This is a genomic window from Nocardioides pollutisoli, assembly GCF_040045055.1.
Taxonomy (GTDB): Bacteria; Actinomycetota; Actinomycetes; order Propionibacteriales; family Nocardioidaceae; genus Nocardioides; species Nocardioides tweenelious.
Map to the genome: position 1 here is coordinate 1,931,118 of NZ_JBDZDU010000001.1, position 57,671 is coordinate 1,988,788.

49 protein-coding genes (1 of these 49 only partly in view) are annotated in these 57,671 nt (G+C 71.9%); 25 read left to right on the forward strand and 24 right to left on the reverse strand.

What is annotated here, in order from left to right; all coding sequences use genetic code 11:
- The 9 genes from ABLE68_RS09365 to zwf all read left to right on the forward strand — a co-directional run.
- Window positions 1–3,377: DUF7507 domain-containing protein (locus ABLE68_RS09365; protein ID WP_348871050.1), on the forward strand; the 3,377-nt coding region annotated here is incomplete at its 5' end.
- A gap of 286 nt (window positions 3,378–3,663) precedes the next feature.
- On the forward strand, window positions 3,664–4,410 hold the full coding sequence (locus ABLE68_RS09370) for an enoyl-CoA hydratase-related protein (protein ID WP_348871051.1): 747 nt from the start codon (window positions 3,664–3,666) through the stop codon (window positions 4,408–4,410).
- A gap of 137 nt (window positions 4,411–4,547) precedes the next feature.
- Window positions 4,548–6,728, forward strand: a complete 2,181-nt coding sequence (locus tag ABLE68_RS09375; RefSeq protein WP_348871052.1) for a HelD family protein — start codon at window positions 4,548–4,550, stop codon at window positions 6,726–6,728.
- Between the two features lie 41 nt (window positions 6,729–6,769).
- On the forward strand, window positions 6,770–8,281 hold the full coding sequence (locus tag ABLE68_RS09380; protein ID WP_348871053.1) for a glycoside hydrolase family 5 protein: 1,512 nt from the start codon (window positions 6,770–6,772) through the stop codon (window positions 8,279–8,281).
- A 34-nt stretch (window positions 8,282–8,315) separates the two neighbouring features.
- Window positions 8,316–10,217 carry an anthranilate synthase family protein gene (locus ABLE68_RS09385; RefSeq protein WP_348871054.1) on the forward strand — a complete coding sequence of 634 codons (1,902 nt, stop codon included), beginning with the start codon at window positions 8,316–8,318 and terminating at the stop codon, window positions 10,215–10,217.
- Window positions 10,218–10,448: 231 nt separating this feature from the next.
- Window positions 10,449–11,015, forward strand: coding sequence for an anthranilate synthase component II (locus ABLE68_RS09390; RefSeq protein ID WP_348871055.1), 567 nt, complete (start codon window positions 10,449–10,451; stop codon window positions 11,013–11,015).
- Window positions 11,015–12,304 carry an anthranilate synthase component I family protein gene (locus ABLE68_RS09395; protein ID WP_348871056.1) on the forward strand — a complete coding sequence of 430 codons (1,290 nt, stop codon included), beginning with the start codon at window positions 11,015–11,017 and terminating at the stop codon, window positions 12,302–12,304. The genes ABLE68_RS09390 and ABLE68_RS09395 overlap by 1 nt, the downstream gene beginning before the upstream one ends.
- Window positions 12,301–13,506, forward strand: a complete 1,206-nt coding sequence (locus ABLE68_RS09400) for a low temperature requirement protein A (protein ID WP_348871057.1) — start codon at window positions 12,301–12,303, stop codon at window positions 13,504–13,506. The genes ABLE68_RS09395 and ABLE68_RS09400 overlap by 4 nt, the downstream gene beginning before the upstream one ends.
- A gap of 35 nt (window positions 13,507–13,541) precedes the next feature.
- Window positions 13,542–14,987, forward strand: a complete 1,446-nt coding sequence (gene zwf, locus ABLE68_RS09405; protein ID WP_348871058.1) for a glucose-6-phosphate dehydrogenase — start codon at window positions 13,542–13,544, stop codon at window positions 14,985–14,987.
- A 1-nt stretch (window position 14,988) separates the two neighbouring features.
- Here zwf and ABLE68_RS09410 read toward each other — a convergent pair whose 3' ends face one another.
- The 10 genes from ABLE68_RS09410 to ABLE68_RS09455 all read right to left on the reverse strand — a co-directional run bounded on the left by ABLE68_RS09410 (window position 14,989) and on the right by ABLE68_RS09455 (window position 23,676).
- Complete coding sequence (locus tag ABLE68_RS09410; protein WP_348871059.1) at window positions 14,989–15,837, reverse strand: acyl-CoA thioesterase domain-containing protein; 849 nt, start codon at window positions 15,835–15,837, stop codon at window positions 14,989–14,991.
- Window positions 15,834–16,379, reverse strand: a complete 546-nt coding sequence (locus ABLE68_RS09415; RefSeq protein ID WP_348871060.1) for a hypothetical protein — start codon at window positions 16,377–16,379, stop codon at window positions 15,834–15,836. Before ABLE68_RS09415 ends, ABLE68_RS09410 begins: the two co-directional genes overlap by 4 nt.
- Window positions 16,376–17,797, reverse strand: a complete 1,422-nt coding sequence (locus ABLE68_RS09420) for a sensor histidine kinase (protein ID WP_348871061.1) — start codon at window positions 17,795–17,797, stop codon at window positions 16,376–16,378. The genes ABLE68_RS09415 and ABLE68_RS09420 overlap by 4 nt, the downstream gene beginning before the upstream one ends.
- A complete protein-coding gene (locus tag ABLE68_RS09425) occupies window positions 17,794–18,492 on the reverse strand; it encodes a response regulator transcription factor (protein WP_348873252.1) in 699 nt (232 codons plus the stop codon). Before ABLE68_RS09425 ends, ABLE68_RS09420 begins: the two co-directional genes overlap by 4 nt.
- A 64-nt stretch (window positions 18,493–18,556) precedes the next feature.
- Window positions 18,557–19,411: a fructosamine kinase family protein gene (locus ABLE68_RS09430; protein WP_348871062.1), complete on the reverse strand. Its 855-nt coding sequence runs from the start codon at window positions 19,409–19,411 to the stop codon at window positions 18,557–18,559.
- The gene (locus tag ABLE68_RS09435; RefSeq protein WP_348871063.1) at window positions 19,408–19,893 is read right to left on the reverse strand and encodes a low molecular weight protein-tyrosine-phosphatase; all 486 of its coding nucleotides are present in this window, start codon (window positions 19,891–19,893) and stop codon (window positions 19,408–19,410) included. The genes ABLE68_RS09430 and ABLE68_RS09435 overlap by 4 nt, the downstream gene beginning before the upstream one ends.
- A 3-nt stretch (window positions 19,894–19,896) precedes the next feature.
- The gene (locus ABLE68_RS09440; protein ID WP_348871064.1) at window positions 19,897–20,307 is read right to left on the reverse strand and encodes a phage holin family protein; all 411 of its coding nucleotides are present in this window, start codon (window positions 20,305–20,307) and stop codon (window positions 19,897–19,899) included.
- A gap of 151 nt (window positions 20,308–20,458) precedes the next feature.
- Window positions 20,459–21,796 carry a carotenoid oxygenase family protein gene (locus ABLE68_RS09445; protein WP_348871065.1) on the reverse strand — a complete coding sequence of 446 codons (1,338 nt, stop codon included), beginning with the start codon at window positions 21,794–21,796 and terminating at the stop codon, window positions 20,459–20,461.
- Between the two features lie 13 nt (window positions 21,797–21,809).
- On the reverse strand, window positions 21,810–22,238 hold the full coding sequence (locus ABLE68_RS09450) for a hypothetical protein (protein WP_348871066.1): 429 nt from the start codon (window positions 22,236–22,238) through the stop codon (window positions 21,810–21,812).
- Window positions 22,239–22,302: 64 nt separating this feature from the next.
- The gene (locus ABLE68_RS09455) at window positions 22,303–23,676 is read right to left on the reverse strand and encodes an amino acid permease (RefSeq protein ID WP_348871067.1); all 1,374 of its coding nucleotides are present in this window, start codon (window positions 23,674–23,676) and stop codon (window positions 22,303–22,305) included.
- A 43-nt stretch (window positions 23,677–23,719) separates the two neighbouring features.
- On the opposite strand from ABLE68_RS09455, the gene ABLE68_RS09460 reads away from it, so the two are divergent.
- Complete coding sequence (locus ABLE68_RS09460) at window positions 23,720–24,277, forward strand: VanZ family protein (RefSeq protein WP_348871068.1); 558 nt, start codon at window positions 23,720–23,722, stop codon at window positions 24,275–24,277.
- Between the two features lie 13 nt (window positions 24,278–24,290).
- Window positions 24,291–25,358: a histidinol-phosphate transaminase gene (gene hisC, locus ABLE68_RS09465; protein WP_348871069.1), complete on the forward strand. Its 1,068-nt coding sequence runs from the start codon at window positions 24,291–24,293 to the stop codon at window positions 25,356–25,358.
- Here the strand turns inward: hisC and ABLE68_RS09470 are convergent.
- Together ABLE68_RS09470 and ABLE68_RS09475 are read right to left on the reverse strand one after the other, a co-directional pair.
- Window positions 25,334–26,587, reverse strand: coding sequence for an MFS transporter (locus ABLE68_RS09470; protein WP_348871070.1), 1,254 nt, complete (start codon window positions 26,585–26,587; stop codon window positions 25,334–25,336). The genes hisC and ABLE68_RS09470 overlap by 25 nt on opposite strands.
- A complete protein-coding gene (locus ABLE68_RS09475) occupies window positions 26,584–27,168 on the reverse strand; it encodes a helix-turn-helix domain-containing protein (RefSeq protein ID WP_348871071.1) in 585 nt (194 codons plus the stop codon). Before ABLE68_RS09475 ends, ABLE68_RS09470 begins: the two co-directional genes overlap by 4 nt.
- A 76-nt stretch (window positions 27,169–27,244) precedes the next feature.
- Between ABLE68_RS09475 and ABLE68_RS09480 the strand changes: the two genes are divergently transcribed.
- The 7 genes from ABLE68_RS09480 to ABLE68_RS09510 all read left to right on the forward strand — a co-directional run bounded on the left by ABLE68_RS09480 (window position 27,245) and on the right by ABLE68_RS09510 (window position 37,609).
- Window positions 27,245–28,351, forward strand: coding sequence for a glycoside hydrolase family 3 N-terminal domain-containing protein (locus tag ABLE68_RS09480; RefSeq protein WP_348871072.1), 1,107 nt, complete (start codon window positions 27,245–27,247; stop codon window positions 28,349–28,351).
- A gap of 160 nt (window positions 28,352–28,511) precedes the next feature.
- Complete coding sequence (locus ABLE68_RS09485; protein ID WP_348871073.1) at window positions 28,512–28,844, forward strand: GIY-YIG nuclease family protein; 333 nt, start codon at window positions 28,512–28,514, stop codon at window positions 28,842–28,844.
- Window positions 28,845–28,969: 125 nt separating this feature from the next.
- Window positions 28,970–32,218 carry a transglutaminase family protein gene (locus ABLE68_RS09490; RefSeq protein WP_348871074.1) on the forward strand — a complete coding sequence of 1,083 codons (3,249 nt, stop codon included), beginning with the start codon at window positions 28,970–28,972 and terminating at the stop codon, window positions 32,216–32,218.
- Complete coding sequence (locus ABLE68_RS09495; protein ID WP_348871075.1) at window positions 32,215–34,695, forward strand: circularly permuted type 2 ATP-grasp protein; 2,481 nt, start codon at window positions 32,215–32,217, stop codon at window positions 34,693–34,695. The genes ABLE68_RS09490 and ABLE68_RS09495 overlap by 4 nt, the downstream gene beginning before the upstream one ends.
- A complete protein-coding gene (locus tag ABLE68_RS09500; protein WP_348871076.1) occupies window positions 34,692–35,567 on the forward strand; it encodes a transglutaminase family protein in 876 nt (291 codons plus the stop codon). The genes ABLE68_RS09495 and ABLE68_RS09500 overlap by 4 nt, the downstream gene beginning before the upstream one ends.
- A gap of 55 nt (window positions 35,568–35,622) precedes the next feature.
- Window positions 35,623–36,627 (forward strand): zinc-binding metallopeptidase family protein, encoded by a 1,005-nt coding sequence (locus tag ABLE68_RS09505; protein ID WP_348871077.1) that lies wholly within the window; start codon window positions 35,623–35,625, stop codon window positions 36,625–36,627.
- A gap of 34 nt (window positions 36,628–36,661) precedes the next feature.
- Entirely contained in the window at window positions 36,662–37,609 is a 948-nt protein-coding gene (locus ABLE68_RS09510; protein ID WP_348871078.1) for a glutathione S-transferase family protein, read from the forward strand.
- Here ABLE68_RS09510 and ABLE68_RS09515 read toward each other — a convergent pair.
- On the reverse strand, window positions 37,599–38,630 hold the full coding sequence (locus tag ABLE68_RS09515; RefSeq protein WP_348871079.1) for a family 43 glycosylhydrolase: 1,032 nt from the start codon (window positions 38,628–38,630) through the stop codon (window positions 37,599–37,601). The genes ABLE68_RS09510 and ABLE68_RS09515 overlap by 11 nt on opposite strands.
- Before the next feature lie 98 nt (window positions 38,631–38,728).
- Here ABLE68_RS09515 and ABLE68_RS09520 point away from each other — a divergent pair, with 98 nt between their 5' ends.
- Entirely contained in the window at window positions 38,729–39,643 is a 915-nt protein-coding gene (locus tag ABLE68_RS09520) for a cation diffusion facilitator family transporter (protein WP_348871080.1), read from the forward strand.
- An 80-nt stretch (window positions 39,644–39,723) separates the two neighbouring features.
- Here the strand turns inward: ABLE68_RS09520 and ABLE68_RS09525 are convergent, their stop codons facing one another.
- Genes ABLE68_RS09525 through ABLE68_RS09535 form a run of 3 tightly spaced genes read right to left on the reverse strand, consistent with a single transcriptional unit; the run spans window position 39,724 to window position 43,681 of the window.
- Window positions 39,724–41,472 carry a sugar phosphate isomerase/epimerase and 4-hydroxyphenylpyruvate domain-containing protein gene (locus tag ABLE68_RS09525; RefSeq protein ID WP_348871081.1) on the reverse strand — a complete coding sequence of 583 codons (1,749 nt, stop codon included), beginning with the start codon at window positions 41,470–41,472 and terminating at the stop codon, window positions 39,724–39,726.
- Complete coding sequence (locus ABLE68_RS09530) at window positions 41,469–42,326, reverse strand: shikimate dehydrogenase (protein WP_348871082.1); 858 nt, start codon at window positions 42,324–42,326, stop codon at window positions 41,469–41,471. The genes ABLE68_RS09525 and ABLE68_RS09530 overlap by 4 nt, the downstream gene beginning before the upstream one ends.
- Complete coding sequence (locus ABLE68_RS09535; RefSeq protein WP_348871083.1) at window positions 42,323–43,681, reverse strand: MFS transporter; 1,359 nt, start codon at window positions 43,679–43,681, stop codon at window positions 42,323–42,325. The genes ABLE68_RS09530 and ABLE68_RS09535 overlap by 4 nt, the downstream gene beginning before the upstream one ends.
- A gap of 67 nt (window positions 43,682–43,748) precedes the next feature.
- Here ABLE68_RS09535 and ABLE68_RS09540 point away from each other — a divergent pair, with 67 nt between their 5' ends.
- Complete coding sequence (locus tag ABLE68_RS09540; RefSeq protein ID WP_348871084.1) at window positions 43,749–44,756, forward strand: LacI family DNA-binding transcriptional regulator; 1,008 nt, start codon at window positions 43,749–43,751, stop codon at window positions 44,754–44,756.
- Between the two features lie 112 nt (window positions 44,757–44,868).
- On the opposite strand, the gene ABLE68_RS09545 is transcribed toward ABLE68_RS09540, so the two are convergent.
- Both ABLE68_RS09545 and ABLE68_RS09550 read right to left on the reverse strand, forming a co-directional pair.
- Window positions 44,869–45,651: a helix-turn-helix transcriptional regulator gene (locus tag ABLE68_RS09545; protein ID WP_348871085.1), complete on the reverse strand. Its 783-nt coding sequence runs from the start codon at window positions 45,649–45,651 to the stop codon at window positions 44,869–44,871.
- Complete coding sequence (locus ABLE68_RS09550) at window positions 45,648–46,109, reverse strand: SRPBCC family protein (RefSeq protein WP_348871086.1); 462 nt, start codon at window positions 46,107–46,109, stop codon at window positions 45,648–45,650. Before ABLE68_RS09550 ends, ABLE68_RS09545 begins: the two co-directional genes overlap by 4 nt.
- 175 nt (window positions 46,110–46,284) lie before the next feature.
- Between ABLE68_RS09550 and pdhA the strand changes: the two genes are divergently transcribed.
- Genes pdhA through ABLE68_RS09570 form a run of 4 tightly spaced genes read left to right on the forward strand, consistent with a single transcriptional unit; the run spans window position 46,285 to window position 50,762 of the window.
- Entirely contained in the window at window positions 46,285–47,442 is a 1,158-nt protein-coding gene (gene pdhA / locus ABLE68_RS09555) for a pyruvate dehydrogenase (acetyl-transferring) E1 component subunit alpha (RefSeq protein ID WP_348871087.1), read from the forward strand.
- Window positions 47,439–48,425: an alpha-ketoacid dehydrogenase subunit beta gene (locus ABLE68_RS09560; protein WP_348871088.1), complete on the forward strand. Its 987-nt coding sequence runs from the start codon at window positions 47,439–47,441 to the stop codon at window positions 48,423–48,425. The genes pdhA and ABLE68_RS09560 overlap by 4 nt, the downstream gene beginning before the upstream one ends.
- Window position 48,426: 1 nt before the next feature.
- Window positions 48,427–49,809 carry a dihydrolipoamide acetyltransferase family protein gene (locus ABLE68_RS09565; protein WP_348871089.1) on the forward strand — a complete coding sequence of 461 codons (1,383 nt, stop codon included), beginning with the start codon at window positions 48,427–48,429 and terminating at the stop codon, window positions 49,807–49,809.
- 5 nt (window positions 49,810–49,814) lie between these two features.
- Entirely contained in the window at window positions 49,815–50,762 is a 948-nt protein-coding gene (locus ABLE68_RS09570; protein ID WP_348871090.1) for a DUF2804 domain-containing protein, read from the forward strand.
- A 31-nt stretch (window positions 50,763–50,793) separates the two neighbouring features.
- Here the strand turns inward: ABLE68_RS09570 and ABLE68_RS09575 are convergent, their stop codons facing one another.
- From ABLE68_RS09575 to ABLE68_RS09590, 4 genes are read right to left on the reverse strand one after another with little or no spacing between them, the layout of a single operon-like run.
- The gene (locus tag ABLE68_RS09575) at window positions 50,794–51,663 is read right to left on the reverse strand and encodes a patatin-like phospholipase family protein (protein ID WP_348871091.1); all 870 of its coding nucleotides are present in this window, start codon (window positions 51,661–51,663) and stop codon (window positions 50,794–50,796) included.
- Window positions 51,664–51,676: 13 nt separating this feature from the next.
- Window positions 51,677–52,945, reverse strand: coding sequence for an ArgE/DapE family deacylase (locus ABLE68_RS09580; protein WP_348871092.1), 1,269 nt, complete (start codon window positions 52,943–52,945; stop codon window positions 51,677–51,679).
- Between the two features lie 20 nt (window positions 52,946–52,965).
- Window positions 52,966–53,772, reverse strand: coding sequence for an SDR family oxidoreductase (locus ABLE68_RS09585; protein ID WP_348871093.1), 807 nt, complete (start codon window positions 53,770–53,772; stop codon window positions 52,966–52,968).
- A gap of 32 nt (window positions 53,773–53,804) precedes the next feature.
- Window positions 53,805–55,295, reverse strand: a complete 1,491-nt coding sequence (locus ABLE68_RS09590; RefSeq protein ID WP_348871094.1) for a carboxyl transferase domain-containing protein — start codon at window positions 55,293–55,295, stop codon at window positions 53,805–53,807.
- Window positions 55,296–55,343: 48 nt separating this feature from the next.
- Here ABLE68_RS09590 and ABLE68_RS09595 point away from each other — a divergent pair, with 48 nt between their 5' ends.
- Window positions 55,344–55,907 (forward strand): nitroreductase family protein, encoded by a 564-nt coding sequence (locus ABLE68_RS09595; protein ID WP_348871095.1) that lies wholly within the window; start codon window positions 55,344–55,346, stop codon window positions 55,905–55,907.
- On the opposite strand, the gene ABLE68_RS09600 is transcribed toward ABLE68_RS09595, so the two are convergent.
- Window positions 55,904–56,923, reverse strand: coding sequence for an LLM class flavin-dependent oxidoreductase (locus ABLE68_RS09600; protein WP_348871096.1), 1,020 nt, complete (start codon window positions 56,921–56,923; stop codon window positions 55,904–55,906). The two genes, ABLE68_RS09595 and ABLE68_RS09600, sit on opposite strands and share 4 nt — an antisense overlap.
- Window positions 56,920–57,671, reverse strand: partial view of an NAD-dependent epimerase/dehydratase family protein gene (locus ABLE68_RS09605; protein WP_348871097.1) — the 3' portion only. Its footprint extends 268 nt past the window's final position; 752 of the gene's 1,020 nt are visible here — the last part of the coding sequence; its start codon lies beyond the right edge, outside the window — the gene reads right to left on this strand; the stop codon is at window positions 56,920–56,922. Before ABLE68_RS09605 ends, ABLE68_RS09600 begins: the two co-directional genes overlap by 4 nt.

The following is a 57,671-nucleotide window of genomic DNA, read 5'->3' on the forward strand; positions in this document are numbered from 1 at the left end:
TCCCGGGTGAGTCGATGACCTGCACGGGCAAGACCTACACGCTGGTCCAGGCCGACGTGAACGCCGGCAAGGTGCAGAACACCGCGACCACGACCGGCACCCCGCCGACCGGTTCGCCGGTCACCGACACCGACTCGACCACGACCGCCCTGCAGGGCACCGCGGCCATCGACCTGGTGAAGACCGCGAGCGCGATCAGCGACGTCGACACCAACGGCGCGGACGAGGGTGACAAGGTCACCTACGGCTTCAAGGTGACCAACATCGGCACCGTCACGCTGACCGCGGTCACCGTCACGGACCCGATGTTCTCGTCGGTCACCTGCCCGAAGACGACGCTGGTCCCGGCCGAGTCGATGACCTGCACCGCGATCGTCTACACGCTGACCCAGGCCAACGTCGACGCCGGCAAGGTGCAGAACACCGCCACCGCGACCGGTACGCCGCCGAGCGGCCCGAACGTGACCGACCCGAGCTCCACCAACACCCCGATCCCGGCCAACCCGTCGATCCACCTCGACAAGACCGCCGGTGCGATCACGGACGTGGACAGCAACGGCCCGGACGCCGGCGACACGATCACCTACTCGTTCAAGGTGACGAACACCGGCAACGTCACGCTCAACCCGGTGACGGTCGCCGACGCGAAGGTCGGCCCGGTCACCTGCCCGAGCGGCGCACTTGCACCCGGCGCGTCCAAGACGTGCACGGCGGCGGCGTACGTCCTGACCCAGGCAGACGTCAACGCCGGCAAGGTCGACAACACCGCGACCGCGACCGGCACCGCGCCGTCGGGCACCAAGGTGACCGACGACGACAGCACCAGCACCCCGATCGCGGCGACCCCGTCGATCGCCCTGGTGAAGACCGCCGGCGCGATCCACGACACCGACGGCAACGGCGACGACGCCGGTGACACGATCACCTACACGTTCAAGGTGACCAACACCGGCAACGTCACGCTCAACCCGGTATCGGTGACCGACGGCAAGGTCGGCACCGTGACCTGCTCGCCGAACCAGCTGGCCCCGGGTGCCTCCGTGACCTGCACCGCCGCGGCGTACGTCCTGACCCAGGCCGACGTCGACGCCGGCAAGGTCGACAACACGGCGACCGCCAGCGGCACGCCGCCGACCGGCTCGCCCGTCACCGACACCGACTCGACCCACACGCCGGTCTCGCAGCACGCGAGCATCGACCTGGTGAAGTCGGCCAGCGCGGTCCACGACGTCAACGGCAACGGCCTCGACGACGGCGACACGGTCACGTACACGTTCAAGGTGACCAACACCGGCAACGTGACGCTGACCCACATCGACGTCACGGACCCGAAGGTCGGTCCGGTGTCCTGCCCGACCACGCCGCTGGCGCCGGGTGCGTCGGTCATGTGCGACCCGCGCACCTACCCGCTGACCCAGGCCGACATCGACAGCGGCTCGGTCGTCAACACCGCGACCGTGCACGGCACGCCGCCGACCGGTCCTGCGGTCACCGACGACGACAGCCGCACGGTCGACCTGCCGGCCACCGGCGCCATCCAGCTGGTGAAGACCGCCGGTGCGCTCGTCGACACCGACGGCAACGGACCGGACGCCGGTGACACGATCACCTACTCCTTCCACGTCACCAACGTCGGCAACGTCAAGCTCAACCCGGTGACGGTGAGCGACCCGAAGGTCGGGCCGGTCACCTGCCCGACCGGTGGCCTCCAGCCGGACGAGTCCTTCGACTGCACCAACGTCGTCTACGTCGTCACGGCGGCCGACGTGAGTGCCGGCAAGGTCGACAACACGGCGACCGCCAGCGGTACGCCGCCGAGCGGCCCGCCCGTCACCGACACCGACTCGACCCACACGCCGGTCCAGCCGAGCGTCACGAACATCAAGGTCCACAAGGCCGTCGACAACCCCAACCCGCACGTGGGTGACACCGTCACCTACACGCTCACGGTGACCAACACCGGTGCGGCGGACGCGAAGGACGTCGTCATCGTCGACGCCCTTCCGACCGGGGTGACGTTCGTGTCCGCCGACGCGGCCTGCACCCGCACCGGGTCGGTCGTCCGCTGCGAGATCGGCACCGTGCCGGCCGGCGCCACCCGGGACTTCTCCGTCCGGGTGAAGGTCGACCCGCTGCCGGTCGTGGGCTCGGACCACCAGCACCTGTTCGACGTGCAGAAGACCGAGGTCCAGGTCGACATGCAGGCCGGGCAGACCATGAGTGGTACGGCCACCTGCATGGACGGCTACGTCGTGACCGACGGCTCCGGCCGCGTCGACCACGTCGACCAGGGCACCGGCTCGCTCGCGGACGTCCACATGATCCAGAACCACGTCGTCGGCAACAACGCCTGGAAGGCGACCTTCGTCAACAGCACGACCGGTCACTCCACGGGCAAGGTCTTCGCGGTCTGCGTAAAGTCCGACAGCGAGGTCGTCAACAACCACAGCCACCACCTGGTGGTCGGCAACCTGCAGACCCAGACGGTCGCGCTCCCGAGCGGGATCACCGTCGTCAGCCTGCAGTGCGCCGCCGGTCAGACCCCGATCCAGCCCGGCTACGAGCTGGACGGGATCGCCCCGATGGTGACGTCCTACCCGAACGACAGCCTCGGCTGGGACTTCCGGGTGATCAACTCCGGTGGCGCCACGTCGGGCACGTTCACCCTGCGGTGCCTCGACAACCTGGTCAGCCAGACGGACGGACACACCCACGCGCTGGGCCTCGACGAGGTCCGCAAGACGGTGACCGTGCCCGCCGGCCAGACCATGGAGGTCCAGCTGACCTGCGCCGAGGACGCCAAGGGCATCGTGGCCGGCTACGACATCGACCCCGGTCTGGTCATGCTCGGCAACGACCCGCGGCCGATCACCCGGGCCTTCCAGCTCTACAACCCGACGGCCGGCCCGCTGAACGCACGGCTCTACCTGCTCTGCCTGTCCAACCGGACGGAGAAGGGCGCTCAGGGCGGCACGATCGTCAACACCGCGACCGTGACCACCTCGACCCCGGAGTCCACGACCGGCGACAACAGTGACAGCGCCACCATCCAGGTCTCGCCGGTCGCTGCTGCGGCCGCCGCGACGGTGACGCTCCACTCCGCCCAGGCTTCCGCCTCCGTGTCGTGCGGCAGCGGCGTCGGATCGTGCCGGGGCCAGGCCGTCCTGACGGCGGCCAAGACCCAGCGGATCAACGGGCACGTGGTCAAGAAGGGGGCCCTGCTCGCCCGGGCCACCTACAAGATCAAGGCGGGCCACCAGGTGGTCGTCAAGATGAAGAAGACCAAGCTGGGCAAGAACGTCCTGGGAGCGAAGTCGCTCAAGACGGCCAAGCTCCGCATCGGTGGGAAGGTCCGGACGGTCCACCTGAAGTTCTGAGCGCCCTCCCCCGCGCTTGCGCGGGGGAGATCCGGGCGCCAGATCGAGTAGCCCCGCGTCCGACGCAGGAGGGCGCGACGGGCGTATCGAGATCGGGTTCGGGCGTCCGGGCACATCTCGTGCCCGGACGCCCGCTACGCGTGACCTCGCATCCGATCTGGCGGCGTTGTCGGCGACTCGACGGGCCTCCGGCCCGCCTTCGCACCTCCGCCTTGCCAGATCGGCGCGAGATCCCGCTCGCGATGCCGCCGGGCACGAGATGCACCCGTGCGGCAAGATCAGCCGCATGCCCGAACTCGTTCACTACGACGTCGCCGGTCCGGTCGCGACGATCACCCTGGACTCGCCGCACAACCGCAACGCGCTGTCGCAGCAGCTGGTCTCCGAGCTGATGGACCGGCTCGAGCAGGCAGACACCGACGACGCGGTGCTGGCGGTCCGGCTCCAGTCCGCCGACCGGGTCTTCTGCTCCGGCGCTGACCTCTCCGAGGCCAACACCGTCGGGATGGAGGAGGGCGGTCGCCGGATGGTCGCCGTCCAGCGGGCGATCATCGCGCTGGGCAAGCCGGTCGTGGTCCGGCTGACCGGTCCGGTCCGCGCCGGCGGCATCGGCATCGTGGCGTCGTCCGACATCGTGATCGCCTCCGAGGACGCCAACTTCGCCCTCACCGAGGTCAAGCTCGGGCTGGCCGCCGCGATCATCTCGGTCCCGGTCTTCCACCGGATGGGTCCGCGGGCCGCCTCGTTGGTCACCCTGACCGGTGAGGTGTTCGGTGGCGCCGAGGCGGCGGCGTACGGCCTGATCACCACGGTGCTCCCCGCGGACGAGGTCGAGGCGGAGGTCGAGCGGGTCTGCGCGTCCCTCGCCACCGGCGCACCTCAGGGCCTGCGTGAGTCCAAGCGGATCCTCAACCGGCAGCTGCTCGCCGAGCTCGACGGCCACGGCGAGGAGCTCGCGGCCTTCAGCGCCCGGATGTTCGCCTCCGACGCCGCCCGCGAGGCGATGACGGCGTTCCTCTCCCGCAAGAAGTAACCGCGCGCGGTGGGACGGTCGTCACTCCGGACGTAACGCTCCCGTAAACCCTGCCCGAGACGCCCGAGGCAGCAGGTAGGCTTGTCGACTCGCCGGATTCAGAGCCGGGGGAAGTACACGCGAGGGGAAGACGGGCGTTGTCCGAAGAGCTGGTCGAGCGCGAGATCGCCGCTGAGCAGGCATTCGTGGACCGGGTGTACCTCCAGCTCGGCGAGTCCGCGAAGGCCGCCCAGGAGCTGGCCCGGGAGGGTCACAGCCGAGGCCGGCTGGGCCACGAGGGTGGACTGGTCGAGCGCGACGCGATGGTGTTCCAGGCGGCCCGCCGGATCGCCCAGCTCGACGCCGCCCACGAGGGGCTCGTCTTCGGCCGCCTCGACATGCAGCCCGAGCTCGACCCGGCGCCGCGCTACGTCGGCCGGATCGGCCTGCGCAACGCCGAGCGCGACTCTCTGCTCATCGACTGGCGTGCTCCTGCCGCTGCCGTGTTCTACCAGGCGACGGCCGCCGAGCCGCACCGCGTCGTACGCCGTCGCGTGCTGCGCAGCGTCGGCCCGACGGTCGTGGGCGTCGAGGACGAGCTGCTCGACGCCGAGGCCGAGACCGACCTGCCGATCGTGGGTGAGGGCGCGCTCATCGCCCAGCTCTCCCGCGCTCGCGACCGCTCCATGCACTCCATCGTCGCGACCATCCAGGCCGAGCAGGACAAGGCGATCCGCGCACCCGGCAAGGGTGTGGTCGCGATCTCCGGCGGACCCGGCACCGGCAAGACCGTGGTCGCCCTGCACCGTGCGGCCTACCTGCTCTACACCGACCGCCGCCGCTACGAGGGCGGTGGCGTCCTGATCGTCGGTCCGAGCGGGGTCTTCATGCGCTACATCGAGCGGGTGCTGCCGAGCCTCGGCGAGACCGCGATCGCGCTGCGGTCGCTCGGTGAGGTCGTCGACGGCCAGCGGGCCACCCGTCACGACGAGCCGGCCGTCGCCGACGTGAAGGGTTCGGCCCGGATCGCCGAGCTGATGCGGCGTACGGCGCGCCAGCAGGCGCCCGGCAGCCCGACGTCCTTCCGGATCTTCTGGCGCGACGACACGATCGTGCTCGACCGCGGCCAGCTCGGCGCGATCCGTCGCAACCTGATGTCGCAGGGCCGCCGCAACCGCCAGCTGCCCCGGGTCGCCAACACGCTGCTCGACGCGATGTGGCGCCATGTCCGCGGCGAGCGCGGGCGCGACCGCGGCCGCGAGGCGTTCAACGACGAGATGCTGTCCAACCAGTCCTTCCTGGACTTCGCGGTCGCCTGGTGGCCGCCGCTCGACGCCGTCGAGGTGTTCGGCTGGCTGCGCGAGCCGGAGTTCCTGGCCCGTGTCGGCGACGGCGTCGTCACCGCCGAGGAGCAGCGGCTGCTCACGAAGTCGTGGGGCAACGCGACCGACCTGTCGGTGCAGGACATCCCGCTGCTCGACGAGCTGCGCTACTCGCTCGGCGACGTCCCGGCGCGCACCGACGACGAGCGGGCGCTCGACGACTCCGGGCTTCTCGAGGGCGGCGTGGACATGCAGGAGCTCTTCACCGCCGCCGACCGCGAGTACGCCCCGACCGGGCGCGCGTGGGCGCCGCCGACGCACCGCATCGAGGACGACCACTACGCCCACATCCTCATCGACGAGGCGCAGGACCTGACGCCGATGCAATGGCGGATGGTCGGCCGTCGGGGTCGGACCGCCTCGTGGACGATCGTCGGTGACCCGGCGCAGTCGTCCTGGCCGGTGCCGGCCGAGTCCGCGGCCGCGCGGGCCGACGCGCTCGAGGGCAAGGACGTCCACGAGTTCCACCTCTCGACCAACTACCGCAACTCCTCGGAGATCTACGACCACGCCCGGGCGTACGCCGACCGGGTCGGCCTCGACGCCGACCTCCCGGTCGCCGTCCGCTCCACCGGGATCCACCCGGTCGAGCGCACCGGCGTCGTCGACCTCGAGGCCGCCACGCGTGAGGCGGTCGCCGAGATCGCGGGCGAGGTCCAGGGCACGGTCGGCATCGTGGTGCCGGTCGCCCGCCGCTCCGAGGTCAACGCCTGGTTGGCGTCCTGGCCGGAGTTCGCCGAGGACGCCTCCGGGGCGCGAGCGGCGGTCGACTCGTCGGTCACGCCGTCGGGCGAGGACCGGATCGTCGTGCTCACGGGTCTCGACACCAAGGGCCTCGAGTTCGACGGCATCGTGGTCGTCCGGCCGCAGGAGATCGAGGACGAGTCCGCGACCGGCCGGGCCACGCTCTACGTCGTGCTCACCCGCGCGACGCAGCTCCTCACGACGCTCTCCTGATTCGGTCTCGCCCGGCCCCGTCGGCGGCTAGGGTCCGGCCCATGCGTGTCGTCGCCACCCTGGTCCTGCTCGTCGCCGGGCTCCTCGTCGCCCCGGTCCCGGCCGAGGCCGGCCCGACCGACGGGCCGACCTCGCCGACCCCGCCGGCGCTGTCCCGCCTGCACGTCACGACGGGCAAGGCGGCCGCGATCCGCAACGCGGACGGCGCCCGGGTGCTGCTCAACGGCGTCAACGTCATGGGCCTGGGGGAGTACTACCAGCCCAACCCCGACTTCGAGTCCAACGTCCCGATCGGGAGCGACGACTTCGAGCAGATCGCCGCGCTCGGCTTCAACTCGGTCCGGCTGGTCGTCAGCTGGTCGAGGCTCGAGCCGACCCGCGGCGCCTACGACACGGCGTACGTCGACGAGATCCGCGCCGCCGTCGCCGGCGCGGCCGCGCAGGGTCTCTACACGGTCATCGACATGCACCAGGACGCCTGGGGCATCGCGGTGAACACCCCCGACGGGGTCGACTGCCCGGAGGGCTCCTCACCCGCGAACGGCTGGGACGGTGCGCCCGCCTGGGCGACGATCACCGACGGCGCGACCACCTGCCGCAGGCCCGGCATGGAGCGCGAGCTCGCCCCGGCGGTCCAGCAGGCGTGGAAGAACTTCTACGCCAACACCCAGGGCATCCAGACCGAGCTCGTGAAGGTGTGGGGCAGGCTCGCCGGCGACTTCGCCGACGAAACCGCGGTGGCCGGGTACGACCTCCTCAACGAGCCGGGCTTCGGTCCCGCCGACTCGCTCGGGAAGTTCTACGACCGCACGATCACGGCGATCCGGAAGGCCGAGACCCGCGCGGGCGGGTTCCACCACATCGCGTTCTACGAGCCGAGCGTCACCTGGTCGGCCTTCGGCAGCGGCGGAACTCCGCCCCCCGACTTCACGGCCGACAAGCAGGTCGCCTTCGCGCCGCACGTCTACGCCGAGACCTTCGGGTCCATCTCGATCGCGGACGGGTTCGCTGCGGCCGCCAAGGCGGCGAAGGCGCAGGGCGTGCCGCTCTGGATCGGCGAGTGGGGCTACTTCTCCGCCGACCCGGCCGACGACGCCGACCGGATGGACCGCTTCGGTGCGGCCGAGGACGACCACGGGTACGGCGGGGCGTGGTGGTCCTGGAAGCAGGCCTGCGGCAACCCGCACGTGATCGGTGCGCCCGGCGGCCAGCCCGGCCCGATCTCGCAGAGCCTCGTGCGCTACCTGTGCCCCGACGAGACCGCGGTCGCCCCGGACCCGGCGTACACGGGGGTGCTGAGCCGCCCGCTGCCCCGGGCCGTGCCGGGCACGACCACGCGGCTCGACTCCGACGGCCGGACCGGCACCCTGGTCCTGGTCGGACAGCGCGAGAAGCTCGCGAAGCGCTGCTCCCTGCGGGTCTTCGTGCCCGGGGTCTGGGCCGAGCAGACGGTGCGCTCGACCGGCATCCACCGCATCCACACCCGCGTCGACCACGGCAACGTGGTCCTCCGCGGCTGCGTCGAGAGGAAGTTCAGCCTGCGGATCGGCTGAGCTGCGCGGACTCGGTGAGAACTAGAGTCTGCGCATGACTTCCACGACCGATGTCCGGGCCGCGATCGACGCGCTCCAGGGGCACGAGGCGTGGGCGATCATCCGGCGCTCGACGCGGGCCGGCGACCGCGACACGGTCGGCCTGATCGGTGGCCGGCGGCACGAGGTCGAGTCGATCCTCGACGTACCTCTCGAGGACGGGGTGCCCGAGGAGGGGCACATCGCCGACCGGCTGGTGGCGATCCCCTTCCGCCAGGTGCGCGAGCGCGGCTTCGAGGCCCACGACGACGGCACCCCGCTGGTGGTCGTCGACATCGAGTCCGAGCTGGAGTTCTCGGTCGCCGAGGTGATCGACGCGATCGACGACACCGGCATCGAGTTCACCGACCGCGGCGGCTTCGAGACCGACGACGACGAGTACGCCAAGCTGGTCGCGGCGATCATCACCGACGAGATCGGGCAGGGCGAGGGCGCCAACCTGGTCATCGGGCGCCACTACCGCGCCCAGGTCGCCGACTGGGGTCCCGACAAGGCGCTGACCGTCTTCAAGCGGCTGCTCGAGCGCGAGCGCGGGGCCTACTGGACCTACGTCTTCTTCACCGGCGACCGCTACCTGGTCGGCGCCAGCCCCGAGCGGCACGTGACCATCCACGACGGCGACGTCCGGATGAACCCGATCAGCGGCACCTTCCGGATCCCGAGCGAGGGCGACACCAAGGCCCAGCTCCTCGACTTCCTCCACGACGAGAAGGAGATCTACGAGCTCTTCATGGTCGTCGACGAAGAGCTGAAGATGATGTGCGACATCTGCAACGAGGGTGGCCAGGTGCTCGGCCCCTTCCTCAAGCCGATGAGCCGCCTCGTCCACACGGAGTACCTCCTCGCCGGCCGCACCAGCCGCGACCCCCGCGAGGTGCTGCGGGACACGATGTACGCCGCCACCGTCACCGGCTCTCCCGTCGAGAACGCGTGCCGGCTGATCAAGCAGTACGAGTCCGTCGGGCGCGGCTACTACGGGGCCGCGCTGGCGATCCTCGGTCGCGACGCGGCGGGTGGCCCGGTCGTCGACAGCCCGATCGTGATCCGCTCCGCCGACGTCGGACTCGACGGCCGGCTCACCGTCACGGCCGGCGCGACGCTGGTCCGCGACTCGGACCCGGCGTACGAGGTGGCGGAGACGCACGCCAAGGCGGGCGGGATCCTCAGCGCCTTCGGCCTGGTGCCGCCGGCTCCGGTGCCGTCGGTCAACCTGACGGAGCTGGTCAGCGACGAGGACGTGCTGCTCGCGCTCAACGCCCGCAACCAGCGGCTGTCGCGCTTCTGGCTGACCGACCAGGGCGGCTCTGCGCCCGACCCGCGACTGGCCGGCAAGTCCGTGGTGATCCTCGACGGCGAGGACGACTTCGTGAACATGCTGCGCCACGTGCTCGGGGTGCTCGGCATGACCAGCGAGGTGGTCCGGCACGAGGACTACGCCCCCGGTGTCCTCGACGGCTTCGACCTGGTCATCGTCGGCCCCGGTCCCGGTGACCCGCGCGACGGTGCCGACCCGAAGATGGCCCAGCTGCGCGCGGCGGTCGCCGAGCTGATGGCCGCGGAGCGGCCGTTCCTCGCGGTCTGCCTCGGGCACCAGGCGCTGTGCCACCACCTCGGCATCCCGCTGACCTACAAGGACATCGTCTTCCAGGGCACGCAGTCGCCGGTCGGCATCTCCGGACGCACCGAACGCGTCGGTTTCTACAACACGTTCGTGGGCCGTCTCGACGCCGGATCCGAGGCCCCGACCGGGGTCGAGATCGAGGCAGATGTCCAGACCGGTGACATCCACCTGGTCCGCGGTCCGCACTACCGGGGGATCCAGTTCCACGCTGAATCGATCCTCACCGAGCACGGTTACGACCTTGTTCACGAGATCGTTGCCGAGCTTCTCACCTAACCCGAGGACAACCCGAGTTCGGGGCGAGTAGTCTCTTCCTCGATACACCTAGCGGAAGCCCGCTTCATGGGCCCGGTGAAGACTGCCCCCCAGCTTCATCGGGCCCTCCGCTATTTCCGAGCCCGGTGCACGTGGCGAAGCCAGGAGCACCGGATCCTGCGAGGCGAAGCGGTGGTTTCGAGACGGTTGCTGCGCAACCTCCTCAACCAACGTCGGCACTAGGTTGTGGTCGTGGCCGCACCGGACGTCGTCGTCGTCGACCACCACGACTCCTACACGTGGAACCTCGTCCACCTGGTCGCCCAGGTCACCGGGGTGCTGCCGACCGTCGTCCAGCACGACGAGGTCGGCGCGGACGAGGTCCTGGCCCACGACCACGTCGTGCTCTCCCCGGGACCCGGCCACCCGGACTCCGCCGCCGACTTCTCGGTCGGCCGTGAGGTGCTGCGCCGCGCGACCAGGCCGGTGCTCGGCGTCTGCCTCGGCATGCAGGGCCTGGTGACGGCGTACGGCGGGAGCGTCGACCGCGTCCGCCCCGCCCACGGCGAGGTCGCGACCGTCGAGCACGACGGCCGTGGCGTCTTCGCGGGGGTGCCCTCGCCGCTGACCGCCGTCCGCTACCACTCGCTCGCGGCGGTGACCGTGCCGTCGTCCCTGGAGGTCACCGCGACCTCGGAGGACGGGGTGGTGATGGGGGTGCGGCACCGGACGCTGCCGCTCGAGGGCGTGCAGTTCCACCCCGAGTCGATCCTGTCCACGCACGGCGCCGCCCTGGTCGCGAACTTCCTGGGGCTCTGATGGACGACCCGGTCGACTTCTTCCGCGCGGTCGCCGCCGAGCACCCGCGCTGCTTCTGGCTCGACGGCGGCGGTGCCCGCGAGTGGTCCGGCCGACGCTCGCTGGTCGGCTGGCTGGAGGAGGACGACGTCTCGCTGTCGTACGACGCCGCCACCCGGACCGTCACCCGCCACGTCGGCGGTCGCTGCGAGGTGGTGGGCGACGACGTCTTCGAAGCGCTCGCGGCGGAGCTCGCTGCCGGGTCGCCCGACGACCAGTGGTTCGGCTACCTCGGCTACGCGTGCCGGCCCGACCTGCCAGCCGCGGTCGGCGCCGACGTACCCGATGCCGTGTGGATGCGGTCGCGGAACGTGCGGCTCTTCGACCACCCGCCGGTGGTTGAGGAAGGCGCGCTAGCGCCTGTCTCGAGACCCCCGCAGCGCACCGGCACCGGGGGTTTCGAGACGGTTGCTGCGCAACCTCCTCAACCACCGGAGTACGCCCACGCCTTCGACCGCGTCCAGGAGCACCTGCACGCGGGCAACTCCTACGAGGTCAACCTGACCTACCGGCTGGAGGAGGCGAGCGAGCAGGACCCGGTGACGACGTACCTGCGGCTGCGCGAGCTCAACCCCGCGCCGTACGCCGGGTTCCTGCAGCACGACCTGGACGGTGCGCGGGGCTGGCTGCTCAGCAGCAGCCCGGAGCGCTACGCGCTGGTCACCGCCGACCGCACCCTCGAGACCAAGCCGATCAAGGGCACCACCCCGCGCGGCGCGACGGCGGCCGAGGACGACGCGGCCCGGGAGCAGCTGCGCAGCGACCCGCGGTTCCGCGCTGAGAACCTGATGATCGTCGACCTCCTGCGCAACGACCTCTCGATGGTCTGCGACCCCGGGACGGTCGAGGTGCCGGTGCTCATGGAGGTCGAGTCCTACGAGACCGTGCACCAGCTGGTGAGCACCGTCCGCGGCCGCCTGCGCGAGGACGTCACGACGATCGAGACCCTGCGGGCGCTCTTCCCGGCCGGCTCGATGACCGGCGCGCCCAAGCTGCGCACCATGCAGGTCATCGAGGAGGTCGAGGCCAGCCCTCGGGGCGCGTACGCCGGTGCCTTCGGCTGGATCTCCGCGGACGGCCGGGCCGACCTCGGGGTCGTCATCCGCAGCCTGACCACCAGCGGCGACGGGACCTACCGGCTCGGCACCGGCGGCGGCATCACCGTGCACTCCGACGCCGCGAGCGAGTGGGCGGAGTCGGGGTGGAAGGCCGAGCGGCTGCGCGCGGCCTTGGGCAGGATGGCCCCGTGAGCACCACCGAGACCCACGAGGAGCGCCACGCGTCCTGGCTGGAGCTCTTCTTCGACCTGGTCGCGGTCGCCGGCATCGGCATGCTCGCCCACCTGCTCGAGGTCGACGACAGCGACAGCGGCCTGGCCGTCTACGTCATCGCGTTCACCGCGATCTGGATGATCTGGGCCTGCTTCACGACCTACAGCAACCTCAACGCCGACACGACCTTCGTGGCGGTGATCCTCGTCGGGATGTCCGCGTTGGGCGTGATGATCGCAGCCGTCCCCGAGATCCGCGGCGAGCACGCGACGGCGTTCGCGGTGGCGTACGTCGTCGGCCGGTTCGTCGTCGCCCGGCCCTGGCGGCGCGCCACCGTGGTCGTCGACCTGCCGATCATCCAGACGTCGTTCGGGGTGGTCCCGTGGATCGTGTCGTGGTGGTTCGAGGGCACCGCGCAGTACACCCTGTGGGCGGTCGGCCTGGCGCTCGACCTCCTCATGCTGCTGACCACGAACCGCGACCGGCTGCTCGCCGACACCCAGGCCCGGCTCGACCGGATGCTCGAGGCCCGCAGCGGCCGGCCGCACAACCCGCGCCACGACCGCGACCACGGCGACCGCGAGATCCCGACGACCATCGAGGCTGCCGAGACCGACGTCCCCCACCTCACCGAGCGCCTCGGCCTCTTCGTGCTCATCGTCATCGGCGAGGGCCTGGTCCAGATCATCGACGGCGCCAGCGAGGCGGAGTGGAACCGGGCGCTCGCGGTGACCGGCGCCGGCGCCTTCGCGCTGATGTTCGGGTTCTGGGCCGCCGCCGTGCGGTGGGGCTACGCCGGGATCGCGCTGCTCCCCGAGCAGGGGCTGTCGCCCCGGCTCTCGTGGCCCGCCCACCTGGTCGCGACCCTCGCGCTCGCCACGGTCGCGGCCGTCCTCGGCGGGGTGGTCGCGGCCCCGAGCGAGCAGATGAGCGACCACGTGCGGCTGCTCGTCGTCGCGGCGTACGTCGGCTACGCGGTCCTGTCGGCCGGCATCCATCTCGCCCGCACCGCCTACGTCGTCGCGGCCTGCGTCGGGGTCCCGATGCTCGTCGCGGGAGCGCTCGTGGCGCTGCTCCCGGACCTCGACGACCAGCGCGCCGTCTGGCTGCTGGCCGCGGGCATCTTCGGGGTGCTCGTCGCCCACGACCGCACGTCCCGCAGAGACGTCGCCCCGGCGTAATGCCGCGGTCACACCGCGGGTCTACCCTCGATGTCATGGAGCAACCTCACGTCATCGTGTTGTTCGGCGCGACGGGAGACCTCGCACGCCGCAAGCTGCTGCCCGGGCTGCTGCGCCTGTGGGAGGCCGGTCTGCTCGAGGACACCCGCATCGTCGGCACGTCCCTCGAGGACCTCGACGACGAGACCTTCATCAAGATCGCCCGGACGTCCTGCGACGAGTTCGGGCACAAGCCGGTCACGGACGAGCGGTGGGAGCCGTTCGCCAAGATGCTCTGCTACGTGCCGCAGTCGGCCGGTCCCGACGCGCTGGCGCTCGCCGTGCGTGAGGCGTGGTCCGACCTCGGCGCGGAGCGGCGCGACGTGCGCTTCCTCCACTACCTCAGCGTGCCGCCGAAGGCCGCGCTCGACGTCGTGCGCCAGCTCGACGAGGCACACCTCGTCGAGCGCTCGCGGATCATCATGGAGAAGCCGTTCGGCACCGACCTGAAGACCGCGAAGAAGCTCAACGCGAGGCTCCACGAGGTCTTCGACGAGAGCCAGATCTTCCGGATCGACCACTTCCTCGGCAAGGAGGCGGCCCAGAACATCCTGGCCTTCCGCTTCGCCAACGGGCTCTTCGAGCCGATCTGGAACCGCAACTTCATCGACCACGTCCAGATCGACGTCCCCGAGACGCTCGGCCTCGAGGACCGCACCAAGTTCTACGAGTCGACCGGCGCCTACCGCGACATGGTCGTCACCCACCTGATGCAGGTGCTCGCGTTCATGGCGATGGAACCGCCGACGTCGCTGGCGCCGGGGCCGATCAGCGACGAGAAGAACAAGGTCTTCCGCTCGATGCGGCCGATCGAGCCGCACAACGTCGTCCGGGGCCAGTACAGCGGCTACCGACAGCACCACGACACCGCCGACGACTCCGACACCGAGACCTTCGTCGCGCTCAAGGTCGAGATCGACAACTGGCGCTGGGCCGGCGTGCCGTTCTTCCTCCGCACCGGCAAGAAGCTCGCGGAGGGTGCGCGGATCATCTCGATCGCGTTCAAGGAGCCCCCGCTGACGATGTTCCCGGCGGGCTCCAACGCCGGGACCCAGGGCCCCGACCACCTGACCTTCGACCTGGCCGACCAGTCGAAGATGTCGCTGTCGTTCTACGGCAAGCGTCCCGGCCCGGGCATGAAGCTCGAGAAGCTCTCGATGCAGTTCGCGACCCACGACACCAGCTCGTCGGCTGCGGTGCTCGAGGCCTACGAGCGGTTGATCTACGACGCCATCCGCGGTGACCACACGCTCTTCACGACGGCCGACGGCATCGAGACGCTGTGGGAGAAGTCGGCGCCGCTGCTCGACACCCCGCCGCCGGTGCGTGCCTACTCGCCGGGCAGCTGGGGACCCAACGCGATCCACCAGCTGATCGCTCCGCACGCGTGGCGGCTGCCGTTCGAGCGGTCCTGGCGCGACGCCAACAGCACGGGGGAGTAGCTCACCCGTCGGTACGCCGTCGGTCGCCGTTGTCGGTGTACTCCACGTGCGACATGTCGACCGTGCGCCGCGCGTTCGCGAGCGCTGCCACGATCACGGTGCCCAGCGGGCCCTCGCGGTCGAACATGGTGGCCGTCCCGACCGCGATGCCGTCGCGCTCCACCCGGTCGGTGGCGAGGAGACCGATCTCGGTGCCGACCGGCTCGCGGGCGAGGGTGAGCGCGATGTCGGTGTTGATGTACTCCACGCCCCTGCTGCCCCAGTTGGTCACCATGCTGGCGCCGTCGGCCGCCGACGCGGCGGCCTGGAACGGGGTGAACGGCTCGTTCGCCACCACCGGGATGCCGCTGTTCCACGACGCCTTCTGGTCGGCGTTCTGGTGCTCGGTGAAGTTCTGCGACCAGCCGGCGGAGGAGTAGAAGAACGGCACCCGCGGCTCCGTCGTCGGCGGGGCCACCTCGACCGGCGGCGGCACCGGGTGCTCGTCCGGGCTCCAGACCGCGCCCGGCGCGGCCTCGGTCGGCTTGAGGAAGGTGGCCGAGGCGCGCGCCACCCGCCGACCCTCCTGGGTCATCGTGACGTCGACCAGGCAGATCCGCGAGCCCTCGCGGACGACCTCGGTCGCGAACGAGCAGGGGATCATCCGGGCGGCCTTGAAGAGGTCCACCGTCCACCGCGCGGGACGGAGGTCGGTGCGACCCGCGGTCGCCAGGCAGGCCTCGGCCGCCCGGGCGAGCGCGCCGCTGAGGGCGACCCCGTGCATCTGGTCGTCGCTCCACATGCTGCAGGCGAGCGGGGCGGGGACCAGGGTGTCGCCCTGGTGGGTGAAGAAGGCGATCTCGTCGGTCACCCGGACATTCTGTCGGTCGACGGTGCCTTGCGGGCGAGCTCCGCGAGCAGCGCGGTCGTGGCGTCGGTGATGTTGCTCTCGTCGTACGGCGCGAGCTGGGCGGCGTTGACGCTCTGCACCAGCCCCTGGGTCTCGACGAACCCGGTGACGGCGACGCCGTCCTTCTTCGCCCGGACCGCGACCCGAGCCGCCTTCGCGCCGGGGACGTCCACCGGCTTGAGCTGGGTGCCGGTGGTGCCCATCGCGTCGAGCGCCGCGTCGAGACCGCCGTCGTAGTAGAGGTAGCTGACGTCGTACGCCGCGCCGCCCTTCTGCTTCGGGGTGAACGTGCAGCGCGGCTGGTCCGCGGTGCCGTTCTGCTCGACGACGTCCTCGCCGACGATCGTCGACACCCCTGCCGCCGTCAGGTCGTCGCAGGGACTCCACTGGACCGCTGCCGGGTCGCTCGCGCCGGCCGGTGCGGGGTCGCCGTCGGAGCCGCCCGAGCAGCCGGCCAGCAGCGCCGTCGTCGCGAGGACGGCGGCCAGGGCGTGGCCCCTCACGAGACCGGGGTCCAGTCGGGCACCGGGGAGGAGGAGCCGGGCAGCCACATCCGCAGCCGGGCGCCGCCGGCGGCGGAGTCGCCGACCGAGACGCCGCCGGAGTGGCGGCCCGCGACCTGGTGGACGATCGAGAGACCCAGGCCCGACCCGGACATCCCGCGCGACTCCTGGGAGCGGTAGAAGCGGTCGAAGACGTGGGGGCGGTCGACCTCGGCGATGCCGGGACCCTCGTCGTCGACGGTGAGGGTCCCGTCGGTCAGGCGGACGGTCACGGTGCCGCCCGGGGGGCTCCACTTGGCGGCGTTGTCGAGCAGGTTGGTCACCGCGCGCTCGAGCCCGGCGCTCTCGCCGATGACGAACCACGGGGTGGTCTCGAGGTCGATCGTGATGCCCGCGACCCGGCGCCGGACCCGGGCGGCCGCGCGCTCGACCAGCTCGGCGAGGTCGACCGGCTCGACCACGTGGGTGAGCGGTTCGTCGCGGGCCAGCTCGACCAGGTCACCGATCAGCGTGGTCAGCTCCTCGATCTGGGCGCGCACGTCGTCGAGCAGCTCGGCCCGCGCCTCGGGGGGCAGCCCGCCGCCGCCCTCGCCGTCCGCCTGGCTGAGCAGGTCGAGGTTGGTGCGCAGCGAGGTCAGGGGGGTACGCAGCTCGTGGCCGGCGTCGGCGACCAGCTGCCGCTGGCGGTCACGCGAGGCGGCGAGGGCCGTGAGCATCTGGTTGAACGCCGTCGCCAGGCGGGCGAGCTCGTCGTCGCCCTCGACCGGCAGCGGCGTTAGGTCCTCGGTGCGGGCGATCTCCTCGACGGAGAGGGTGAGCCGCCGGACCGGACGCAGGCCGTTGCGTGCGACGCCCCACCCGGTGAGACCGGCGCCGATGACGCCGGCGAGGCCGAAGAGCAGCATCACGGAGCCGAGCTTCGCGAGCAGGGCCTCCTGGGAGTCCAGCGACTGCGCGATCACCATCGTGGTGCCGTCGTCGCGGTGCACGGCCGCGACCCGCCACCGGGTGCCGTTGCCGTTGACGGTGCGGACCGAGCTGTCCTCCTGGCCCTTGGCGACGGCGATCTCGGGGGCGCCGAGGAGCTTCTGGGGCTCGTCCGCCTTCCGGCCGATGACGATCCCGCGACCACTGGAGTCGATGCACGCCACCCACACGGCGGCGGCGCCGAAGTACTCGTTGTTGACTGCGGTGTTGCCGTTGGTGCACAGCGTGTCGGCCGCCGTGGTCTTCGCCCGCTGCACCAAGGAGTCGTCGAGCGTCGACTGGAGCTGCATGCGCACGGTGATGTAGGCGCCGAGCGCCATCAGCGCGACGGTCGCTCCCGCGGCGAGGGCGGTGAGGATGGTGACCCGGGACGCGAGGGACCTGCGGTAGTGCCAGCGCCCGTCCGGATCCGACACGGAGAGGGCGGTCACGATTCCTTCAGCACGTACCCGACACCGCGGACCGTGTGGATCAGGCGGGCCTCGTCCTCGGCCTCGGTCTTGCGCCGCAGGTAGCCGACGTAGACCTCGAGCGAGTTGGCGGTGGTGGGGAAGTCGTAGCCCCACACCTCCTCGAGGATGAAGGAGCGCTCGAGCACGCGTCGGGGCCGGCGCAGGAACATCTCCAGCAGCGTGAACTCGGTGCGGGTCAGCTCGATCAGCCGCTCTCCGCGGCGGACCTCGCGGGTCGCGATGTCCATCGAGAGGTCGGCGAAGCTGAGCACCTCGTCCTCGGCGTCCTCGCGGGGTACGACGCGACGCAGCAGAGCACGGAGCCGGGCGAGCAGCTCCTGGAGGGCGAACGGCTTGGTGAGGTAGTCGTCGGCGCCGGCGTCGAGGCCTTCGACGCGGTCACCCACGGCGTCGCGTGCGGTGAGCACCAGGATCGGCAGGTCGTTGCCGGCGCTGCGCAGCGCGCGGGTCGTCTCGAGGCCGTCGAGCCGCGGCATCATCACGTCCATCACGACCACGTCGGGGGCCTTGGACGCGATCCCGGCGAGCGCCTCGGCGCCGTCGGCGGCCAGGGCGACGTCGTAGCCGTTGAACTCCAGCGAGCGACGCAGCGACTCGCGCACGGCCTTGTCGTCGTCGACGACGAGGACGCGGGGTCGGGGCGCGGCAGGCATGGTCGTCACGCCGCCACTGTGACAGCCGAGCCTGAACCGGGACTGAGAAGCACCAGGGCAACCACTAGTACCTCGCCGCGATGTCGGCCGCGCGGGCGGCGTAGCCACCACCGAAGTGGCAGGCGTGGACCAGCAGCGGGAAGAGCTGGTGGAGCGCGACCCGGTCCTCCCAGCCGTCGCTCAGCGGTGCGGCCTCCAGGTAGGCGTCGAGGACGCGGGGCAGGTGCGGCAGCCCGAAGAGCGCGAGCATCGCGAGGTCGACCTCGCGGTGGCCGCCGTACGCCGCGGGGTCGATCAGGGAGACGTGCCCGTCGAGGCCCCACAGGACGTTGCCGTTCCAGAGGTCGCCGTGCAGTCGCGACGGCGCCTCCTCGGGGAGCAGGTCGGGCAGCTTCGGAACCAGTGCCTCGATCGCCGCGACGTGGCTCGGCTCCGCGGCGCCACGGTCGAAGGCGACCTTGAGGTAGGGAAGCACCCGGCGTACGGCGTAGAACTCGGCCCAGGTGTCGGTCGGCTTGTTCGGCAGCGGGAGCCGGCCGATGTAGCCGTCGTGGTCGAGGCCGAAGCCGGGGGCTCCGGCGGCGTGGGTCGCGGCCAGCTCGTGGCCGAAGGAGGTGGCCGCGTCGACGGAGTTCTTGCCGGGCTCGACCCACCGGATGATCACGCACTCCTGGTCGACCCCGAGCACCTCGGGGACCTGCGCGCCACCGGCCTCGCCCAGCCAGCGCAGGCCGGCAGCCTCGGCATGGAAGAAGTCCGCGGGCGCGTGCGGCAGCGTCTTCATCAGCGCGGTCGTGCCGTCGCTGAGGCGCAGCCGCGTGGCGGTCGCGATGTCACCACCGGCGATCGGAGCCGTGGCGACGACGGCCGTGCCGAGGAGGTCCTCGGCGCGCTGCGCGACCAGCGGCTGCCGGGTCACGAGTCCTGGGCCCTGTGGGCTCGCAGCTCGTCGACGAGTGCTGCCGCCGTGCGATCGACCATCGCGAGCACCTCCTCGAATCCGGAGTGCCCACCGTAGTACGGGTCCGGTACGTCGCCCCCGCGATCGACCGGATCGAAGTCGCGGAACAGCCGGACCCGGTCGCTAGGGCCGCCCAGGTCGGCGAGGTTCTGGGCGTCCATGGCGAGCACGAGGTCGGCGTTCGACGCCGGGTCGTGCTGCCGCGCGCGGTGCCGGCTCGCGTCGTACCCCGCCGCGGTCAGCGTCGCCGCGGCGCGCTCGTCCATCGGGCCGCCGACGTGCCAGTCACCGGTGCCCGAGCTCGTGACGCTGACCTCGTCGAGGCCGGCTTCGGCGAGCCGCGCCTCGAGCACCACATGGGCCGTCGGGGAGCGGCAGATGTTGCCGAGGCAGACGAGCTCGATGCGGTAGCGACCGGGGGAGCGGGCCGCCGGGAGCAACCCTCAGACCACCTGGGTGTCCTGGGCGTCGCCGAAGATCAGGCCGACGATCCAGGTCACGATGGTGATGACGATGGCGCCGCCGACGGCGTTCCAGAACCCGTCGACGTAGAAGTCGATGTCGAACAGGCCGGCCAGCCACTCGGTGAAGAGCAGCATCAGGGCGTTGATCACCAGCAGCATCAGGCCGAGCGTGATGATGATGAACGGGATCGACAGGAACTTGATGATCGGACTCACGAACGAGTTCACGATGCCGAGGATCAGCGCCACGAACACCAGGCCCCAGAAGTTGTCGGTGACCTCGTCCCACCCGGAGGAGCCGGTGAAGCCGATGCCGTCGAAGATCACGCAGGCCGCGCCCAGAGCAACGATGTTGGTGGCGAGCCAGCCGATGAATTTGAGGAGTCCCACGAGGTCACCCTAGGGGTTTTCGGCCCGGTCGACGCTCAACACGACGCCCGTTTGGTCGAGGAGGGCCCTCGTGGGGCCCGTCTCGAAACCCCCGCAGCCGACGTGGCCGCGTTGGGTTCCGGGGTTCGAGACAGGCGCTAGCACGCCTTCCTCAACCTCCGGTGGGCGCCCAGTTGCCGTGGAACCCGGCGGGCACCCGGCCGGGCAGGTGCACGGCGGCGACGTCCTCGAGCGTCTCGGCGTCGAGGAGCACCAGCGAGCTGCGGTCGACGGCCAGGTCGTAGACGTAGCCCATCAGCACGCCCTCGTCCTCGGCCGAGTCGGGCGCCGACGGGACGAAGCAGAACTCGCTGACCTCGCGCCCGGCACCCAGGCTGCGCGAGGTGGTCGTGCCGGCGACGACGTCGTGCTTGAGCACCGAGTCGCCGGTGCGCACGCCCGCGGCGACCACGCCGGCGGCGTAGCCGAACCGGTGCCGGCGACCGGTGAGCCGCTCGTCGTACCGCGGGAACTCCTGGCTGTGCTCGTCGAAGCGGTGCTCGCGCACCGTGCCCGCCACCGTGTCGATGGTGAAGCGGGTGAGGTACGCCGGACCCTCGTTCGGCCCGGTGAAGTCGGTCGCGAACATCCGGTCGTGGCGCACCACGTCGATGACGACGTCGGTGCCGTCCTCGTAGGCGTTGAGCGTGTGGAAGACGTAGCACTGGTCGATCTCGAACCACCGCACCCCGCCACCCGAGCCGTCCCGCGGGAGCAGCCCGATCCGGGCGGGGTAGTCGGCGTCCCACGAGTAGGGCAGGCGGCTCGGCGTCCCGGTGCGCAGTGCGGCGTCGATCAGCCGGTCGGTCGCCTGCAGGGGGCGCGGCGCCTCGCCGGCGACCATGCCGAGGTCGAACGTGACCGGGAGGTCGTAGACGACGAGGTAGCGCTCGGTGATCGCGCAGTCGTGGATCATCGGGCTGCCGGTCACCTCGATCTCGACCTGCTCGCGCACCCGCCCGTCGAGGCCGACGACCGAGTAGTCGACCAGGTTGCCGCGGGCCCAGTTGTAGGAGATCGCGTGCAGCTCGCCGGTCGCCGGGTCCTCGTGCGGGTGGGCGGTGTAGCCGCCGGTGACTGTGCCGAGGTCGCACGGCCCGACGGTGTCGAGGTTGTGGGTCAGCTCGTACGGAACGCCGCCGGCCTCGACGACGGCGAGCGTGCGCCCGGAGTGCTCGAAGACGTTCGTGTTCGGCGGGAAGTCGTCGCCCTGCGGCTGGACGTAGCGGTTGCGGTACCACTGCGCGCGCCCGTCGCCGAGGCGGACGCCGTGCACCATCCCCTCGCCGAGGAACCAGTGGTAGCCCGCGCCGGGGTCGGTCGCCGGGTTGGGGCCGATCCGCAGGTAGCGGCCGTCGAGGTGGTCCGGGATCCGGCCCGTCACCTCGAGGTCGAAGGCCGTCAGCTCGTCGTGGACGGGAGCGAAGTTGTCCTGCAGGTAGCGGTTCATGGCCATCGCCACGCTACTCCGGAGCGCACCCCATGTGGATGCGGAACGTGCGCTGGTGGCGGCCCTGGTCCGGCTTGCTGACCGTGACGACACCCTTCGAGTAGGCCTGGACGTGCTTGCCGCAGCTGATCGGCCGGGAGAACATCACCGTCGCCTTCCGCCGCTCCGGCGGCGAGCAGGAGGCGCAGTCGCTGATGTAGACGCCCTCGGCCATCGCCATGTCCGAACCCCAGCCGGACCAGGTCAGCTTCTTGAGGTAGGGCCCGGCGTTCGCGGTCAGGAAGATCCGCTTCGGCTGCACCTGCGGGGTGCCGGTCATCGTGAAGTAGACCGTCTTCGTGCCCGGGTTGGCGGACGCGGTCGACGACGGGAGGGCCAGGAGCGCGGCCCCCAGCATGGTGATGACGAGCAGGGCGCCGGCGCGCACGCGGAAGGTCGACATGCCGCGAGCGTAGAGCCGTCCGGCGCCGTCGTACGCCGGAACGCGGAGTGCTCCAGACCGCCCGTCAGCGAGCGGCGGCCGTGCGCCCCCGCGTGACGCGCACGGTCACGGCGTACCCGACCAGCGCGACGCCCCACGACAGCAGGCTCAGCAGGAACTGGGAGCGGGTGTCGGCCCCGACGGCCATCTGCACCAGGATCGCGACGATGCCGGCGATGGCGAGCAGCGTCAGCACGGGGTACCACCACATCTTCACGACCAGGTCCTCCGCAGGCGTGCGCCGGCGCAGGATCAGCTGGCTGATCGCGATGAGCAGGTAGACGAAGAGGATCACCGCGCCCGACGAGTTGAGCAGGAAGAGGAAGACGGTGTCCGGCGAGACGTAGGCGGCGATCACGCAGAGGAAGCCGACGACGGTCGAGGTCAGGATCGCGCCGGCCGGCACGCCGCGCCCGCTGATCCTGGTCAGGACGCGCGGTGCCTCGCCGCGGTCGCCGAGCACGAAGACCATCCGCGACGCCGTGTAGAGCCCGGAGTTGAGGCAGGACAGCACCGCGGTGAGCACGACCGCGTTCATGATGTCGTCGGCGTGCGGGATGCCCATCTGCGTGAAGGCGGCGACGTAGGGCGAGTCGCCGAGGTCGTTGTCGTCCCACGGGACGATGAGCACGAGCAGGATCATCGAGCCGACGAAGAAGGTCGCGACGCGCAGGATCACCGACTGGGTGGCCCGGGCCACGGCCTTCTCCGGGTCGTCCGACTCGGCCGCGGCGACGGTGGCGATCTCGGCGCCGACCATCGAGAAGACGACCACGACGATGCTGGAGAAGATCGCGCCGACGCCCATCGGGAGGAAGCCCCCGTGGCTGGTCATCAGGCTGACGTCGAAGTCCTTGTCGGGCCAGATGCCGACGACGTAGAGCGTGCCGAGCACCAGGAAGGCGATGATCGCCAGCACCTTGATCCCGGCGAACCAGTACTCGAACTCGCCGTACGACCGCACGGAGACGAGGTTGGTGACGGTCATCAGCGTCATCAGGACCAGGGAGACGAGCCAGAGCGGCAGGTCGATCCAGTAGCGGACGATCTCCGCGCCGGCGACGGCCTCGAAGCCGACCACGATCACCCAGAAGTACCAGTAGAGCCAGGCCGTCGAGAAGCCCGCCCAGTCGCCGAGCGCGGTGCGGGCGTACTCCGAGAACGAACCGGTGGTCGGGTTGGCGGTCGCCATCTCGCCGAGCATCCGCATCACCAGGATGATCAGGAGCCCCGTGATCGCGTAGGACAGGAACGCCGCGGGGCCGGTCTCGCTGATCACCGCGCCCGAGCCGACGAAGAGGCCCGCGCCGATCACGCCGCCGATCGCGATCATCGTCAGGTGGCGCTGCTTGAGCCCGCGCTGCAGGGTCGGGTTCTCCGGGGGCGCGGTCGTGGTCATGTCCGATCCGTGCCCGCAAACGCCGCCCCGTAACCTCGACAGCGTGTTTCCGGTCGGTGGCGTGGGGGTGATGCTGCTCCTCGTCGCGCTGTCCGGAGCGGTGTGCGGACTGCTGGCGCTGGCGCTGCGGCGTCGCCTGGGCTGGTTCACCGCCCTCTCGATCGCGGCCTTCGTCTGGTCGGTCGCGGTGATCGGCACGATCACGCTGATCCCTGCGAACGGCGCGCCCGGCATCGTCTCGGCCGAGGGCCGGCTCAGCACCTGCTCGTGGGACATCGGCGGACCCGCGCCCGACGGCTTCTGGATCTTCTCGGGCGGGCAGCGCTTGCTGAACACCGTCGTCTTCATCCCGTCCGGGATCCTGCTCGTGCTCGCCTGCGCCCGCTGGAAGGCCGCATGGGTGCTGGTGCCGCTCGGGCTGGTGCTGCTCGCGGGCTACTCGGTCGGGATCGAGGCGACCCAGCTCGCGCTGGCACGGATCGACCGTGCCTGCGACGTCACCGACGTCATCGACAACGTCACCGGGGCCGCCGTCGGCGTGGCCATCGGGATCGTCCTCGCGCTGGTCATCCGGCCGTGGCGGACGACCCGCCCCGTCTGACTAGGGTGGCGGGATGACCACCCCCCAGCCCCGCGCGAACGTGGCGGAGATCCCGCCGTACGTCGCCGGCAAGCCGCCGACGGTCCGACCCGGGATGACGTCGTACAAGCTGTCCTCGAACGAGAACCCCTACCCGCCGCTGCCCGGTGTCGTCGAGGCGGTGCAGGCCGGGGTGGGCGCGATGAACCGCTACCCGGACATGGGCAGCAGCGCGCTCTACGCCGCCCTCGGCGAGAAGTTCGGCGTGCCGGTCGGGGACCTCTCGGTCGCGACCGGGTCGGTCGGGCTGATCTACCAGCTGGTGCAGGCCTTCTGCGACCCCGGCGACGAGGTCGTCTTCGCGTGGCGCTCCTTCGAGGCCTATCCGATCGCCATCACCGCGGCGGCCGCGACGTCGGTCCAGGTGCCGGTGCTCGCGGACGGCCGGCACGACCTCGACGCGATGGCGGCCGCGGTCACCGACCGCACCAAGATCGTGCTGGTCTGCACGCCCAACAACCCGACCGGGCCGTCGGTCACCCAGACCGAGCTCGACGCCTTCCTCGCGAAGATCCCGTCGCACGTCCTGGTCGTGGTCGACGAGGCCTACGTCGAGTTCGTCCGGATGGCCGACCCCGTCGACGGCATCGCGACGTACCGACGCCACCAGAACGTCGTCGTCACGCGCACGTTCTCCAAGGCCTACGGCCTGGCGGGCTTCCGGGTCGGGTACGCCGTCGCGCCGGCCCCGATCGCCGCGGCCCTGCGCGCGGTGTCGCTGCCCTTCGGCGTCTCGACCATCGCCCAGGCCGCCGCGATCGCCTCCCTCGAGCGGCAGGACGAGCTCCTCGAGCGGGTCGAGGCGCTGGTCGCCGAGCGGGCCCGCGTGGTCGCAGCGCTCCGGGAGGTCGGCTGGGACGTGCCCGAGGCGCAGGGCAACTTCGTGTGGTTCGGGCTGGGCGAGCGGACGGCCGAGTTCGCGGCCGCGGCCGACGAGGCCGGCATCACCGTCCGCCCGTTCGCGGGCGAGGGCTGCCGGGTCTCCATCGGCGAGACCGAGGCCAACGACCGCCTGGTTCAGGTGGCCGCGGCCTTCGCCTGACACGCCTCGTTCTCCGGCCGCCGGTCGATCTCCTGCCAGCGCGGGTCGACGGCCGGCAGCACCGTCACCAGGAGGTACGCCGTGCCGACGATCCACATCGCCGGTGCGAGCCCGACCCCGGCCACCAGCAGGCCGCCGAGGAGGCCGCCGAACGGGATCAGCGCGAAGCACATCGCCGTGGTCAGGGCCGACACCCGCCCGGTGAGCTCGGTGGGGATCCGCTCGAAGATCACCGCGCCCAGGATCGGGTTGATGAAGCCGGCCGCGAAGCCCGCCACCACGCAGGTGCCGACCACGAGCCACAGCGGCGAGTCGAGCGCCATCACGACGAATCGGGGTGCGCCCGCCAGCAGGAACGCGACCAGGTAGGTCGTACGCCGCGGGATCCGGGCCGCCCAGGCGGCGGCGCAGATCGCGCCGAGCGCCGCGCTGCCGCCGAAGACGGCGAACACCAGCGCGACGCCGTTCGCGCTCCCGACGAGCTCCTTCGACCAGACCGGCACCAGCACGGTGATGTAGGCAGCGTCGAGCAGGTTGGTGAGCGCCACCATGACCGTGATGCCGAGCAGCACCCGGTCGCGTCGCAGGAAGTCCCACCCCTGCCGCAGCCGCGCGCCGTACGGCGTGGTGTCGTCGGCGTCCTCGCTCCGCGCCGCGCGCAGCGAGAGCGTGGTGGCGGCGAGGACTGCCGCGGAGACCCCGAACGAGATGGCATCAACGAGGAGGGCGTCGGCCGCGCCGACCGCAGCGACCAGGCCGGCGGCGCCCGCGGCACCGAGCAGCCCGGCGGTCCGCTCGACGGTCGAGTGCAACCCGGTCGCGCGCTCCATCGGCACGCCTGCCGCCTCGACGACCGCCGGCGTGAGCGCTGACTTGGCGGCATCGCCCGGCCCGCGCAGCGCACCGGCCAGCGCGACCAGCAGCAGGAGGACGGGGAACGAGAGCCGGCCCGCCTCGTGCAGCAACGGGATCGCGCCGACGGCGAGCAGGGACAGGGCGTCGCAGGTGATCGCCACGCGGCGGGCGCCGACCCGGTCGATCACGGGGCCGCCGAGCACCTTGAGCACGACGAGCGGCAGCATCTCGGCCAGCGCCACCAGGCCGGTCTTCGTCGCGCTCCCGGTCGTGGTGAGCACGAACCACGGCAGCGCGACCATCGACATCCGGGTGCCGGTCAGCGAGATCGCCTCCGCGGTCAGCCAGCCGTAGAGCGGCTTCCGGGTGCTCATCCCAGCTCCTCGTGGCCGGCACCGACCTTGCCCGGGTAGGGGAAGGCATTGAGCTGCAGCACGAACGGTGCGGCGTCCTCGTCGCCCTCCTCCTCGTCGATCTCCTGCATCGCCGTCATCAGCTGCTCGATGACCGCGCGTGCCCGGCGGGGGGTCAGCGTGACGACCCAGTCGCTGTACGTCGTGGCGTCGCGCCACTCCTCCGGCAGCAGGGGCAGCTCCTCGACGGAGCGCTGCAGCCGCTCCGTGGTCACCATGACGACGGACTGGAGGTAGGCGTCGAGGGTGTCGCGTGCCTCGGGCTCGGCCGGGCCGGCTGTGTCGGTGGTCGTCATCTGGTGGGCGGCCCGCCACCAGCGGTCGCGGGCGTTGCCGCGCTCGACGTCCTCGACCACGAAGCCGTGCTGCGCGAGCTGGCGCAGGTGGTAGGACGTGGCGCCGGTGTTGAGGCCCAGCCGCGCCGCGAGCGTGGTCGCGGTCGCTGGTCCGTCGATGCGGAGCATGCCGAGCATCCGCACCCGGACCGGGTGGGTCAGCGCCTTCATCTGCTGGGGCGACGGTGTGATCGAGGTCAGGTCCACCCGGCCACCGTAAGACTGCAAAGACTCATTTGCAAACACACCTTTGCAGTCGTGGAGGTCCGCTACTGTCGCGGCCGTGTTCTTCCCCTCCCTCGTCCTGTCCGCCGCCCTCCTGACCGGCGCCGTCGCGCCGCACACCCCGCCGGCCCAGGCCGCGCTCGACCGGATGACGCTGGCGCAGCGGGTCGGTCAGCTCTTCATGGTCGGCACCCCCGCGGACCAGGTCGACCGGACCACGAAGGCGCAGATCGGGCGCTACCACGTCGGCAACGTGATGCTCACCGGACGGAGCTACGGCGGCGTGACGAAGCCGGCCAAGGTCGCGAAGGCGGTGCGGCGCCAGGTGTCGGCCGCCTCGACGTCCGGCGTACGCCTCTTCGTCGCCACCGACCAGGAGGGCGGGAAGGTGCGGGTGCTGCAGGGCCCGGGCTTCTCTGACATCCCGAGCGCGCTCGAGCAGGGGACCTGGGCGCCTCGCACGCTGCGCGGAGCGGCGAAGGTCTGGGCGGGCCAGCTGCGCGCCGCCGGGGTCAACCTCGACCTGGCGCCGGTGATGGACACCGTCCCGAGCAAGAAGGCGGCCAAGCACAACCCGCCGATCGGGAAGTTCCAGCGCGAGTTCGGCTACACCCCGTCGGTCGTCGCCGCGCACGGCGTCGCGTTCCTCAACGGGATGGCCGACGGCGGCGTCGCCACGTCGGCCAAGCACTTCCCCGGTCTCGGCCGGGTGCGCGGCAACACCGACACGACCGCCGGCGTGACCGACCACGTCACCCGGAGGCGCGACCCCTACCTCGCGCCTTTCCAGGCAGCCGTCGACGCGCACGTGCCGTTCATGATGATGTCGACGGCCTACTACGAGCGGCTCGACCCGAAGCTGCCCGCCGCCTTCTCGCCGTACGTCATCGGCACCGTGCTGCGCGGCGACCTCGGCTTCGACGGTGTGGTGATCTCCGACGACCTCGGCGGCGCGCAGCAGGTCGCGCAGTTCACCCCGGCCGGCCGCGCGCTGCGGTTCATCGGCGCCGGCGGCGACGTCGTCCTCACGGTCCACCCCGAGGTCCTGCCCGCGATGTACGGCGCGGTCCTCGACCGTGCCCAGCAGAGCAAGGCCTTCCGCGCCAAGGTCAACGCGGCGGCGCTGCGAGTCCTGCAGGCCAAGCAGCGCCAGCACCTGTTGTGAGGTCGAGTGGTTTCGAGACTCGGCGCTAGCGCGTCTCGTACCTCAACCACCGCGACGCCGTCGGTGGTTGAGGTGCGAGCGAAGCGAGCCTCGAAACCACCATCCACAGGTTCGAGCGACGCGGTTGCGACTGGTCGTCCTACGTCCGCATGCTCGGGTGATGCCGTACACCTACATGGTCCGATGCTCCGACGGGACGTACTACGTCGGCAGCACCTGGGATGTGGAGGCGCGGGTGTGGCAGCACAACAGCCCGGACCTGGGAGCGGCGTACACGCGACACCGCCGTCCGGTCGAGCTCGTGTGGTCGTGCTGGTTCGACTCGATCGAGCAGGCTTTTCACTACGAGAAGCAGGTCCAGGGCTGGAACAGGAAGAAGCGCGAGGCCCTGATCCGCGGAGAGTTCGCGGCGCTCCCTGATCTGTCGCGACGCCCCTCGGAACAACGGCGGCGGGCTCAGGGCGAGGGTGGTGGTTTCGAGGCTCGGCGCTAGCGCGCCTCACACCTCAACCACCGCGACGCCGCCGGTGGTTGAGGTGCGAGCGAAGCGAGCCTCGAAACCACCATCCCGCCTGAGACGGTTACCTTCCCGCAACGAATCGCAGGCAAGGTGGGCGCATGTCGGTGAAGGTCGCGCTCGAGCACAGGACCACGTACACCTTCGACCACCCGGTGACGGTCGGCCCGCACGTGGTGCGGCTGCGGCCTGCGCCGCACGCGCGGACGCCGATCGAGGCCTACTCGCTCGACATCAGCCCGAAGAGCCACTTCCTCAACTGGCAGCAGGACCCGTTCGGCAACTGGCTGGCCCGGATCGTCTTCCCCGAGAAGGTCGAGGTCCTCGACATCACCGTCGGCCTGGTCGCCGACCTGATGGTGATCAACCCGTTCGACTTCTTCGTCGAGGAGTACGCCGAGCGGTTCCCCTTCACCTACGAGCCGTCCCTGGCGGCCGACCTCGCGCCGTACCTCCGCCCTGTCGACGACAGCCAGGAGGCGGCGGCCTGGAAGGACAGGCTGCCGCCGCAGCCCGCGGGCGGTACGCCGACGGTCGACTTCCTCGCGTCCCTCAACGCCGCGGTCAACCGAGACGTCGCCTACTCGGTGCGGATGGAGGCGGGCGTCCAGACGCCCGACCAGACGCTGAGCCTCGGCATCGGCTCCTGCCGCGACAGCGCGTGGCTGCTGGTCAGCCTGCTGCGGCAGCACGGCCTCGCGGCGCGGTTCGTCTCGGGATACCTCGTGCAGCTCGCCCCCGACCCGGACAGCATGATCGGCCTCGACGGCCCGACCGGCGCGGCAGCCGACTTCACCGACCTGCACGCCTGGGCCGAGGTCTTCATCCCGGGCGCCGGCTGGGTGGGGCTCGACCCGACCTCCTCGCTCTTCGCGGGCGAGGGGCACATCCCGCTGTCGGCGACCCCGCACCCGAGCTCGGCCGCGCCGATCGAGGGCGTCACCGAGCCGGTCGGCGTGGCGTTCTCCTTCCACAACGAGGTACGCCGGATCCACGAGGACCCCCGCGTCACCAAGCCCTACACCGACGGCCAGTGGGCGCGCATCGACGCCGTCGGCGAGGCCGTCGACGAGCGGCTGCGCGCCGGCGACGTGCGCCTGACCATGGGCGGCGAGCCGACCTTCGTCTCCCGCGACGACGGGACCACCGCGCAGTGGAACACCGACGCCGACGGCCCCGAGAAGCGCGCGCTCGCCAACGTCCTCGCGGACCGGCTCCGTGAGACGTACGCCGTGGGCGGCGTCGTGCACCGCGGCCAGGGCAAGTGGTATCCCGGCGAGCCGCTGCCCCGCTGGAACATCGCCCTCCAGTGGCGCACCGACGGCGTCCCGCTCTGGCAGGACCCGACGCTCTTCGCCGACCCGTGGGGCGAGGCCGTCGATCCCGAGGCGGAGAAACACGCCGAGGCACTGGCCCGCCGCGTCGCGGAGACGCTCGGCCTCCCGGAGGACCAGCTCCTCGCGGCGTACGACGACCCGCTGGCCGAGCTCGTCACCGAGACCCGCAAGCCGGTCGGTGAGCGGACGGCCGAGGACGGCGTGGACGTGGACGCCCTCGACCGCGACGTCAGCGACGTCCGTGGCTGGGTGCTGCCCCTCGCGACGGGCGAGGAGTGGACCAGCCCCGCGTGGCGCTTCCGACGCGGCCGGCTGGTGCTGACGCCCGGCTCGTCACCGGTCGGCCTCCGCCTGCCGCTCGACGCGATCTCGTGGACGCCGCCCGACTTCGCCGGCGAGCCGTCGTACCTCGAGGCCGGACCGCCGCTCGACCCGGGCGTCCCGACGGTGCAGGTCGTCGAGCCGGAGGGTGCACCCACGACCGCACTCGCCTTCGAGGCGCGCGACGGCCACGTGCACGTCTTCCTCCCGCCGACCGAGCGGCTCGAGGACTACGCCGACCTGCTCAAGCTGGTGGAGGTCGCCGCTCGCCGGATCGGCTGCCCCGTCGTGCTCGAGGGCTACGGCCCGCCGCCGGACCCGCGCCTCACCCAGCTGATCGTCACGCCGGACCCCGGCGTCATCGAGGTCAACGTGCAGCCCACCGCCAGCTGGGCCGACCAGCGCGACCTGACGACCACGCTGTACGACGCCGCGCGCCACTGCGGCCTCACGACCGAGAAGTTCGACCTCGACGGGCTGCACACCGGCACCGGCGGCGGGAACCACATCACCCTGGGCGGCTCGCAGCCGGTCGACTCACCCCTGCTGCGCCGGCCCGACCTGCTGGTCAGCCTGATCACCTACTGGCAGCGCCACCCCGCGCTGTCCTACCTCTTCTCCGGGCGGTTCATCGGCCCGACCAGCCAGGCGCCGCGCTTCGACGAGGGCCGGCCGGAAGCGGTCTACGAGATGGAGATCGCGGCCGCCGAGATCGCCCGGCTGGTCGAAGAGACCGACGAGCCTCGCCCGTGGCTGGTCGACCGCGCCCTGCGGCACCTGCTCACCGACCTGACCGGCAACACCCACCGCGCGGAGTTCTGCGTCGACAAGCTCTACAGCCCCGACTCCTCGCGCGGCCGGCTCGGCCTGCTCGAGCTGCGCGGCTTCGAGATGCCGCCGCACCCGCAGATGGCGCTGGTCCAGGCCCTGCTGGTCCGCAGCCTGGTCGCGATGTTCTGGGAGCGTCCCCTCACGGCGTCGCTGGTCCGCTGGGGCACCCGCCTGCACGAGGACTTCCTGCTGCCCGAGGGCGCGACCCGCGACATCGGCGAGGTGCTCGCCGATCTCCGCGCGTTCGGGATCCCCTTCGAGGACTCCTGGCTCGACCCCTTCACCGAGTTCCGCTTCCCGCGCATCGGTCTGACCGAGGTCGGCGACGCCACCCTGGAGCTGCGCTCGGCCATCGAGCCCTGGCACGTCCTGGGCGAGGAGGCGACGGCCGGCGGCACCGCGCGCTACGTCGACTCCTCGGTCGAGCGTCTCCAGGTGCTGGTGCGTGGGATCGACCCCACCCGGCACGTCGTCACGTGCCAGGGTGTTCCCGTGCCTCTGACCGCGACCGCCGACGGCGACGGCCTGTACGCCGGGGTGCGCTACCGCGCCTGGCAGCCGTGGTCCGCGCTGCACCCGTCGATCCCGGTGCACGCTCCGCTCCACTTCGACGTCGTCGACACCGCTGCGGAGGTCTCGCTCGGCGGTGCGACCTACCACGTCGTCCACCCCGGTGGCCGCTCCTACGACCACCCGCCGGTCAACGCGCAGGAGGCCGAGGCACGCCGCGCGAGCCGGTTCGAGCCGCGTGGCCACACCGCCGGCGCGATCGACGTCGGCGCCCTCCGCGAGGCCGGCCGACGGGCCGCGAGCGCGGAGTACCCCCACCTCCTCGACCTCCGTCGGGTGCCACCCGGATGACCGTCCTGCGCGAGTACGCCGCCGCGATATCCCAACCCACACTGGGATCCGAGCCGTCTCGCTACGACGAGATGATCGGCCCCGACGGGTCGCTGCGTGCCGGCTGGAAGGGCCTCGCGGAGGTGGCCGTCGGCATCACCGACGCCGAGCTGCGCCGGGTCGACGCGGAGATCTCGCGCTTCCTCGCCGACGACGGTGTCACCTACGCCCGGCCGGGCGGCCGGCAGGACTCCTGGCGGCTGGACCCGGTCCCGCTCGTCATCGACGCAGCCGCCTGGACGCCGCTCGAGGTCGGGCTCGCCCAGCGTGCCGAGCTGCTCAACGCCCTTCTCGTCGACCTGTACGGCGAGCAGCGGCTGCTCGCCGAGGGCATCGTGCCGCCAGCCGTGGTGCTCGGCCACAGCGGCTTCACCCGCGTGGTGGCCCGGGCGTCCGCGATCGACCCGCGCCCTCTGGTGCTGGCCGCCACCGACCTCGGCCGCGACGCCGACGGCGAGTGGCGGGTGCTGGCCGACCGCGCCCAGGCGCCGTCCGGGCTCGGCTACGCGATGGAGAACCGTCGCGTCATCTCCCGGGTGATGCCCGAGCTCTACCGCGAGGCCGGCCTGCACCGGATGGAGCCCTACTTCTGGGCGCTGCGATCGGCGCTGATCCAGTCCGCCCAGGGCGATCTCGCCGACCCGCGCGTGGTCGTCCTCTCGCCCGGCACGCAGTCGGAGACGGCGTACGACCAGGCCTTCGTGGCCTCGGCCCTCGGCTTCCCGCTCGTCCTCGGCAGCGACCTCGTGGTCCGCGACGGCTGGGTCTACATGAAGTCACCGTCGTTCGCGGGCGGCAGCCGGCTCGAGCGCGTCGACGTCATCCTGCGTCGCGTCGACGCGGCGTGGAGCGACCCGCTCGAGCTGCGCGGCGACTCCCAGCTCGGCGTCGCCGGCCTGGTCGAGGCCGTACGCCGCGGTCGGGTCCGGGTCGTCAACGGCCTCGGCGCGGGCGTCCTCGAGAACCCCGGCCTGATGCCGTTCCTGCCCGCGGCCTGCGAAGCCCTGCTGGGCGAGCCGCTCCGGCTCGCGTCGGTGCCGACCTGGTGGTGCGGTGAGCCCGACGGGCTCGACCACGTGCTCGACCGGATCGGCACGATTACCGTCCGTCCGATCGACGGACCGACCGACGCGCTCGCCGGGCTGAGCGTCGACCAGGTGCGGACGCGGGTGCTCGAGACGCCGTACCGCTTCGTCGGCCAGGACCGGCTGCCGCTCTCGCAGTCGCCGACCTGGTCCGCGACCGGCACGCACCCGGTCCCGCTGACGCTGCGCACGTTCACCCTCCGCTACGGCTCGGCCTACCGGCCGCTCGTCGGCGGTCTGGCGAGCGTCCTGGACGCTTCCGGCCGCTCCCCGTCGACGGCGAGCAAGGACGTCTGGGTGCTGAAGTCGAGCCCCGGCGACGCCGACCAGGGTCTGTCCGGGGTCCTCCCGATGACCGCTGCCCGGTCCACGCCGGCGACCGTGCCGCGCGTGCTCGAGGACATGTTCTGGTTCGGGCGCTACGCCGAGCGGGTCGAGGACATGCTCCGGCTGGTGCTCGCCGCCCACACGCTCGCCGAGGACTTCGGCGACCGGCCGCGCACGACCGGTGGCGCCAGCCTCGACGTCATGATGGACGCGCTCCACCGGTTGGCTCCCGGCGGCGGCGACGACCTCGACGCCGACTTCCGCTCGGTCCTGCTCGACGCCACCCGGACCGGCTCCGTCGCCCACGGGCTCGACGGGCTGCGCGACGCGCTGCGAGGCGTCCGCGACCAGCTCTCCCCGGACACCTGGCGGGCGTTCGGCACGACCGACCGCGCGGTCCAGGTGCTGCTCGCCAACCCGCACAGCCACCAGGTCGCCGAGAGCGCCGGCCGGATGCTGACCGGCATCCTCTCGCTGCAGGGCGTGACCGCGAGCATGATCCGCGACCCCGGCTGGCACGCGATCGGCGCCGGCCGAGCGATCGAGCGGGCGCTCCAGGTCTGCCACCTGCTGGCCGCCACCACGACCGAGCGGCGCGGCATCGACGTGGACCGGGAGGTCCTCAACTCGGTCCTCGCCGCCGCCGAGAGCGCGGTCACCCACCGCCGCCGCTACCGGGGCTACGTCCGGCCGGCGGGCGTGATCGAGCTGCTGCTGATGGATGCCGACAACCCGCGCTCGGTCGCCTTCGCGCTCGCCGAGGCCCACGTCCACCTCGCGGCCCTGCCGGCGTCCACCGGGTCGTCGCGCCCCGAGCGGCTGCTCGCCGACCTCACCGCCGAGCTCGCCTCGGTCGAGGTCGCGAGCCTGGTCACCATCGGTGGCGTCGACCGTCCCAACCTGGTCCGCTTCCTCGACACCTACCTGGCCCAGCTCGGACGGCTCGCCGAGGCGGTCGGCCAGGTGCACTTCGCGAGCGGCCCGGCGCCGCGTCCGCTCGGCTCGATCCTGGGCGCCGTGCGATGAGGTACCGGATCAGCCACAGCACCGTCTACTCGTACGACGACGAGGTCACCGACAGCCTGGGAGTCGCCCACCTGGTGCCGCGCCGGATGGCCGCGCAGTCGGTGCTCTCCGCCGAGGTCGTCGTCTCGCCCGAGCCCGTCGACGTCGCCGACGACATCGACTTCCACGGCAACACCACGACCTACTTCCAGGTCACCACCCCGCACACCGAGCTCGAGGTCCTCGGCCGCTGCGAGGTCGAGGTCGAGGTCCCGTCGTACGACGAGCAGGCGCTGGGTGTCCCGTGGGAGCGGGCCCGGCCGCTGCTCACCCCGGACCTCGCGGGCGCCTGGCGGGTCGCCGACTTCGCGCTGCCCTCGTCTCAGGTCGAGCAGACCGCCGAGGCCCACGACTACGCGGCCGAGTCGCTGCGGCCGGGCCGACCGCTCGGCGAGGCGGTCACCGACCTGATGCACCGCATCCACGCCGACTTCCGCTACGACGCGACCGCCACCACCGTCACCTCGACGGTCGAGGAGACGTTCCGGGAGCGCGCCGGCGTCTGCCAGGACTTCGCCCACCTGACGCTCGCCTGCCTGCGCTCGCACGGCCTCGCGGCGCGCTACGTCAGCGGCTACCTCGCGACCCAGCCGCCGCCCGGTCGCGAGCGCGTCGTCGGTGCCGACGCCAGCCACGCCTGGGTCGCCGCGTGGGTCCCGGGCTCCGAGGAGTGGCTCGCGATCGACCCGACCAACGACCTCTGGGTCGGCGACCGGAGCATCACCGTCGCGTGGGGCCGGGACTACGCCGACGTACCTCCCGTGAAGGGCGTGATCTTCACCGAGGCGAAGACGTCGACCCTCCGGGTCTCGGTCGACGTGGCGCCGGTGTGACAAAGGAGTCGCGCCGAATGGCGTGCGGAAGCCCTCGACGGGGAACGTCACCTCCGTGAGGTCATACCGCTGCCGCGTCTGCGACAACCAGCTCTTCTTCGAGAACTCCGTCTGCGTGTCCTGCGGGACGCCCCTCGGCTACTCCCGGGCGGAGGACGCGATCGTCCCGGTCACCACGAGCGGACGGTACGTCGACGCCAACGGGCTGGTGTGGTGGGTGTGCGCCAACCTCAACCTGTCCGGCTGCACGTGGTTGGCCCCGGTGGAGGGTGGCCAGTGCTTCAGCTGCTCGCTGACCCGTACCCGGCCGTCCGACGACGACCTCGTGGGGCTCGAGAACTACCCGGCGGCCGAGCAGTCGAAGCGACACCTGATCCGCGAGCTCGACGTCCTCGGCTTCCCGGTGGTCGGGAAGGGCCCGGCGACCGGCGGCGACCCGGAGAACGGGCTGGCCTTCGACCTGCTCTCCAGCGTCGACGAGAACGTCGTGATCGGCCACGAGGACGGCCTGATCACCATCGACCTCGCCGAGAGCGACGACGCCTACCGCGAGAAGGTCCGCGCCAAGCTCGCCGAGCCCTATCGCACGATGCTCGGCCACTTCCGGCACGAGGTCGGCCACTACTACGAGTGGCAGCTCGTCCGCGGCGACGAGCGGTTCGCCCGCAGCCGCGAGCTGTTCGGCGACGAGTCGAAGGACTACCAGGCCGAGATCGACCGGCACTACGCCGAGGGCCCGCCCGAGGACTGGGCTGACTCCTACATCTCGACGTACGCCACCATGCACCCCTTCGAGGACTTCGCCGAGACCTGGGCGCACTACCTGCACATCTGCGACACCATCGAGACCGCGAGCGAGTTCGGGCTGGCCACGCTGGCGCCGGTCTCGGCGTTCTCGAGCTTCCGCGACGTCGTCGTCGGCGTCTGGATCCCGCTCGCAGTGGCACTGAACATGGTCAACCGCAGCATGGGCAAGGACGACCTCTACCCCTTCGTCATCCCCGCCCCGGTCATCGACAAGCTCGACTTCGTCGCCAGCCTCGCCCGGTCGTCCGACTGAGCCGCTGGTTGAGCCTTCACCTACGCTTGCGGACATGGCCAGCTCGGGTGACTTCGACCGCGACATGAACTACATCCCCGACCGCATCACGCGAGAGGGGCGACGACCCGAGCACGGGCCTGTCGCGGGCGAGCTCTGGCCGGTCGAGCCGGGGCGCTACCGGTTGGTCGCCGCGGCAGCCTGCCCGTGGGCCAACCGGGCGATCATCGTGCGCTCGCTGCTCGGCCTCGAGGACGTCATCTCGCTCGGCCTGGCCGGTCCGACCCACGATGAGCGCAGCTGGACCTTCGACCTCGACCCGGGCGGCGTCGACCCCGTGCTCGGCATCGAGCGGCTGCAGCAGGCCTACTTCGCGCGCTATCCCGACTACCCGCGCGGGATCACGGTGCCGGCCGTCGTCGACGTGCCGACCGGGCAGGTCGTCACCAACGACTTCCCGTGGATCACCCACGACCTGTTCTTCGAGTGGCAGGACTTCCACCGTCCCGACGCCCCCGACCTGTGGCCCGCCGACCTCCGCGAGGAGATGGACGAGGTGATGGAGCGGATCTTCACCGAGCTCAACAACGGCGTCTACCGCTGCGGCTTCGCCAGCTCGCAGGGAGCGTATGACCGGGCCTACGACCGGCTCTGGGCGACCATGGACTGGCTCGAGGAGCGGTTGACCGACCGGCGCTACCTCATGGGCGACCGGCTGACCGAGGCCGACGTACGCCTCTTCACGACGTTGGCCCGCTTCGACGCGGTCTACCACGGCCACTTCAAGTGCAACCGCAACAAGCTGACCGAGATGCCGGCGCTCTGGGGCTACGCGCGCGACCTCTTCCAGACGCCCGGCTTCGGCGACAACACCGACTTCGAGCAGATCAAGACGCACTACTACGTCGTGCACACCAACATCAACCCGACCCAGATCGTGCCGAAGGGCCCGGACCTCTCGGGCTGGACGACGCCCCACGGGCGCGAGTCGCTCAGCGCCTGAACGCCCTCACCCGCGGCTTGCCGTGGTGCCACCGCAGGTGCGCGGCGTAGAGCACCCGGTGGGCGGTGGGTCGGCGCCCGCGGTCCATCAGGAAGTACGCCGGGCACGGTCGTCCGCCACAGCTCCAGCCGTGGAAGTAGATGATCTGGTGCTGCCGGGGGCCGCGTACGACGTCCGCGCCTCCCGGCCCGCAGATCCGGGTGCCCCGACGGTGGAGCATCCCGTGCGGGCGTGAGTGCCGCCAGTCGAAGAGGTGTCGCGAGCGGCGCCAGGTCGTGTGGTAGCCGCAGTTGCCGAAGTAGCCCTCGGACGCGAAGAGCACCAGCTGCTTGCCGTGCCGGACCAGCTGCGGGTTCTCGATCGTGGTCCGGCTCCGGAGCAGCAGGTGGCTCCGCGCGACCCGGTGGTGCCGGTGGTGCTTGTGCCGGTGGTGCTGGTGCCGGTGGTGCTTGTGCCGGCCGTCGTGGGCGAGCCGGACCAGCCGGATCGTGGCCGGGTTGCCCTGGGTCTTGTAGACCAGGTAGCGGTGGTGGTGCCGGCCGACGAAGGCCGACGGGTCGATCACCCCACCGTGCTCCGGGCAGATCAGCGGGTGCCGCCCGACCGGCCGGAACTGGTCCACGGGGCGTCTGGCGGTCGCGACCCCGATGCACCGCCGGTGGGCGCCGTGCGCGACCGCCGCGTAGTAGAGGACCCACCGATGACCGACGTGGTTGAGGTCGGCCGCCCAGATCTGCGGCGAGCGCACCCAGCGGGGCAGGTCGGTGAGGGCCGGCCGCACCTGGTGCCACGGCCCGCGCGGGGTCCGGGCGACCGCGCGCGGAGCCTTCCACCCGGTGCCGACCGCGAGGTAGCCGTGCGCGTACGGCACGACCGTCGGGTCCGCGAACCCCCGGGTGTGGAACACCGGCGCGATCCGCAACGTCACGGACGGCCGGGCCGAGGCCTGGGCCGGCGCCGCCACCAGGCCGCACGCGGCCACCACGACCAGGGCAAGGACGCCCCACTTCCCCCGCTGCATGCTGCCCCACCCAAAGATCCGCACCCGATGTGATGCGACAGGATCACCCGCTGGACCGGCCGACGGGAGGAGAACACGCCGGTTGTCACAATGTGGCCATGGGACACGATCACGGCCACGCCGCCGGACGGGCGGAGGACCGAGGGCGCCTGCGCCTGGTGCTCGCGATCACGGTCGGCGTCCTGGTCGTCGAGCTGGTCGGCGCGTGGGTCACCGGCTCGCTCGCCCTGCTGGCCGATGCCGGCCACATGGCCACCGACTCGGCCGCGATCGTGCTCGCGCTCGGGGCGTCGTACGTCGCCGCCCGGCCCGGCGGCCCCCGCTCGACCTTCGGTCTCCACCGCGCCGAGATCCTGGCGGCGATGGCCAACGCCGTGGTCCTGCTGCTGGTGTGCGCCTACCTCGCGTACGCCGGGATCTCCCGCCTCGCCGACCCGCAGGACGTCGACGCGGGGCCGATGCTGGCCTTCGCCGCTGTTGGTCTGGCCGCCAACGCCGGGTCGCTGCTGGTGCTGCGTCGCTCGGAGACGGGCTCGCTCAACCTGCGGGGCGCCGCGACCGAGGTGCTCGCCGACCTCCTCGGATCGCTGCTCGCGATCATCGCCGCGCTCCTGATCCTGACCACCGGGTTCCTGCGCGCCGACCCGCTCGCCTCGCTGGCGATCGCGGTCCTGATCCTGCCCCGCTCGATCAGCCTGCTGAAGGAGTCGGCGTCGATCCTCCTCGAGATCGCCCCACCGGGGCTCGACCTCGACGACGTACGCCGCCACCTCCTCGAGATGCCCGGCGTGGTCGACGTGCACGACCTCCACGCCTGGACGATCACCAGCGGGATGCCGAGCCTCTCGGCGCACGTCACCGTGACCCAGGAGGCGCTCGACGAGCACGGGGTCGGCGGCATCCTGGACCGGCTCTGCGACTGCACCGCCGAGCACTTCGACCTGCGCCACTCCACCTTCCAGGTCGAGCCGGTGACCCACCAGGACCACGAGGACCTGGGCGAGGTCCACTGACGGTTGAATCGAGACTTCCGTCAGTCGAGTCGAGAGTTCTGACCGACGAAACCCTCGATTGGACTGACGAAAGTCTCGACTCAACGGGAGCGCTGCATGGCCAGCCGCACGTGGGTCCCGGCCGAGCCGTAGCCGTCGTACCCGCCTCGCCGCTCGAGCAGCTCGACGTGGAAGCCGGTCGGCAGCGGAGCGGTGAACGCGTGCAGCAGCTCGCCGGCGCCGGCCCGGTCGTAGAGCAGGGAGTGCTCGCGCAGGTCGGCGACCAGCTCGGTGCCCAGGTCGAAGCGCGCGTCGAGGTCGACGTAGTAGTTGTCGGGGACCGGCATGAGCGGCACCCCGCGCGAGCGCAGTGCCCGCACCTCGGCGCGGACATCGGTGCAGCCGAAGGCGACCTGGGTGATCCCGGAGGCCGGGGCCACCGACTCCTCGACGTTGAGCACGACGCGCAGCGCCCCCGTGGTCGGGCGGAAGGCCCGGCTGCGCAGCCGGCCGTGCGGCTCCATGAACTCCTCGGCGGTGCCCGCCTGGAGGGCGAAGAGGGTCCGCAGGAAGGACACCTCCTCGTTGAGCCGGTCGGGAGGTACGGCGACCGCGACGTGGTCGAGCCCGAGCCAGCTCCCGTCGCCCGGAGCAGCGACGGGCAGGAAGTCGCGCTGCCAGTCGTCCTCGTCGCCGGCCGGCGCGCTGACGAACACGTGCAGGCCGGACGGCGACGTGATGCCGGGCAGGTGCGCCTCGCCCGCGCCGCGGGTCCGGTCGACCGCCGGCCACAGCAGCGCCTTCGCGCGTTCGGCCACCCCCGAGACCGGGGCCGCGACCACGCCGAGGGCCGGGTCGGGGGAGTCGCCGTCGTTGACGACGACGTGCGCGTCGCCCTGACGCCACCAGGTGACCGGCTTGGTCCGGTGGTGGCCCGCGGGCGCGAAGCCGAGGGACTCCAGCAGGGGAGGTACGGCGGGGGAGCCGGGGACCTCCAGGAAGGCCGGGTCGATCGACGCCGGGCTCGGGGGCTGGGGCGCGACGCCCAGCTGGTCCTCGAGGAACACCAGTGACCGCATGGCGTCCCGTGCGGTGACGGCTGGGTCGGCCTCGCGGACCACGTCGCTGAAGACCTCGAGCGACAGCGGGCCGGCGTACCCCGTGGCGAGCGTGGCCGCGACCACGCCGGCGACGTCGAGGGTGCCCTCGCCGGGGAAGCAGCGGAAGTGGCGGCTCCACTCGAGCACGTCCATGTCGAGCAGCGGCGCGTCGGCCACCTGCAGGAAGCCGATCCGGTCGCCGGGCACGCCCGCGAGCGCAGATCCGTCGTCACCTCGGGAGAGCATGTGGAACGTGTCGACCGCGAGCGTGACCGACGGGTGGTCGGCCCGGCGGACCGCCTCCCACGCCTGGCCCACCCGGTTGACGTGCCGCCCCCAGGCGAGCGCCTCGTAGGCGATGGTCACGCCGTCCTTGGCCGCGAGGTCACCGAGCGCGTGCAGCTGGGAGGCGGTGAGGTCGAGGTCGTCGATCGCGTCGGGGCCGACGTTGGAGCAGGCGAGCACGACCGGCGCGCCGAGCTCGCGGATCACGGCGAGCATCGCGCGGAACCGGTGCAGCACCGCGTCGAACCGCTCCGGAGGCACCCCCTCGACGTCGCGCACCGGCTGGAAGAGGTCGATCGTGAGGCCGAGGTCGGCACACCGCGAGGCCACCTCGCGCGGGGACAGGGGCGACGAGACCAGGTCGTTGTCGAAGAGCTCGATCCCGTCGAAGCCGGCGGCCGCGATCGCCCCCAGCTTGTCGGCCAGCACGCCGCTGAGCGAGACGGTGGCGATGCCCTTCTTCATGCCGTCAGCTCCGCGAAGTGCCGCACCATCCGCTCGGCGTCGGGCACCCGGCCGGTGAAGAGCTCGAAGGCCCCGACCGCCTGATGCACGGCCATCCCGCCACCGGGCACGATCCGACAACCTCGCGACCTGGCCAGCCGAATCAGCTCGGTCTCCAGCGGGAAGTAGACGACATCGGAGACCCAGAGGTCCGGGCGGACCAAGGCCTCCGGCACGGCGGTCCCGGGGTGTCCGAGCATGCCGACCGGTGTCGCGTTGACGACGCCCTGCGCCGCGGCGAGGGCCCGGGGCAGGTCGGACACCGCCGACACCCGGTCGTCGCCGTACCTCTTCGCCAGGCGTACGGCGCACGCGTCGGCCTGCTCGTCGTCAGCGTCCAGGACGGCGACGTGCTCGGCGCCCTGGTCGAGCAGCCCGTAGCCGACGGCCGCGCCGGCGCCACCTGCGCCGACGACGACCACCCGGTCGTGGACCGCGTCGGGCAGCGCGGCCCGGAAGGCGGCGCCGTAGCCGGACCAGTCGGTGTTGTGGCCGAAGCGCTTCCCGTCGCGGAAGACCACCGTGTTGACGGCGCCGAGGTCGACCGCGTCGTCGGAGATCTCGTCGAGCAGGGTCGGCACCACCTGCTTGAAGGGGTGGGTCACGTTGAGGCCGTCGAAGCCGAGGCGCTCGGCCCAGTCGAGCAGGTCCGGCAGGTCGTCGGCGCCCAGGCCGAGCCGACCGGCGTCGATGATCCGGTAGCTCACCTGGAGGCCGCACTCGCGCCCTTCGCGCTCCTGCATGGCAGGGGTCAGCGAGGCCGAGATGCCCTCACCCACCAGGCCCAGGACGTACGACGTCCGCTCGGCGCTCATGCGTGCACCGGCACCGGCCGGTGGGTGTCCGCGGTCGCGACGCGGCGGTTGCCGAGGTCGCGGGTGGGGACCTGGTGGGTGCCGTTCGGTCCGGTGAGCACCGCGATCGCGGAGACCACGCAGGCACCGGCGGCGAAGGCGCCGACCTTCCACCAGTTGCTCGCGTCGCCACTCATCAGGACTCCGGCGATCGTGGGCGTGAAGCCCGCCAGCGCGAAGCCGAACTGGGTGCCGATCGCCATGCCGGACAGGCGCACGCTGGTCGGGAAGTACTCGGCGTACGTCGCGGGCCACACGGCGTTCGGCATCGAGTAGACGACGCCGGCGAGAGCGACGCCGAGCACGAACATCAGCGCGACCTGGCCGTGGGCGATCGCGCCCAGGAAGGCCACCACGAGGACCGCGCTGCCGAGCAGACCGGTCACGAACACGGGCTTGCGGCCGATCCGGTCCGACAGCATGGCCCAGAAGGGGATCGTGCAGATCGCCACGACGTTGGCCACGATCGCCAGCCAGAGCATGGTGTCCTTGCTGATCCCGATCTCGTAGTCGTCGGACGTCGCGAAGTTGAGCGCGAAGACGGCGAACATCGTGTTGACCGTCGCGATGAAGGCCGCGAAGAAGACGCGGAGCACCGCGCGCCAGTGGTCGCGGAAGAGGCAGGCCAAGGGCGCGCGCGGTGCCTCGTCGGTCGTGACCTCCGCCCGGAACTCCGGCGTCTCCTCGAGCCGGCGGCGGATGACCAGGCCGGCGACGACCACGATCGCGCTGATCCAGAAGGGGATCCGCCAGCCCCACGACTGCAGCTGCGCGTCCGAGAGCACCGCCGCGAGCGGCAGGAACACCGCGGGCGCCAGGATCTGGCCGCCCTGGGTGCCGCTGAGCGTGAAGCTGGTGAAGAAGCCGCGACGGTCGTCGGGCGAGTGCTCGAAGGACATCGAGTTCGCACCGGCCTGCTCGCCGGCGGCCGAGAGTCCCTGCAGGATGCGCAGCACCACCAGCAGGACCGGCGCGAGGATGCCGATCGACTGGTAGGTCGGCAGGCAGCCGACCAGGAAGGTCGAGACGCCCATCATCAGGATGGTCCCGATCATCACCTTCTTGCGGCCGAGCCGGTCACCGACGTGGCCCATGAAGAAGGAGCCGATCGGCCGGGCGACGTAGGCGACGCCGAAGGTCGCGAACGCGGCGACCGTCGCCGCGGTGTCGTTGCCGTCCGGGAAGAAGATGTCCGGGAAGACCAGCGCGGCGGCGGTGCCGTAGATCGCGAAGTCGTAGTACTCGAGGGCGCTGCCGAACCAGGCGGCGATCGCGGCCTTGCCCGGGGTCCGGGTGGGTGCTTCCTGGGTGCTCATGCGGTCGAGTGTCGGAGTGGCCCCGGTCACATGGCAAGCGTTTGCCATTTGTTGCCACAATGGCGGGGTGTCCCCTTCTCGCCCGGTCCGCCGCCGCGCCACCATCACCGACGTGGCCGCGGCGGCGGGTGTCGCGGCGTCCACGGTGTCGCGGTCCTTCACCAACCCGAAGCGGGTCAACCAGCACACCCGCGAGCACGTCCTGGCCGTCGCCGACGAGCTCGGCTACGCCCCCAACCCGGCCGCGCGGGCACTCGAGTCGGGGCGGACCAACACCCTCGCCCTCCTGGTCCCCGACATCACGAACCCCTACTTCTCCGGGGTGATCAAGGGCGCCGAACGGGCTGCCGCTGCGGCCGGGCTGACGCTGGTCCTCGGCGACACCGCGGAGAACGTCGAGACCGAGGAGCAGCTCGTCCGCCGCCTCGGGCCGGCCGTCGACGGGTTCGTCCTCAGCGCCTCGCGGCTGCCCGACGAGGTGCTGCGACGGGCCGCGGAGCTCAACCCGATCGCGCTGGTCAACCGGGCCACCCCGGGAGTCGCCTGCGTGGTCGCGGACTTCGACGACGGGACCCGGCAGATCGTCGAGCACCTCGCGTCGTACGGTCACCGGTCCTTCGTCTTCCTCGGTGGACCGCCCGAGTCCTGGTCCGGCGCCCGCCGGTGGGCCGGGCTCCGCGCCGCGGCCGAGGCCGCCGGCCTGTCGGCCACCAGGTTCGGTCCCTACGTGCCGACGCTGGCCAGCGGCCCGGCCGCCGCCGACGCGGTGCTCGCCGCCGGCGCGACCGCGGTCGTCGCCCACAACGACATGCTCGCGATCGGGGTGATGCTCCGGCTGGCCGAGCGCGGGGTCGTCGTGCCCGACGACGTCAGCGTGGTCGGCTTCGACAACATCGTGGGCTCTGACTTCTGCAGCCCGGCCCTGACCACCTTGGCCGAGCGCACCGAGGACGCCGGTGCGCGGGCGGTCGAGGCGATCGTGGCGCAAGCGCACACCCGGGTCAGCGAGCCACCGACCCGGGTGCTGCCGACCCAGCTCGTCGTACGCCGGTCGACGGGGCCGCTGCGCAGCTGAGGCCCGCACGGGGGAGCCGACCAGCTCCCCCGTGGTCGGCCGGCTCCACCCCGAGGGGGTAGCCCACACCATCGGGCCGGTCGTGTCGCGCGGGCTGCAGGAACCTGCAGCGTCACTCGCCCTGGCTGGCCCAGAGCTGGAGCCGGGCGCCGGCGGCGAAGCGCGACTTCACGCCGACCGCCCGGAGGATCGCGGCGACGTCTGAGCGGACCGTACGGACGCTGACGCCGAGGCTTGCTGCGATGGCCTCGTCGGCCAGGTCGGACATGAGCAGCGCGACCACCTGCAGCTGCCGTGCCGTCAAGGTGGACGGACCGGCGACCTCCTCGGGCGGCGCGCACGTGGCGATCACCGCGTCCCAGTAGCGCCACGCGGCCTCGAGGCACGGACCCTGGTGGATCGTCATCAGGCTCATGCCACCGTCGACGGCCGGGCCGTCGAGGACCACGAACCGGCGGTCGATGATCTTCATCTGGACCGGCGCCCGGCCGAAGAGGTAGTCCCCGGTCGGTTCGTTGGAGAGCAGGAGCCGCGCGACGGAGTCGAGCCCGGTGTAGTCGAAGACGCTGACCATCCGTGCCCCGGCCGCGACCCTGGCCCGGTTGATCGGCAGGCTGGCGCGGAGCTGGGTGACCGACGCGGTCGGTCGCACGGACAGGTTCTCGCGCCACCTGCCGTCCTCGTCGCGCAACCACTCCTGCGCTGCGGCCATGCCGACGGCCACGACCTGGCCATCGGTCAGCGCGCCGCGTTCCGCCAGTGCCGCTGCCTCGGTGCGACGCACCTGGAGGGCGGCGGCCGCATCGAGCGCGGCCTGCACGGCCTGCGGGGAGACCTGGGTGGCTGGCCCCAGGCCGACTCCGACGGGGAGCTCGCCGGACCGGGGCTCTGTCATGCCTGCTCGCTGGTGACCGCGTCCTCCTCGGCCGCCGCCTTGAGGTTGACCAGCGTCTGCTCGATGCCGCGTCGGTGCCGCTTCGGGTAGCCCATCACGCCGAGGACCCAGCGGTTGACCGCGTTGCAGTGGCTCAGGTCCCAGGTCTCGGTCACCTGCGTGCCGCCCTCGACCGGCTCCAGGTCGTAGCGCCACCGGTGGGCGCCCAGGTGACGCCACGCGATGAGGCGACCCTCCTCGAACTCGACGACCCGGTTCTTGATCTTGTACGGCGCGCCCATCTTCATGTCCATGCCGAACTCCGAGCCGAGCTCGAGCCGGTCGGGGGCGGACACCGCCGCGCGGACCGTGCCGGAGCCGTCGATCCGAGGGTGCTGGCGTGCGTCGGCCAGGATCGCGAAGACGACCTCGGGCGGTGCGGCGATCGTCGTGCTGGCAGAGACATCGTGGGCAGTCATGCGCCGAGACTAAGGAACCCCCGGCGGATTGGCGACGGCGACGATGCCGCGGGTAGGTTGGCCAGGCACGATTGTGTTCCGGGTCACAGGGCGCACCACCCCCGCGTCCCGACCCGGACTGACAAGACTCGGCCAGCGGCAACCCCGCACGGCCGGTGAACTCGAAGGAGTGCACGTGACGCAGCAGCCAGGCTTCGGCCCGGACCTCGCGGAGGTCTTCGGACCGTCGCAGCAAGACGGCGGGCCGGACCTCATCCAGCTCCTGACCCCCGAGGGTGAGCGGGTCCACCACCCGGAGTTCGACCTCGACTTCCCGGCCGACCAGATCCGCGGCTTCTACCGCGACATGGTGCTCACCCGGCGCATCGACGTCGAGGCCACGGCGCTCCAGCGCCACGGCGAGCTCGGCATCTGGGCCCAGCTGCTCGGCCAGGAGGCCGCCCAGATCGGCGCCGGCCGCGCGCTGCGCCCGCAGGACTTCGTCTTCCCGACCTACCGCGAGCACGGCGTCGCCTGGTGCAAGGGCGTCGACCCGCTCGACCTGCTCGGGCTCTTCCGCGGTGTCGACCAGGGCTCGTGGGACCCGGCCGAGAACAACTTCGGCCTCTACACGATCGTCATCGGCGCGCAGACGCTGCACGCGACCGGCTACGCCATGGGCATGCAGCGCGACGGTGTCGTCGGCACGGGCGACCCCGACCGCGACGCGGCCGTGATCGCCCACTTCGGTGACGGCGCGTCCTCGCAGGGCGACGTCAACGAGGCCTTCATCTTCGCCGCGTCCTACAACGCGCCGGTCGTCTTCTTCTGCCAGAACAACCAGTGGGCGATCTCCGAGCCGATCGAGCGCCAGACGCGGATCCCGCTCTACCAAAGAGCTCTCGGCTTCGGCTTCCCCGGCGTCCGGGTCGACGGCAACGACGTCCTCGCGACGTACGCCGTGACGCAGGCGGCGCTCCAGCGCGCCCGCGACGGCCAGGGCCCGACCTTCGTCGAGGCCTACACCTACCGCATGGGCGCCCACACCACGACCGACGACCCGACCCGCTACCGGCTCTCCGACGACCTCGAGCGCTGGAAGCTCAAGGACCCGATCGCGCGGGTGGAGGTCTACCTGCGGCGCAACGGGCTGGCCGACGACGAGTTCTTCACCGCCCTGCAGCAGGAGGCCGACGACCTCGGCGCCCGCCTCCGTGAGGGCTGCAAGGCGCTGCCCGACCCGTCGCCGATGTCGATCTTCGACCACGTCTACACCGAGATGACCGAGGAGCTGGAGCAGCAGCGCGCCGGCTTCGAGGCCTACCTCGAGTCGTTCGAGGGGGCACGGGCATGAGCACCACGCAGAAGATCACGCTGGCCAAGGGCCTCAACATGGGTCTGCGCAAGGCGATGGAGGACGACCCGAAGGTCCTCCTCATGGGCGAGGACGTCGGCAAGCTGGGCGGCGTCTTCCGGATCACCGACGGTCTGCAGAAGGACTTCGGCGAGGACCGGGTCATCGACAGCCCACTGGCCGAGTCCGGCATCGTCGGCACCGCCGTCGGCCTGGCGCTGCGCGGCTACCGCCCGGTGGTCGAGATCCAGTTCGACGGGTTCGTCTACCCGGCCTACGACCAGATCGTCTGCCAGGTCGCGAAGATGACCTTCCGCAGCCAGGGCAAGTCGAAGATGCCGATGGTCATCCGGATCCCCTTCGGCGGTGGCATCGGCGCGGTCGAGCACCACAGCGAGTCGCCGGAGGCGCAGTTCGCGCACACGCCCGGCCTCAAGGTGGTCGCCTGCTCCAACCCGGTCGACGGCTACTGGATGATCCAGCAGGCCATCGCCTGCGACGACCCGGTGATCTTCCTCGAGCCGAAGCGGCAGTACCACGCCGACAAGGCCGAGCTCGACGAGTCGGCCACGCCCGACCCGCTCTTCACGTCGCGCGTCGTACGCCGTGGCGGCGACGTCACCGTGCTGGCCTACGGCCCGACCGTGAAGACCGCGTTGAAGGCCGCCGAGGCCGCCGCCGGGGAGGGCAAGTCGCTCGAGGTCATCGACCTGCGCACGCTCTCGCCGCTCGACATGGGACCGGTCTTCGAGTCCGTACGCCGTACCGGCCGTGCGGTCGTCACCCACGAGGCGCACGTCAACCTGGGCATGGGCGCCGAGCTCTCGGCGCGGATCACCGAGGAGTGCTTCTACTCCCTGGAGGCGCCGGTGCTGCGCGTCGGTGCCTTCGACACGCCCTACCCGCCGTCGCGGATCGAGGAGGACTACCTCCCCGACCTGGACCGGGTGCTGGACGCCGTCGACCGTTCGCTGGAGTTCTGACATGGCTGAGTTCAAGCTGCCCGACGTGGGCGAGGGCCTGACCGAGGCCGAGATCGTCGTCTGGAAGGTCAAGGTCGGCGACGTCGTCGCGATCAACGACATCATCGTCGACATCGAGACCGCGAAGTCGATCGTCGAGCTGCCGTCGCCGTACGCCGGCACCGTCACCGCGCTGATGGTCGCCGAGGGCGAGATGGTCCCGGTCGGCACGCCGATCATCGCGATCGGCGACCCCTCGGCGGCCGAGCCCGTCGAGCCGGTCGAGACCCCGGAGATCGACCTCTCCAACCCGGCCGCCTCCGGGGGAGGCGAGGGCGAGAGCCTGGTCGGTCGCAACAAGGCCGACCGCGGCCCGATCCGCCGGGCGCGCAAGGTGTCGTCCGGTGCGGTCGCGGCCCACATGCAGGCGCAGGCGGCGTTCGAGACCGGCGCCGCGCCGATGGTCGAGGCCGACGAGGAGCCGGTGCCGTCCGTGACGCCGGCCGAGGCTGCACCCGTCGCCGTCCGCACGCTGGCCAAGCCGCCGGTGCGCAAGCTGGCCAAGGACCTCGGCGTCGACCTCAGCACCCTCACGCCGACCGGGGCCAACGGCACAGTCTGTCGCGCGGACGTCGAAGCTGCGGCCGGCTCGGAGGCTGCGGGGGTTTCGAGACAGGCCCCCAAGGGGCCTTCCTCAACCACCGGGGAGCGCGAGACCCGCGAGCCGATCAAGGGCGTCCGCAAGATGATGGGCCAAGCGATGGTGCAGTCGGCGTTCACGCTGCCGCACGTCACCGAGTGGGTCACCGTCGACATGACCGGCACGATGGAGCTCGTCGACCGGCTGAAGGCTCGGCGCGAGCTGCGCGACGTCAAGGTGTCGCCGCTGCTGGTGCTCTCCCGCGCGGTGATCCTGGCGATGCGTCGTACGCCCGAGATCAACTCGTGGTGGGACGACGCGGCGCAGGAGGTCGTGTTCAAGAGCTACGTCAACCTGGGCATCGCCGCCGCGACCCCGCGTGGGCTGGTCGTCCCGAACATCAAGGACGCCCAGGACCTCTCGCTGGTCGAGCTGGCTGGCGCGCTCGCCGAGCTGACGTCGGTCGCCCGCGAGGGCAGGACGCAGCCGGCCGAGATGAGTGGCGGGACGTTCACGATCACCAACGTCGGGCCGTTCGGCGTCGACGGTGGCACGCCGATCATCAACCCGGGCGAGTCCGCGATCCTGTGCTTCGGCGCGGTCAAGAAGCAGCCGTGGGTGGTGGACGACGAGATCGTCGTGCGTCAGGTCTGCACGTTGTCGCTGTCCTTCGACCACCGCCACATCGACGGCGAGAAGGGCTCGCGCTTCCTGTCCGACGTGGCCGGCATCCTCGAGGACCCCGGGACCGCCCTGCTCTACTAGCGCTCGTGGAACGCGAGATCACCGGCGCTACGGACCTGTGCCTGCCGAACGGCCGGCTGAACCCGGAGGCCGTCGGCTGGTCGCGCCGACCCCTGCACCGCGCGAACCTGCGCGGGTGGGGCCGCGCGAAGCGGTGGGAGTACTGGGGCGTGGTCACTCCGCGCTTCTGCATCGGGCTGGTCGTGTCGACCCTCGACTACGCCGGCGTCTGCTCGCTGTGGGTGCTCGACCGGCAGACCGGCGACATCTGGGAGGCCGAGGCCGTGCCGCCGCTGGGACGCGGGGTCACCCTGCCCGCGTCGTACGGCGGGGTGGCGCGCGTCGCGGCGAGGCACCTGACCATCGAGGTGTCCGACACCCGGCTGAGGGCCAGCGCGCCCGGGGTCGAGGTCGACCTCGACGTGGCTGCCGGTGGTGAGTGCCTGGGCGTGGTGGTCCCGTGGAGCTCGCGGCGCTTCCAGCACACGGTGAAGGACGTGTCGCGGCCGGTGACCGGGACGCTGGTGCTGGACGACGTGCCGTACGACGTCGCCGAGGGGTGGGCGGTCCTCGACCACGGTCGCGGCAAGTGGCCCTACGCCGTCACCTGGAACTGGGCGGCCGGCTCGGGACCCGGCCGCGGCATCACCCTCGGCGGGAGGTGGACCGACGGCACCGGCATCACCGAGAACGGCCTCCTGGTCGACGGTCGCCTGCACAAGATCGACGACGAGCTGGTGTGGGACTACGACCGCGACGACTGGCTGCGGCCCTGGCGGATCCACGGACCGCGGGTGGACGCGACGTTCACGCCCTGGCACGAGAAGGTCTCGCGGACCAACCTCGTCGTGCTGGCCGGCGAGACCCACCAGTGCTTCGGCGACTGGCGGGGGTGGGCGAGCACCGACGACGGCGAGCGGGTGCCGCTCGACGGGCTGGTCGGCTGGGCCGAGGAGGCCCGCAACCGCTGGTAGTGAGCGCGTCCCCCGCCGGGCGTATCGAGACTCAGTGGCCGGACGCGTCGAGCGCCTCGGCGGTCAGCCGCTGCCCGAGCTCGATCATCTCGGCGGCCCGGTGGAACTCGAGCGCCCGCGCCGCCGAGACCGGCACGGTCACGAGCACGTCGGGCGGGAGGCCGGCCATCCGGTAGCGCGTGACGAGCCCCTGCATCGCGTCCATCGACAGGCCCACGACGTCGGAGATGCGCAGGTCCTCGAGCGGGTCGGGCGGCTCCTTCTCGCGGCCGACCGTGCGGCGTACGCGCCCGACGAGCTCCTCGCGCCAGGTGGGCTCGGCCGGTTCCCGGGCCGGCGTGCCGGGCTCGCGGGCGCCGCGCTCCCCGGACAGGGAGATGGCGATCGTCAGGTCGGCGGCGCTCGCGGCGGTCGGCTCGATCGGCACCGGGTTCATCAGGCCACCGTCGGCGAGCAGGCGCCCGTTCATGACGACCGGCGTGATGACGCCCGGGATCGCGATCGACGCGCGGACCGCGGACACGAGCGGGCCGCGCTGGAACCACACCTCGCGCCGCGCGTGGAGGTCGGTCGCGACGGCGGTGAAGGGGATCGGGAGCTCCTCGATCAGCCGGTCGCCGACGATCTGCTCGACCTCGGCGAAGATCCGCCCGGCGCCGATCGCACCGCCCGACGACCATTTCGGGTCGAGCAGGCGGACGACGCCGCTGGAGGTGAGGGAGCGAGCCCACGCGGTGTACTCGTCGAGCACGCCCGCGGCGTGCAGGCCGCCCACGAGAGCGCCCATCGACGAGCCGGCGATCGCGACCACCTCGTGCCCGCGCGCCTCGATCTCGGCGATCGCGCCGATGTGCGCGTAGCCGCGCGCACCGCCGGAGCCGAGGACCAGGGCGACACGCATGTGCCGAGCCTAGTCAGGAGCAGGCGCGGACCAGCGCGAGCACCAGGCTCTCGGTGACCGCGACCAGCTCGTCGATCGGCACCGACTCCTCGGGCCCGTGCGCGAGCCGCACGTCCCCGGGTCCGTAGTGGAGGGTCGGCACGCCGGCCCCGGCGTAGAGCCGCAGGTCGCTCCCGTACGGTGCTCCCCGCTCGCGCGGGCGCGGTCCGGTCGTGACGTCCGCGTGGGCGGTCGCGACCAGGTCGTGGAGGGCGCGGTCGGCCTCGACGTACTCGCCACTGGCGAACTGGCCACCGGTCCACGCGACGGTCGGCCGGTGGTCGCGCAGCCACGGATCGGCGTCCGCCGCGTCCGCGACCGCCTCCTCGAGCTCGGCCCGTGCCGCGGCCGGGTCCTCGCCCAGTGCGACGCCGAAGCGCCCCTCGGCGACCAGCAGGTCCGGGACGCTGCTCGCCCAGTCGCCGCACGAGACCTTGCCGATCGACAGGGGGTAGGCGACCGGGTACTCCGCCATCAGCGGGTGGACCTCGGCGTTGCGTCGTGCCTCCAGCGCGGCCAGTGCCGCGTGCAGCGGGAGGAACTTGTCCAGCGCGCTGACCCCGGCGTACGCCGTGCTCCCGTGCGTCGCGACGCCCGGCACGCGCAGCTCGAAGGTGAGCGCGCCGGCGTTCGCCGTCGTGATGGTCCCGCTCGTCGGCTCGGTGATGATGCAGGCCTTGCCGCGGTGGCCCCGGTCGAGCGTGGCGAACGCGCCGAGACCCCCGTCCTCCTCGCCGACGACGAGCTGGACGGCGTAGGGCCTGGTGAGCGGGATGCCCGCGGCCCGGACGGCGCGGACGGCGGCCAGGTTGGCGGCCACCCCGGCCTTCATGTCGCAGGTGCCGCGCCCGTGCACGTTGCGGCCCTGGACGGTCGCCGTGAACGGGTCGGTCCGCCACGCGGCGAGGTCGCCGCTGGGCACGACGTCGACGTGACCCTGCAGCACCAGCTCGGGCTCGCCGGACCCGCAGCTCGCGACCAGGCCCCAGGACTCGGAGCGGGCGGCCTCCCAGCCGGGGAACGCCGGGTCGCTGGTGAGCCGGGCCAGGTCGAGCTGCCAGAGGTCGACGTCGAGGTCGAGCTCGCCCAGCTGCTTGGCGAGCCGGTGCTGGATGTCGGACTCCGCGTCGGTCCCGCTCACCGACGGGACGGCGATCAGGTCGACCAGGTCGCGGACGAGCTCGCGCTCGTCGACGTACGCAAGCGCGCGGAGCTCGGCGTCCGAGAGGTCACGGTGGGACACACCCGAAAGGGTAGGGGCGGTCAGGGCTCGATGCCGGTGACTTCCCAACCTTGGGGGGCGATCGGGTGCAGCATCGCGTCGGTGCCGCCGTCGACGAAGAGGCAGACGCCGACGATGCCGGCGGTGGTCAGCAGGAAGACGATCGCCGCGGCGACCTCGCCGGGGAGGTTGGTCCGGCCGATCGCGTTCGGGTAGGCGTCGATGTGCGGGCCGAAGACCGGGTCGGCGCGCATCTCCTCGACCATCGGCGTCTCGGTGGCGCCGGGCGCGACCGAGTTGATCCGGATGCCGGCGCCGGCCCACTCGGGCTTCACGCCCTCGCGGCGGGCCCACCAGGCGAGCGCCGCCTTGCTGGACGGGTAGACCATCACCCCGTCGACCTTCGCGGCCTCGGCGCGGGCCAGCTCCTCGTCGTCGCGCAGGCAGGCCTGGGCGACCGGCGCGTTCCAGCCGGGCATGCCGGTGATGGAGTTGGAGGCGAGCAGCACCACGCCGGCGCCGCCGTCCTGCGCGCCCCGGGTGAGCTCCTCGTGGAGGCCGGTGACCAGCGCGATCGCGCCGAAGTAGTTGATCGACACGAGCAGCGCCGAGTCGGTGCCGGTGCGGCCGGCGATCCCGGCGGCCGGCACCAGGCCGTGGATCGTGTCGGTCAGGGCGCGTACGTCGGCCACCGCCTGCGCGCGACCCTCAGGCGTCGCGAGGTCGGCGACGACGTCGACCCCCTCGGTGCGGTCGATCCCGATCACCCGGTGCCCCTGCTCGCGCAGCATCGCGGCCGTGGCCGCTCCGATCCCCGAGGCGGCCCCGCTCACGACGTACGTCTTCATGGCGGGGACTGTAACGCGTTCTAGTTGTTGGGTCAGGCGTAGCGGCGGGCCCGATCCGCTGGTGAACCAGCGCCGACGTCGAGGAGCCGGGCGAGCTCGTGCTCGAGGACCGCGCCGACACGTTGGCAGAAGGCCTCGGGCTCGTCGGCGGCGTCGGGCATCTCCGCCACGATCCGGTCGACGATGCCGCGGTCACGCAGGTCGAGCGCGCGCACCTTCTGGGAGCGCGCCATCTCGGGCGCGTGGTCGAGGTCGCGGTGGACGATCGCGCTGGCGCCCTCGGGCGGCAGCGGCGAGAGCCAGGCGTGCTGGGCGGCGATCACCCGGTCGGCCGGCAGGAAGGCGAGCGCCCCACCGCCGTTGCCCTCGCCGAGCATCAGGCACAACGTCGGGGCGGTCAGGGTGACCAGCTCGTTGAGGCAGCGCGCGATCTCGCCGGCCATGCCGCCGTTCTCGGCCTCGGCCGAGAGCGCGGCGCCCCGGGTGTCGATGACGGTGACCAGCGGCAGGCCGAGGTCTGCGGCCAGCTTCATGCCGCGCTGGGCCTCGCGCAGCGCCTCCGGCCCCATCGGGTGCTCGGCGGTCTGGCCGCGCCGGTCCTGGCCGAGGAAGACGCACGGCGCATGCCCGAAGCTCACCAGCGCGAGCAGCAGGCCGGGGTCGGACTCGCCCTGGCCCGTGCCGTTGAGCGGGATCACGTCGCTGGCGGCGTACTTCAGCAGGCGGCGTACGCCGGGCCGGTCCGGCCGCCGCGACCGCACCACCGCGTCCCACGTCTCGACGTCGGGCAGCGGCGTCAGCGGCACCGGGTCGGGCACCGGCTGGATGCCGTGCCGCGGCGCGAGCAGGATCGCCAGCGCCCGGGAGAGGATGCCCGCGATCTCCTCCGGCGGCAGGACCGCGTCGATGATGCCGTGGGCGTAGAGGTTCTCCGCGGTCTGCACGCCCTCGGGGAAGGGCTTGCCGTAGAGCGCCTCGTAGACCCGCGGCCCGAGGAAGCCGATGAGCGCGCCGGGCTCGCCGACGGTCAGGTGCCCGAGCGAGCCCCACGACGCCATCACGCCGCCGGTCGTGGGGTGGCGCAGGTAGACGAGGTAGGGCAGGCCCGCGGCCTTGTGGGCCGCGACCGCCTCGGTGATCCGGACCATCTGCACGAAGGCCGGGGTGCCCTCCTGCATGCGGGTGCCGCCACTGATCGGGCCCGCCAGCAGCGGCAGTCCCTCCCGGGTCGCGCGCTCGATCGCCGCGACGAGCCGGTCCGCGGACGCCCGACCGATCGAGCCGGCCAGGAACCTGAACTCGCCCATCACCACCGCCACCCGGTGGCCCTGCATCAGGCCCTCACCGGACAGCACCGACTCGTCGACGCCGCTCTTGTCCCGGGCGGCCGCGAGCTCCGCGACGTACGCCTCGGAGATGTCGCCGTACGACGGCGGGACGTCCCAGGAGCTCCACGACCCCTCGTCGAGGACGAGGTCGATCAGCTCGGCGGCCGAGAGTCGGGCGGGCGTCGGGGCGCTCATCCGCGCAGGCTACGGGAATACCGAGGGCCCTGTCCGGGCTCGTCCACCATGGGTGAAACGACGATCCTCCCGCTGCTGCGCGATCGCCGGAGCGTGCGTGAGTACGACGCGTCGCACGTGCTGGACGACGAGCAGCTGACCTCGCTGCTCGAGGCCGCGCGCTGGGCGCCGTCGGCCGGCAACTCGCAGCCGTGGGCGTTCCTCGTCGGTCGTCGCGGCGATCCCGCGCACGACGTCGTCGTGCCGCTGCTCGCGCCCAGCGTGCGCCGGTGGGCACCGTCGGCGTCGGCGCTGGTCTTCGCCCTCCACCAGACCGCGTCCGGTCCGGAGGAGGACGCGCTCGTCTACTCCGACTACGCGGCCTACGACCTCGGCCAGGCGGTCGCCCACCTGAGCGTCCAGGCTGCCGCGCTCGGGCTGTCGACGCACCAGTTCGCGGCCTTCGACCACGCCGGGCTGGCCGCTGCCTGCGGCGTGCCCGCGCACTGGTCGGTCACCACCGGCGTCGCGATCGGACGGGGCGTCACGAGCGACCTCGCGCCGCGCAGCCGGAGACCCCTGAGCGAGGTGGCGTACGGCGCCCGCTTCGGCGAGCCCGTCCTGGACGCCTAGCGCCAGCCGAGCGCGGGCGCGACGTCCTTGAGGATGCTCTCGAGGACGTGGGCGTTGTAGTCGACACCGAGCTGGTTGGGCACGGTGAGCAGCAGCGAGTCCGCGGCCGCGATCGCCTCGTCCTCGGCCAGCTCCTTGATGAGCTGGTCGGGCTCCCCGGCGTACGACTTGCCGAAGCGCGCGATGCCGCCGTCGATGTGACCGACCTGGTCCTGCCCGGAGCCGTCGCGGCCGAAGTAGGCGCGGTCGAGGTCGGTGGTGATCGGGAAGATGCTGCGGCTGACCGAAACCCGCGGCTCGCGCTCGTGGCCGGCGGCCTTCCACGCGTCGCGGAACATCTGGATCTGCTCGGCCTGGAGCTGGTGGAAGGGCACGCCGGTGTCCTCGGTGAGCAGCGTCGAGCTCATCAGGTTCATGCCCTGCTGGGCGGTCCACTCGGCGGTCGCGCGGGTGCCGGCGCCCCACCAGATCCGGTCGCGCAGGCCCGGCGCGTGCGGCTCGATCCGGAGCAGCCCGGGCGGGTTGGGGAACATCGGCCGCGGGTTGGGCTGCGCGAAGCCCTTGCCCTGGATGACGTCGAGGAAGACCCGCGTGTGGTCGCGCGCCATGTCGGCGTGGTCGGAGCCCTCGCCGGGCTCGTAGCCGAAGTAGCGGTAGCCCTCGATGACCTGCTCCGGTGACCCCCGGCTGATGCCGAGCTGCAGTCGGCCGCCGGAGATGAGGTCGGCGGCGCCGGCGTCCTCGGCCATGTAGAGCGGGTTCTCGTAGCGCATGTCGATCACGCCGGTCCCGATCTCGATCGTGCTGGTCCGGGCACCGACCGCGGCCAGCAGCGGGAACGGCGACGCGAGCTGGGTGGCGAAGTGGTGCACCCGGAAGAACGCGCCGTCCGCACCGACCTCCTCGGCCGCGACCGCGAGGTCGATGGACTGCAGCAGCGCGTCGGACGCGGAGCGCACCTCGGACCCACGGGAGGCCGACCAGTGGCCGAAGGACAGGAACCCGATCTTCTTCATGTCCGGCTTAACGCCTGGAGGTCAGGGTCATTCCCGTGCCAGGCGGCGAGCAGGGCCGCCTCCCGCTCGCGGCCGATCCCGGTGACGGTCGCGTCGGGGGTCGCGCGGAGCCACGCGAGGGTGTCGCGGGCGGTGTCGGCGACCGGGCGGGTCGCCAGCCCGGCGGCGTACGACGGCGAGACGTCGATCGCGGTCATCCCGTCGTGCTCGGGCCGGGGGAGCCACAGCGGGACCGAGTCGGGGCCGGCCCACGGCTGCACCCCCTGCTCGGCCAGGAACTCCTGCGGGACCCAGGTCAGCTCGACATCGGCGGCGCAGCCCGCGACGACCTCGGCCAGCAGGTCGGCCATCGTGGTGGCGTGAGCCGTGGCGTCGAAGTCACCGGTGGTGCGCTCCTCGGCGAGCGTGACCAGCCAGGTCGCGAGGTCGCGCACGTCGATCACCTGCGTGCTGTCGCCCGGCAGCCCCGGCGCGAGCACCTCCTTGGCGGCCGAGGCGTCGGCCACCCGCGCCGGCCAGTAGGTGAAGCGCCCGCTCGGGTCGCCGGGTCCGACGATCAGCCCGGGTCGGACCACGACCCAGGAGTCGGCGCCGGCACGCACGATCTCCTCGCACGCGACCTTCATCGGCCCGTACGCCGCCATGTCCACGGACAGGTCGACGTCGTCACGGATCGGCTCGAGCACGGGCAGCGTCCCGGCCCGTCCGCCCGGCGTCTCGAGGTCGGCGTAGACGCTGATCGTGGACA

Bases quoted from the DNA above. Each gene is read 5' to 3' on its own strand.
- ABLE68_RS09370 (WP_348871051.1), top strand. From the start codon at position 3,664: ATGCCCGAACTCGTTCACTACGACGTCGCCGGTCCGGTCGCGACGATC.
- ABLE68_RS09380 (WP_348871053.1), top strand. From the start codon at position 6,770: ATGCGTGTCGTCGCCACCCTGGTCCTGCTCGTCGCCGGGCTCCTCGTC.
- ABLE68_RS09385 (WP_348871054.1), top strand. From the start codon at position 8,316: ATGACTTCCACGACCGATGTCCGGGCCGCGATCGACGCGCTCCAGGGG.
- ABLE68_RS09395 (WP_348871056.1), top strand. From the start codon at position 11,015: ATGGACGACCCGGTCGACTTCTTCCGCGCGGTCGCCGCCGAGCACCCG.
- zwf (WP_348871058.1), top strand. From the start codon at position 13,542: ATGGAGCAACCTCACGTCATCGTGTTGTTCGGCGCGACGGGAGACCTC.
- ABLE68_RS09425 (WP_348873252.1), bottom strand. From the start codon at position 18,492: ATGCCTGCCGCGCCCCGACCCCGCGTCCTCGTCGTCGACGACGACAAG.
- ABLE68_RS09445 (WP_348871065.1), bottom strand. From the start codon at position 21,796: ATGAACCGCTACCTGCAGGACAACTTCGCTCCCGTCCACGACGAGCTG.
- ABLE68_RS09450 (WP_348871066.1), bottom strand. From the start codon at position 22,238: ATGTCGACCTTCCGCGTGCGCGCCGGCGCCCTGCTCGTCATCACCATG.
- ABLE68_RS09455 (WP_348871067.1), bottom strand. From the start codon at position 23,676: ATGACCACGACCGCGCCCCCGGAGAACCCGACCCTGCAGCGCGGGCTC.
- hisC (WP_348871069.1), top strand. From the start codon at position 24,291: ATGACCACCCCCCAGCCCCGCGCGAACGTGGCGGAGATCCCGCCGTAC.
- ABLE68_RS09470 (WP_348871070.1), bottom strand. From the start codon at position 26,587: ATGAGCACCCGGAAGCCGCTCTACGGCTGGCTGACCGCGGAGGCGATC.
- ABLE68_RS09485 (WP_348871073.1), top strand. From the start codon at position 28,512: ATGCCGTACACCTACATGGTCCGATGCTCCGACGGGACGTACTACGTC.
- ABLE68_RS09490 (WP_348871074.1), top strand. From the start codon at position 28,970: ATGTCGGTGAAGGTCGCGCTCGAGCACAGGACCACGTACACCTTCGAC.
- ABLE68_RS09495 (WP_348871075.1), top strand. From the start codon at position 32,215: ATGACCGTCCTGCGCGAGTACGCCGCCGCGATATCCCAACCCACACTG.
- ABLE68_RS09500 (WP_348871076.1), top strand. From the start codon at position 34,692: ATGAGGTACCGGATCAGCCACAGCACCGTCTACTCGTACGACGACGAG.
- ABLE68_RS09510 (WP_348871078.1), top strand. From the start codon at position 36,662: ATGGCCAGCTCGGGTGACTTCGACCGCGACATGAACTACATCCCCGAC.
- ABLE68_RS09515 (WP_348871079.1), bottom strand. From the start codon at position 38,630: ATGCAGCGGGGGAAGTGGGGCGTCCTTGCCCTGGTCGTGGTGGCCGCG.
- ABLE68_RS09520 (WP_348871080.1), top strand. From the start codon at position 38,729: ATGGGACACGATCACGGCCACGCCGCCGGACGGGCGGAGGACCGAGGG.
- ABLE68_RS09525 (WP_348871081.1), bottom strand. From the start codon at position 41,472: ATGAAGAAGGGCATCGCCACCGTCTCGCTCAGCGGCGTGCTGGCCGAC.
- ABLE68_RS09530 (WP_348871082.1), bottom strand. From the start codon at position 42,326: ATGAGCGCCGAGCGGACGTCGTACGTCCTGGGCCTGGTGGGTGAGGGC.
- ABLE68_RS09535 (WP_348871083.1), bottom strand. From the start codon at position 43,681: ATGAGCACCCAGGAAGCACCCACCCGGACCCCGGGCAAGGCCGCGATC.
- ABLE68_RS09545 (WP_348871085.1), bottom strand. From the start codon at position 45,651: ATGACAGAGCCCCGGTCCGGCGAGCTCCCCGTCGGAGTCGGCCTGGGG.
- ABLE68_RS09550 (WP_348871086.1), bottom strand. From the start codon at position 46,109: ATGACTGCCCACGATGTCTCTGCCAGCACGACGATCGCCGCACCGCCC.
- ABLE68_RS09560 (WP_348871088.1), top strand. From the start codon at position 47,439: ATGAGCACCACGCAGAAGATCACGCTGGCCAAGGGCCTCAACATGGGT.
- ABLE68_RS09565 (WP_348871089.1), top strand. From the start codon at position 48,427: ATGGCTGAGTTCAAGCTGCCCGACGTGGGCGAGGGCCTGACCGAGGCC.
- ABLE68_RS09575 (WP_348871091.1), bottom strand. From the start codon at position 51,663: ATGCGTGTCGCCCTGGTCCTCGGCTCCGGCGGTGCGCGCGGCTACGCG.
- ABLE68_RS09585 (WP_348871093.1), bottom strand. From the start codon at position 53,772: ATGAAGACGTACGTCGTGAGCGGGGCCGCCTCGGGGATCGGAGCGGCC.
- ABLE68_RS09590 (WP_348871094.1), bottom strand. From the start codon at position 55,295: ATGAGCGCCCCGACGCCCGCCCGACTCTCGGCCGCCGAGCTGATCGAC.
- ABLE68_RS09595 (WP_348871095.1), top strand. From the start codon at position 55,344: ATGGGTGAAACGACGATCCTCCCGCTGCTGCGCGATCGCCGGAGCGTG.
- ABLE68_RS09600 (WP_348871096.1), bottom strand. From the start codon at position 56,923: ATGAAGAAGATCGGGTTCCTGTCCTTCGGCCACTGGTCGGCCTCCCGT.